Below are 56,175 nucleotides of genomic sequence, written 5' to 3'. Positions count from 1 at the left end.
CACCGACTCGGTCGAGGCCGCCCTGGGGCTGTCCAGCGGCCTGGTCCTGCTCGACTTCGTCGACCTTCCCGAGGACGACCCGGACCGCGAGCGCCGCTACTCCGAGCACCTGGCCTGCCCCAACGACCACCCGCTCGCCATCGAGGATCTCGAGCCTCGGGTCTTCTCCTTCAACGCGCCCTACGGCGCCTGCCCGGAGTGCACCGGCCTGGGCACCAAGAAGGAGGTCGACCCGGAGCTGCTGGTCCCCGACCCGGAGCGCAGCCTGCGTGAGGGCGCCATCCAGCCCTGGTCCACCGGGCACAACCTGGAATACTTCCTGCGCCTGCTGGAGGCGCTCGGCGAGGCCCAGCACTTCGACATCGACACCCCGTGGCGGGCGTTGCCGGCGCGGGCGCAGAAGACGATCCTGCACGGCTCCGACGACCAGGTGCACGTGCGCTACCGCAACAAGTACGGCCGCGAGCGCTCCTACTACACCGGCTTCGAGGGCGTGGTGCAGTGGATCGAGCGCCGGCACTCCGACACCGAGTCCGAGTGGTCCCGCGACAAGTACGAGGGCTACATGCGCGACGTGCCGTGCGCGGCGTGCGGCGGTGCCCGGCTCAAGCCCGAGGTGCTCGCGGTCACGCTGGCCGGCAAGAGCATCGCCGAGGTCTGCAACCTGTCAGTGGGGGAGTGCGCCGACCTGCTCGCCGGCATCGAGCTGACCGACCGGCAGAAGATGATCGCCGAGCGGGTCCTCAAGGAGATCAACGCCCGGCTGCGGTTCCTGCTCGACGTCGGCCTGGACTACCTCTCCCTGGACCGCCCGGCCGGCACGCTCTCCGGCGGCGAGGCACAGCGCATCCGGCTGGCCACCCAGATCGGCTCCGGCCTGGTGGGCGTGCTCTACGTGCTCGACGAGCCGTCGATCGGGTTGCACCAGCGCGACAACCACCGGCTGATCGAGACCCTGATCCGGCTGCGCGGGCTCGGCAACACGCTGATCGTGGTGGAGCACGACGAGGACACCATCCGCACCGCCGACTGGATCGTCGACATCGGGCCCGGCGCGGGTGAGCACGGCGGCAAGATCGTGCACAGCGGCTCGGTGCCGGCGTTGCTGAAGAACAAGGAGTCGATCACCGGGGCGTACCTGTCCGGTCGGCGGTCGATCCCGACGCCGACGGGCCGCCGCCCGCAGGACCCGGCCCGCGAGCTGGTGGTGCACGGCGCGCGGGAGCACAACCTGCGCAACCTGACCGTCTCGTTCCCGCTGGGCCAGCTGATCGCGGTCACCGGGGTCAGCGGCTCGGGCAAGTCGACGCTGGTCAACGACATCCTGTACGCGGTGCTGGCCAACCAGATCAACGGCGCCCGGCTGGTGCCCGGCCGGCACACCCGGGTCTCCGGGCTGGAGCACGTGGACAAGGTCGTCGGCGTGGACCAGTCGCCGATCGGCCGCACGCCGCGCTCCAACCCGGCCACCTACACCGGCGTCTGGGACCACGTCCGCAAGCTCTTCGCCGAGACCACCGAGGCGAAGGTGCGCGGGTACGGTCCGGGCCGGTTCTCCTTCAACGTCAAGGGCGGGCGCTGCGAGGCGTGCTCGGGTGACGGCACCATCAAGATCGAGATGAACTTCCTCCCCGACGTGTACGTCCCCTGCGAGGTCTGCAAGGGCGCCCGGTACAACCGGGAAACCCTGGAGGTGCACTACAAGGGCAAGACCGTCTCGGACGTGCTGGAGATGCCCATCGAGGAGGCCGCCGAGTTCTTCTCCGCCATCCCGGCCATCCACCGGCACCTGAAGACCCTTGTCGACGTCGGCCTGGGCTACGTCCGCCTCGGCCAGCCCGCGCCGACCCTCTCCGGCGGTGAGGCGCAGCGGGTCAAGCTCGCCTCCGAGCTGCAGAAGCGCTCCACCGGGCGGACGGTCTACGTGCTCGACGAGCCGACCACCGGTCTGCACTTCGAGGACATCCGCAAGCTCCTGATGGTGCTGGAAGGGCTTGTCGACAAGGGCAACACGGTGATCACGATCGAGCACAACCTCGACGTGATCAAGACCGCGGACTGGCTGATCGACATGGGTCCCGAGGGTGGCCACCGTGGCGGCACAGTGCTCGCCACCGGCACCCCCGAGGAGGTCGCCGAGGTGGCCGACAGCCACACCGGCGAGTTCCTGCGCCAGGTGCTCAAGCTCGACGGCAAGGCCAAGGGTGCGGCTGCCGCCACCACCCGGGCCGCCAAGGCCAACGGCGTGACCAAGGCGCGGGCCAGCCGTAAGGTGCCGGCCGCCGCGCGTTGACCAATCTGTGCGTGTTCGCGGGGGCGGGGCGGGTCGGTTGACGAACCGCCCCCCCCCATTTGCCGGGTCGGACGAGTACCCGATGAACCATCCGGCACAGTTGCCCGTGTGGAGAAGTGTGGCCGGCTTTCGACCGGCAGCGGGCTAGAGAGAGGCGAGGCATGAGTGACGATCAGGCGCTGACCGGTTCGGGTACGCAGACACGTCGTACCCTGCTCACCGGCGTCGGGGCGGTCGGCGCGGCCGTCGTGCTGGCTGCCTGCGGCAGCGACGACGGCGGCAACGGCAGCGGCAGTGACGCACCCACCAGTGGTGGCCCCGCCGTACCCAGCACCGGTGACGCCGGCGGCGGCGACCGGCAGAACGCGCAGTCGTTGGCCACCACCGCCGACATCCCGGTCGGAGGCGGCAAGGTCCTCGCCGCCGAAGGTGTGGTCATCACCCAGCCCGCGGCAGGCCAGTTCAAGGGCTTCAGCCCGATCTGTACGCACCAGAACTGCCCGGTGACGAACGTCGACGGCGGCACCATCAACTGCACCTGCCACGGCAGCAAGTTCTCGATCGAGGACGGCTCGGTGAAGGCCGGCCCTGCCACCAAGCCGCTGCCGCCCAAGAGCATCAAGGTCACCGGCGATCAGATCTCGCTGGCCTGATCCGACGTGGGGCCGGCGGGCCGGCCCGGCCGCACGCTGACCGGTCGGTCGGCCCGGCGTCGCAGGGTCGACCCGCGTTTCGGGAAGCCGGGGTGTCAGCGGGGTGTCGACACCCCGGCTTTCGGGACGCCGAGTGGATCACGCCTGCGGTGGGCTGTCGGTGCTGCGGACTAGGCTTGTCGGCGTGGCTGACCCCTCGACCTACCGCCCCGCACCCGGCACCATCCCGGAGCTACCGGGGGTCTACCGCTTTCGCGACGGCACCGGCCGGGTGATCTACGTCGGCAAGGCGCGAAATCTGCGCAGCCGGCTCAACTCCTACTTCGGTGACGTCTGGAACCTGCACGAGCGCACCCGGCAGATGGTCACCACCGCCGAGTCGGTGGACTGGATCACCGTTGGCACCGAGGTCGAGGCGCTCCAGCAGGAGTTCACCTGGATCAAGCAGTACGACCCGCGGTTCAACGTCCGCTACCGCGACGACAAGTCGTACCCCTATCTCGCCGTCACCCTCGACGAGGAGTACCCCCGGCTGCAGGTGATGCGCGGCGCCAAGCGCAAGGGTGTGCGTTACTTCGGTCCCTACTCGCATGCCTGGGCCATCCGGGAGACCCTCGACCTGCTGCTGCGGGTCTTCCCCGCGCGGACGTGCTCCGCCGGGGTGTTCAAGCGGGCCGGCCAGGTCGGTCGTCCCTGCCTGCTGGGCTACATCGGCAAGTGCTCGGCGCCGTGCGTCGGCACCGTCTCCGCCGAGGAACACCGGGCCATCGTCGACGGGTTCTGCGACTTCATGGCCGGGCGCACCGACACCATGGTCCGCAAGATCGAACGCGAGATGACCGAGGCGAGCGAGCAGCTGGAGTTCGAGCGGGCCGCCCGGCTGCGCGACGACGTGGCCGCCCTGCGCCGGGCCATGGAGAAGCAGACAGTGGTGCTCGGCGACGGCACCGACGCGGACGTCGTCGCGTTCGCCGACGACCCGCTCGAGGCGGCTGTGCAGGTCTTCCACGTCCGCGACGGCCGGGTCCGCGGCCAGCGCGGTTGGGTGGTGGAGAAGACCGAGGATCTGACCACCGGGGACCTGGTGCACCACTTCTGCACCCAGGTGTACGGCGGCGAGCACGGCGAGGCCGACGTGCCTCGGGAACTGCTGGTCCCCGAGTTGCCCGCGGACGCCGACGCGCTGGCCGAGTGGCTCTCCGACCATCGGGGCAGTCGGGTGTCGCTGCGGGTGCCGCAGCGCGGCGACAAACGCTCACTGATGGAGACGGTGGAACGCAACGCCAAGGACGCGCTGGCCCGGCACAAGCTCAAGCGCTCCGGTGACCTGACCACCCGGGGCAAGGCACTGGACGAGATCAGCGAGGCGCTGGGCATGAGCACGTCGCCGCTGCGCATCGAGTGTTTCGACATCTCCCAGATCCAGGGCACCGACGTGGTCGCCAGCATGGTGGTCTTCGAGGACGGGTTGCCGCGCAAGAGCGAGTACCGGCGGTTCATCGTCCGCGGCGCCACCGACGACCTTTCCGCGATGTCCGAGGTGCTGCGTCGGCGCTTCGCCCGCTACCTGGACGCAAGGGCCGAGACGGGCGAGGTGGGCGTGGAGTCGGCCGACGACTCGGCCGCCCCCCAGGACGCGCTCGAGCCCCAGGTCGGCGTCCTGATCGATCCGACCACCGGCCGGCCCCGAAAATTCGCGTACCCGCCGCAGCTGGTGGTCGTCGACGGCGGCGCCCCACAGGTCGCGGCCGCCGCGCAGGCACTCGCCGACCTGGGCATCGACGACGTGGCCCTGTGCGGACTGGCCAAGCGGCTGGAGGAGGTGTGGCTCCCGGACGACGAGTTCCCGGTCATCCTCCCGCGCACCTCCGAGGGGCTCTACCTGCTGCAACGGGTGCGTGACGAGGCGCACCGGTTCGCCATCACCTTCCATCGGCAGCGCCGCTCCAAGCGGATGACCGAGTCGGCACTTGACCACGTGCCCGGCCTGGGCGAGGTGCGTCGCAAGGCGCTGCTGCGGCACTTCGGCTCGCTCAAGCGACTCTCGGCCGCGACGGCTGAAGAGATCACCGAGGTGCCTGGGGTGGGGCGGCGTACCGCCGAGGCGATCCTGGTCGCCCTGGACAAGGACACGAAGGCCGGCGACGGCGCCGAGGTGAAGCCCAGCACCTGAGCACTGTCGTCGCTCGCCCGGCCGGAGGCGCAGCCGACCCGCCCACGCTGACTGTTTTCGCCCGCCCCTTCGTCGGCGGTCGCGCCCCCATGATCGTGCTCGATCCTGGATGTAGTGGCCTCGTGGCGCAGGGAGGGGACTGTTTCCTGGATCGAGCACATCTAGCGGCGGTCCGCGCCGGGCTCTGCCCCCGCCTCCGACCGGGTCCGGGGCGGACGAACGGCGCAGACCGGCATGATCCACTCGGCTTTTATGAAGTCGGTGCATCCCCGCCGCCGGGACACCGCGACTTCCATGAAGCCGAGTCGATCACGCCGGCATGGCCTCCGTGTCGGGTTCGCCCCGGCCGCTGGGTGGGTCGTTTGTCGGGTTTGCCCTTGGGTGTCGGGTGGTCCGGGCCACCCCGGCGGCGGAATCGGCGGCCGGGCCGGGTCGTTATACCTGGCAGACCACCGCAACAGTCCAGGTCATGGCGGGCCGACCCCCGCCGGGAACACCCGCCAGGCCGCCCCGGTTACATCCCCCGGACGCCCGAGCAGCACAACGGCCGGGCACGGCAGCCGCCGGGAACACCGGCCGGGCAGCCCCGGTTACATCCCCGAACCGCCGAGCACCACAACGGCCAGGCAGCCGCGGGGAACACCCGCCCGGCAGCCCTGGTTACATCCCCCGCACGGCCGAGCAGCACAACGGCCGACCCCGGGTAGGCGGAATGATTCGCCACCGGCACCCGTTGCACCCTGTCCCGACGCCGACCCCCTCGTCGCGGGTCACCGGGCAGAACCCCTTCGCACTTCCCCCGCACGCACTGATCCCCCGTTGAGTGCCGTGCGGGCACCCCCGACGCCAGAGGAGCACGCCATCATGCGTACCGATCTGATCCGTAAGACCGCTCTGACCGCTGCTGGCCTCGCCTTCACCGGCGGCGCCATCGCCGGACCGGTGACCGCCGCGTACGCCGCGTCGGATGCCAAGCCGGCCACCCAGACGCAGAGCGACCGTAAGCCCGCCGGTGAGCGTCAGCTCGGTGTGCGCTACGAGGCCCAGCCGAACTTCTACTACTGCGGCCCGGCCGCCACGCGTAACGCCCTGTCCGTGCAGGGCAAGGAGATCAGCGTGGACGCCATGGCCAAGGAGATGGGCACCACCGAGGCCGGCACCAACTCCATCAACGACATCACCCCGGTGCTGAACAAGGAGACCGGTAAGACCAACGCCTACCGGTCCGTGGAAATCAGCACCCCGGATGCCGACGCCAAGCAGACCGACCGGCTGCGCGCCGACATCGTCCGCACCGTCGACGACGGCCGGGCCGTGGTCGCCAACATCGCCGGCACCAGCGTCGACACCGACGGCGGCGTGCACTCCTTCGAGGGCGGGCACTACATCAGCGTCGTGGGTTACCGCGACGGCGGGAACGTGGTGAAGATCGCCGACTCCGCCGATGCGAACACCGCCTCCTACGAGGTCACCGTCGAGCACCTCGCCGACTGGATCGCCACCCGCGGCTACGCCACCAGCTGACCCAGCACAACACCGGAGGGCCGGACCCCACCACGGGGCCCGGCCCTTCGGCATGACCTCAGTCTGTGGCGAGGACGGTCAGGATCTGCTCGCCGTACTTGGCGAGTTTGTTCTCGCCGACTCCGCTGACCCGGGACAGGTCGGCCAGCGTGCTGGGCGCGTCGCTGGCGATCTGTCGCAGCGTGGCGTCGTGGAAGATGACGTACGCCGGGACGCCCTGCTCCTTGGCGCTGGTCGCGCGCCAGGCTCGCAGCCGCTCGAACAGCGACGCGGCGGCCGGGGTCAGCTCGGCCACCACGGTGGACGCGCCGCGCGGCTTCGACGAGCGGCTCGATGCCGGCTTCTCCGGCTCGCGGCGCATGGTGACCGTACGGCGGCGGGCGAGGACGTCGGCGCTCGCCTCGGTCAGCGCCAGCGTGCCGTAGTCGCCCTCCACGGCGAGGAGCCCTTCGGCGAGCAGTTGCCGGACGACGCCCCGCCACTCGGCCTCGCTGTGCTCGGAGCCGATGCCGAAGACGGTCAGCGAGTCGTGACCGTACTGGCTGATCTTGTCGGTTTGCTTGCCGAGCAGGATGTCGATGCAGTGCCCGGCGCCGAAGCGTTGGTTGCGTTCGCGGTCGAGGCGGAAGACGGCGGAGAGCAATTTCTGGGCGGCGACGGTGCCGTCCCAGGACTCCGGTGGGGTGAGGCAGGTGTCGCAGTTGCCGCAGGCGGCCGTCGTCGTCTCGCCGAAGTATTCGAGCAGTTGGACCCGCCGGCAGCGCACCGTCTCGCAGAGGGCGAGCATCGCGTCCAGGTGCGCGGCCAGGTTGCGGCGGTGGGCGAGGTCGCCCTCGGACGTCTCGATCATCTTGCGTTGCTGGACCACGTCCTGAAGCCCGTACGCCAGCCAGGCGGTGGACGGCAGGCCGTCACGGCCGGCGCGGCCGGTCTCCTGGTAGTAGCCCTCGACGGACTTGGGCAGGTCGAGGTGGGCGACGAACCGCACGTCGGGCTTGTCGATGCCCATGCCGAAGGCGATGGTGGCCACCATGACCAGGCCGTCTTCGCGCAGGAAGCGCTGCTGGTTGCGAGCGCGGGTGCCCGCGTCCAGCCCCGCGTGGTAGGGCAGCGCGGCGACCCCGTTGGCGGTGAGGAACTCCGCCGTCTTGTCGACCGAGGCCCGGGACAGGCAGTAGACGATGCCGGCGTCGCCGGGGTGCTCGTCGCGCAGCAGGGTCAGCAACTGCTTGCGGGGTTCCCGCTTGGGCACGATCCGGTACTGGATGTTGGGCCGGTCGAAGCTGGCCACGAAGTGCCGGGCGTCGTCGAGGTTGAGCCGGGTCGCGATCTCGGTCCGGGTGGCGCTGGTCGCGGTGGCGGTCAGGGCGATGCGGGGCACCTGCGGCCAGCGTTCGTGCAGCATCGAGAGCGCGAGGTAGTCGGGGCGGAAGTCGTGCCCCCACTGGGACACACAGTGCGCCTCGTCGATCGCGAACAGGGAGATGCGGCCCCGGTCGAGCAGGGCGAGGGTGGATCGGACGCCGAGCGCCTCCGGGGCCAGGTAGAGCAGGTCCAGCTCGCCGGCGACGAAGGCGGCCTCCACCCGCCGCCGGGCGTCCAGGGTCTGGGTCGAGTTGAGGAACCCGGCGCGGACGCCGACCGCGGTGAGGGCGTCCACCTGGTCCTGCATGAGCGCGATCAGCGGGGACACGACGACGGCGACGCCGTCACGGACCAGGGCCGGGATCTGGTAGCACAGGGACTTACCGCCACCGGTGGGCATCAACACCAGCGCGTCGCCGCCGGCGACCACATGGTTGATCACGTCCTGCTGGAAACCACGGAACGCGTCGTAGCCGAAGACCCGGCCCAGCACGTCCAGGGCGTCGGAGGCGGTACGCAGGTCGGTGGGAGAAGCCATCCGGGGAGTCTACGAGCCGACGCCGACAGCGCCCGCCCGGCGCACCCGGGTCGGGTGGGCCGGACGGGCGAGGCGGTCAGCCGGGCTGGCTGGGCCGGTTGGCCAGGCCGCGCGGCGGCGCCTTCATCCCGACCACGATGTCGACGATCTCGATGTAGCGGGCCTTGTTGCCCATGCGGAAGGCGGTGGCCGCCGCGTTGATCTCCTCGAGGGTGTCGGCCTCGACCATGGTGACCTGGTCGTACTTGCCGTTCACCCCGGTGCAGACGACGTGGGTGAGCTGCTTGGCGAAGCGGCCCAGGTCGCGGGCGTGCTCGGCGGAGATCTCATGGATGCCCTCGCGGCCGAGGGCGAAGTACTCGGGGCTGATTCGCATGAACAGGAAGCCGACGTACTTGTTCTTGTCCGCCAGGTCGTGCATCGCACCCTCCAGATGTCGGTCTGACCTGCGACGATCACGTTGAGCGTATTGACAACTACTGATCGTCATCAAGCGTGTGCGCTGTCGGGAGGGCGACCCTCGAAATGGCCGGCGGCCGCAGCCCGGCCACGGGTGCCTGGCGGAGGCCCGGCGGCGGGATAGAGTCGCTGATTGACCAATCGCGGCCGACGGCGGCCGCGGCGCCACGGCTTGGGGGTACGGGTGAGCGAGGCGCGCACAGCCGGTGACCGGATCGACGGCCCGGATGCCGATGACGAGCAGATGGCGGCTGAGTCGGAGACCACACTGGTGGTGGTCACCGGCCTCTCCGGGGGTGGGCGCAGCACTGTGGCCCGGGCGTTGGAGAACGTCGGCTACTACGTCGTGGACAACCTGCCGCAGGCCCTGATGCTGGACATGGCCGAGCTGGCCTTCAAGGCGGGCGGCGCGGCCCGGCGTACCGCAATGGTGCTGGACGTGCGGTCGCGGGCCTTCTCCACCGACCTGGCCGGGGCGATCCGGGAGCTCAAGGAGCGCGGCTTCTCGCCCCGGGTGGTCTTCGTCGACGCCGACGACGAGGTGCTGATCCGGCGGTTCGAGAGCGTTCGGCGCTCGCATCCGTTGCAGGGTGACGGGCGGCTTGCCGACGGCATCGCCGTGGAGCGCGGCCTGCTGGAGGAGGCCCGTGACCAGGCCGACGTGATCATCGACACCAGCCACCTGAACGTCAACCAGCTCCGGCGCCGCATCGAGGAGTTGTTCGGCGGCGAGGACGCCCGCCGGCTGCGGCTCACCGTGTTGTCGTTCGGCTTCAAGTACGGCCTGCCACCGGACGCCGATTTCGTGTTGGACGCCCGTTTCCTGCCCAACCCGTACTGGGTGCCGGAGCTGCGTGAGCACACCGGGCGGGAGGAGGCGGTCAGCGCGTACGTGCTGGGCCAGGAGGGCGCGGACGCCTTCGTCGCCTCGTACGCCGACCTGGTCAACGCCACCACGACCGGCTTCGAGCGGGAGGGCAAGCGGTACCTCACCGTCGCCGTGGGCTGCACCGGCGGCAAGCACCGCAGCGTCGCCATCGCCGAGGAGTTGGCCAGCCGACTGCGTCACTCCGGGTTGGCGGCGAACGCCCAGCACCGCGACCTGGGGCGGGAATGACGGCCCTGCGGGTGGTGGCGTTCGGCGGCGGGCACGGCCTGTCCGCCTCGTTGCGTGCGCTGCGCCACTGCGCTCCCGAACTCGACCTCGACATCACCGCGGTGGTCACGGTGGGTGACGACGGTGGTTCCAGTGGTCGGCTGCGGGCCGAGCGGGGTGGCCGGGTTGTTCCAGCACCGCTTCACCGCCGTACCGGTGGGCGTACCCGGGCCCGGCGCGACCGGCCCGGGCCCGGCGGCGGGCGGCGACCCGGGCGGCGACCCGGACCGGGACGGCGCGGCTCCGCGCGGCACGGACACGACCCCGCGCGGCACCGACGGGGCGTCGGCCGGGACCGACGGTCTGACCGGGCACGCCGTGGGCAACCTGGTGCTCTGTGGCCTCATGGAGCTGCTCGGCGACCCGGTGGCAGCGCTGGAGCACGCCGGCGCGATGCTCGGCGCGGTGGGCCGGGTGTTGCCGATGTCCCGCCAACCGGTCGGCATCGAGGCGCGGGTACGCGGTGCCGACCCGGCCGCCCCGGACGAGGTGCGCACGGTCACTGGCCAGCACCAGGTGGCCGTAACCACCGGGCGGGTCGAGTCGTTGCGCCTCACCCCGAGCGCCCCAGCGGCGTGCGCCGAGGCCATCGAGGCGATCCGGGCGGCCGATTGGTTGATCTTCGGGCCGGGCAGCTGGTACACGAGTGTGCTTCCGCACCTGCTGGTGCCGCAGTTGGCCGACGCGATCGTGTCCACCTCGGCCCGGCGGCTGGTCACGCTGAACCTCGCCGCGGAGAAGGAGACCCTCGGGCTCTCCGTCGCCGATCATCTCGCGGCGCTGCACTGGTACCTGCCCGAACTCAAGGTCGATCTTGTGCTCGCCGATGCCAAGGCGGTGGGTGACCCCGAACCGGTCGAACGTGCGGCAGAATCGCTGGGTGCCCGCCTGGTCCTCGCCCCGGTCGCCGTTGTCGACGGGACTCCCCGCCATGATCCGGCTGCCCTGGGCGCCGCGCTGGTGCCTGTCCTGGGCGCCGATCGTTAGACACGTACGTAATCTCCGGCGACACGCCGGAACAGGTCCGTGAGGGGACGCACAATGGCGATGACGGCCGCGGTCAAGGACGAGCTGAGTCGGGTCGACGTGCCCAAACCCTGCTGTCGGCGGGCGGAGATGGCCGCGCTGCTGCGCTTCGCCGGCGGGCTGCACATCGTTTCCGGCCGCGTGGTGGTGGAGGCTGAACTGGACACCGGGGCGGTGGCCCGCCGGCTGCGCCGGGAGGTCGCCGAGGTCTACGGCTACCCCAGCGAGATCCACGTGCTGGCCTCCGGTGGGCTGCGCAAGGGCAGCCACTTCATCGTTCGGGTGGTCAAGGACGGCGAGGCCCTGGCGCGGCAGACCGGCCTGCTCGACGTGCGGGGTCGCCCGGTGCGTGGGCTGCCCCCGCACGTGGTGGCGGCAAACGTCTGCTGCGCGGTCTCCGCGTGGCGGGGCGCGTTCATGGCCCACGGTTCGCTCACCGAGCCGGGCCGCTCCAGCGCGCTGGAGATCACCTGCCCGGGGCCGGAGTCGGCGTTGGCGCTGGTCGGCGCGGCCCGCCGGATCGGCATCACAGCGAAGAACCGCGAGGTACGCGGGGTGGACCGGGTGGTCGTCAAGGACGGTGACGCGATCGCCGCGCTGCTCACCCGGATCGGCGCGCACTCCAGCGTGCTGGCCTGGGAGGAGCGCCGGGTACGCCGTGAGGTGCGGGCCACCGCCAACCGGCTCGCCAACTTCGACGACGCCAACCTGCGCCGTTCGGCGCGGGCGGCGGTCGCCGCGGCCGCCCGGGTCACCCGTGCGTTGGAGATCCTCGCCGACGAGGCGCCCAACCACCTGACCGACGCCGGTCGGCTGCGTCTGGAGCACCGCCAGGCGTCGCTGGAGGAGTTGGGGGCCTTGGCCGACCCCCCGCTGACCAAGGACGCGATCGCGGGGCGGATCCGCCGGCTCCTGGCGCTGGCCGACAAGCGGGCCCGCGACCTTGGCATCCCGGATACGGAAGCTGCCGTCACGCCCGACATGCTCGTGGTCTGATAGGACGGTGGGGCCGCACGGTGCGCCCGGGAGCACGACCCGGCGCAGCGTGGTCTCGCACGCTCGGATAGGGTCGCTGCGTACGGCAAGGGGGCCGACACCGGCACTCCTCGTCGTGCCCCACCGCCTCGGGCGGTCAGGTCCTCAGACCGCGCGGCGGGGTGGCCGAGATGAACCGTCGACGGCCGGCTCCAACGGTCGGCGCACACCATTCCCGCCGGCCCGTTGTCTGAAGCCGGCGGACCAGAACGCGAGGAGATGGGACCTGTGACCATCCGGGTTGGCATCAACGGCTTTGGCCGAATCGGCCGTAACTTCTTCCGGGCAGTGCTGGCGTCTGACGCCGACATCGAGGTCGTGGCGGTGAACGACCTGACCGACAACGCCACGCTCGCCCACCTGCTCAAGTACGACAGCATCCTCGGTCGCCTGCCGTACGAGGTCAAGGCCACCGCCGACGAGATCACCGTCGGTGGCAAGACCATCAAGGCGTACGCCGAGAAGGACCCGTCGAAGCTGCCGTGGGGCGAGGTCGGCGCGGACGTCGTCATCGAGTCGACCGGCTTCTTCACCGACGCCACCAAGGCCAAGGCGCACGTCGACGGCGGGGCCAAGAAGGTCATCATCTCCGCCCCGGCGAAGAACGAGGACGTCACCGTCGTCATGGGTGTCAACCACGACACCTACGACCCGGCGAAGCACACCATCATCTCCAACGCCTCGTGCACCACCAACTGCCTCGCGCCGATGGCGAAGGTCCTGCACGACACGTTCGGCATCCAGCACGGTCTGATGACGACGATCCACGCGTACACCCAGGACCAGAACCTCCAGGACGCGCCGCACTCGGACCTGCGTCGCGCCCGGGCCGCCGCGCTGAACATCGTGCCGACCTCGACCGGCGCCGCCAAGGCGATCGGCCTGGTCCTGCCGGACCTCAAGGGCAAGCTCGACGGGTACGCCCTGCGGGTGCCGATCCCGACCGGCTCGGTCACCGACCTCACCGTCAACGTCGGTCGCGAGACCACCGTGGACGAGGTCAACGCCGCGCTGAAGGCCGCCGCGGACGGTCCGCTCAAGGGCATCCTGGTCTACAACGAGGACCCGATCGTCTCCACCGACATCGTGACCGACCCGGCGTCGTGCATCTTCGACGCGCCGCTGACCAAGGTCGTCGGCAACCAGGTCAAGGTCGTCGGCTGGTACGACAACGAGTGGGGCTACTCCAACCGGCTCGTCGACCTCGTCAAGCTGGTCGGTTCGTCGCTGTGAGCATCCGGACCCTCGACGACCTGCTCGCCGAGGGGGTGTCGGGTCGGCGCGTGCTGGTGCGCGCCGACCTGAACGTCCCGCTCGACAAGCAGACCGGTGAGATCAGTGATGACGGCCGGATCCGCGCGGTGCTGCCGACTCTCGGCGCGCTGGTCGAGGCCGGCGCGAAGGTGGTCGTCTGCTCGCACCTGGGCCGCCCGAAGGGCGCTCCGGACCCGCAGTTCAGCCTGGGCCCGGTCGCCGGGCGGCTCGGTGAGCTGCTCGGCGCGCCGGTGCACTTCGCCACCGACACCGTCGGTGATTCGGCCCGTTCCACCGTCGCCGGCTTGGCCGACGGCCAGGTCGCCCTTCTGGAGAACCTGCGTTTCAACGCCGGTGAGACCAGCAAGGACGAGGCCGAGCGGGGCGCCTTCGCCGACCAGCTCGCCGCGTTCGGCGACGCGTACGTGGACGACGCGTTCGGTGCCGTGCACCGCAAGCACGCCAGTGTCTTCGACGTGCCGGCCCGGTTGCCGCACGTCGCGGGCCGGCTCGTGCTGCGTGAGGTCGAGGTGCTCTCCAAGCTCACCGGTGACCCGGAGCGCCCGTACGTGGTGGTGCTCGGTGGGTCGAAGGTGTCCGACAAGCTCGCCGTGATCGAGGCTCTGCTGCCCACTGTCGACCGGCTGCTCATCGGTGGCGGGATGTGCTTCACCTTCCTCAAGGCCCAGGGCCTGGAGGTGGGCACCTCGCTGCTGGAGAAGGACATGGTCGACACCTGCCGCAACCTGCTGGAGCGATCCGGCGGCAAGATCATGCTGCCGGTCGACGTGGTGGTCGCGGACGCGTTCGCTCCGGACGCGGCGCACGACACGGTGCGGGTCGACGGCATCCCGAGTCACCGACTCGGCCTGGATGTCGGCCCGGAGACGGTGGCGGGCTTCAGCGCCGCGCTGTCCCAGGCGAAGACGATCTTCTGGAACGGCCCGATGGGCGTGTTCGAGATGCCGGCCTTCGCGGCGGGCACCCGGGGGATCGCCGAGGCGATCACCAAGGCCGACGCGTTCAGCGTCGTCGGCGGCGGTGACTCCGCAGCGGCCGTCCGTGCCCTGGGGCTGGACGAGTCGTCCTTCGGGCACATCTCCACCGGTGGTGGCGCCTCCCTGGAATACCTCGAGGGCAAGACCCTCCCCGGCATCGCGGCCCTGGAGAACTGAATGTCGAGCACCACCCGCCGGCCACTGATGGCCGGCAACTGGAAGATGAACCTCAACCACCTCGAGGCCAACCTGCTGGTGCAGAAGCTGGCGGCCAGCCTCACCGAGAAGCAGCTCACCGCCGTCGAGACGGTCGTGCTGCCGCCCTTCACCGACCTGCGCACCGTGCAGACCGCTGTGGACGGGGACAAACTGCTCATCGGCTACGGCGCACAGGACCTGTCCCCGCACGCGTCCGGCGCGTACACCGGGGACATCTCCGGGCCGATGCTGGCCAAGCTCGGCTGCACGTACGTGGTGGTCGGGCACTCCGAGCGGCGGGCCTACCACAACGAGGACGACGCACTGGTCAACGCCAAGGTCAAGGCGGCGCTGACGCACGGCCTGACGCCGATCCTGTGCGTGGGGGAGGGGCTGGACGTCCGTGAGCAGGGCACCCACGTGGCGCACTGCTCCGACCAGCTCGACGGGGGCCTCGCCGGGCTCACCCCCGAGCAGGTGCGGCAGGTCGTGATCGCGTACGAGCCGGTCTGGGCGATCGGCACGGGCAAGACGGCGACCCCGGACGACGCCCAGGAGGTCTGCGGGGCGGTGCGTCAGCGACTGGCGGAACGCTTCGACCAGGAGACCGCCGACCAGGTTCGGGTCCTCTACGGCGGTTCGGTCAAGGCGTCCAACATCGCCTCGATCATGGCGCAATCGGACGTGGACGGGGGCCTGGTGGGGGGCGCCAGCCTGGACGCCGAGGAATTCGCTCAGATCTGCCGGTTCCCGGAGCACCTCGCCCGCTGATCGCTCGGTATCCTTGACACCGCCCGTCCGCCGGTCGGTGCCGCCGTGCCCGATCAGACCGGGCGAGGATCGCTACGAGAGGAACTGACCCCAGCCATGCCGATCTGGTTCGCATACACGTTGATCGTGTTGCTGGTCATCACGAGCATTCTGCTCACCCTGCTGATCCTGCTGCACCGCGGCAAGGGCGGCGGTCTGTCGAGCATGTTCGGCGGTGGCGTCAGCTCCAGCCTCGCCGGCTCCTCGGTCGCGGAGAAGAACCTGGACCGCTACACCGTCCTGGTGAGCGTCGTCTGGTTCGCCGCCATCGTCGGCCTCGGGCTCTGGCTGCGCCTCCAAATGAACAGCGGTGCCTGAGCAGGCTCAGTAAGTCGTACAATCTGCGCGCGGTTCGTCACTCGACGGGCCGCGCGCAGGCTTTTCTCCGCTGCACCGCGTCGCCCGCCGCTCCACCCCCGAAGACGGCGGGTCCCCTCCGACGACAGGAGCGAGCAGCCGTGCCGAATGGCAACGTTATCCGGGGAGCCCGGGTCGGGTCCGCACCGATGCGCCCGGACGGGCGGCACCAACCCGCCCCCCGACAGGACGTCAGCTACTGGTGCCGTAACGACCACCGGGTCGACATCCGGATCGCCGCGGACGTCGAACCGCCACCCCTGTGGGACTGCCCCCGCTGTGGCCTACCCGCCGGTCGGGACGCCCAGAACCCGCCGGGTCGGGTCCGCGCCGAGCCGTACAAGAGCCACCTGGCGTACGTGAAGGAGCGGCGCACCGCCGAGGAGGGGGAGGCCCTGCTCGCCGAGGCGCTCGCCGCACTACGCCGTCGACGCGGCGAGTAGCGGGCTCCTCCCCGCGCTCAGCGCAGGCTGCGCAGTCGGACGGGTACGTCGGCTGCGGCCGCCCGGTCCAGCAGCCAGCGGGTGCGGTGCACGCCGTGCACGCCGGCCGCCGGCAACTGCACCGGGCCGGCGCCGGCCAACGCCATACCCACCGCGCGAGCCTTGTCGGCGCCGGCGGCCACCAGCCAGACCTCCTCGGCGGTGTTGATCGCCGGCAGGGTGAGGGTGGTCCGCGTCGGCGGCGGCTTGGGGCTGCCCCGCACCGCGCTCACCGGCCGGGTCTCGTAGCCCACCGGGTGCTCGGGGAAGACCGAGGCCACGTGGCCGTCCTCGCCGACGCCCAGCATCAGCACGTCGAAGTGCGGCAGGGTGGCGTGCCCGGGCCGGGCGGCGCGGGCCAGCTCCTCCGCGTACGCGGCAGCCGCCGCCTCGGGGTCGTTGCCGGCCGGGCCGTCCGAGGCCGGCATGGCGTGCACCCGGGCCGGATCCAGTGGCACCACGTCCAGCAGGGCGGCGCGCGCCTGCGTCTCGTTGCGGTCCGGATCACCGGCGGGCAGGAACCGTTCGTCGCCCCACCACACGTCGACCCGGGACCAGTCCACCGCGTCGCGGGCCGGCAGCGTCGCCACCGCCCGGTACACGGCCGCGGCGACCCGACCTCCGGTGAGCACCACCGAGGCTTCGCCCCGGTCGGCCTGGGCGTCGAGCAGCTTCACCAGCAACCGGGCCGCCACAGCCTGCGCCAGCAGGTCGGCGTCGGCGTGGACGGCGACACTCGCCTCACTCATGGTTGCGCCTTCGTTTCCCGACCGCGAGGCGGTCGCTGTCGTGCCCGGGGCGGTGTGCCCGAGGTGGTTGGGGCGAAAACCCCGGAGATTGCGGGGCAGGGCCGGTGCGTACCAGCCCTGCCCGACGATGTGCCCCGGCTGGGCTCAGCCCTCGCCGCTCGTGCCGACGTGCGCGGTGACCCCGGCCTCGGCGCGCTGCGCGGTGGCCGGATCCTTCCAGACGTGGACCCGCTGCGGGGGGCGCTGCTCCAGCCCTCGCAGCCCGACCGTCGCGCCCAGCGCCTCCGCGTACACCTGGTCGGCGTCCAGCCGGCGCAGCTCCTCGGCCAGCTCGTCGCCGAGCGGGCGGCGCACCAGCGGCAGGGCCCGGTCGTCCTGGCCCGTCCGCCGGAACACGGCCATGCTGTCCTCGCGGGTCAGCGTCAACTGGTCGCCGTTGGCGCAGCTGAGCTGCACCTCCCGCATCCGAGGGAACTCGTCGCTGTCCACCCGGCGTGGGGTGATGCCGAGCCGGCTGGACAGCCAACCGGCCATCAGCGCCGCCGTCGGGTCGGTGGGAGGCGCGACGATGGTCGCCTCGGTGACCTGGGCGCTGGTGGTGTCGAACGCCCCGGCGACCAGGGTGCGCCACGGGGTGATCCGGGTCCACGCCAGGTCGGTGTCGCCCGGGGCGTAGTCCCGGGCACGCTGCCGCAGCGCCTCCACCGGGTCGGCGGCCTGCGCGGAGTCGGTGATCCTCCGGTCGGCGACCACCCCGAGGAAGTCGGTGGCGATCTCCGCCGGTGGCTCGCCGTGCCACCAGGTGACAACCGGTACGTCGGGAACGAGCAACGGCATCACTACCGACTCGGCGTGCAGGGACAACCGGCCGTACATCCGGGTGACCACCGCCTCGCAGGGGCCGAGCCGGCCACCGACCACGATCTCCGCGTCCAGTCGGTTGCGGTCCCGCTCGATCTCCGAGCGGACCACCACCAGGAGGCGGCACGGGTGCGCGGCGGCGGCGATCGTCGCCGCGGCCTCCGCCTCCCGGACCCGCTTCTCGTCCACGACCACGATGAGGGTGAGCGCCATGCCGCTGGCCACCCCGCCGGCGCTGCGCCGCTCGGCGGCGAGCGCCTTGACCACCTCGTTGCCGGTGGTGTCCCACAGCCCGATCATGCTCGTCTCCAGGCGCGGCCCTCGCGGGCCAGCATCTCGTCGGAGGCCCGGGGGCCCCACTCGCCGGCCCGGTACGGCTCCGGGGTGGTGCCCTCCCAGGCGTGCTCCAGGGGGTCGATCACCTGCCAGCTCTGCTCGACCTCGGCCGCGTCCGGGAACAGGGTGCGGTCACCGATCAGCACGTCCAGCACCAGACGCTCGTACGCCTCGGGGCTGGACTCGGTGAACGCCTCGCCGTACTGGAAGTCCATGGCGATGTCGCGGACCTCCATTGTCGTACCCGGCACCTTCGAGCCGAACTTGAGCACCACGCCCTCGTCCGGCTGCACCCGGATGACCAGCTGGTTGTTGCCCAGCGACTCCATGTCGGCGTCGTTGAACGGCAGGTGCGGCGCCTTCTTGAACATGATGGCGACCTCGGTGACCCGCCGGGGCAGCCGCTTGCCGGCCCGGATGTAGAACGGCACCTCCGCCCAGCGGCGGTTCTGGATGCCCAACCGCACCGCCACGTACGTCTCGGTGGTGGAGCCGGCGGGGACGTCGCGCTCATCCAGGTAACCGACAGCGCGTTCGCCGCCGACCCAGCCCGGCAGGTACTGACCGCGGACGGTGTCCCGGGCGACGTCCTTGGGCAGTGTGATGGCCTTGAGCACCTTCAGCTTCTCGGTCCGGATCTCGTCGGCGTCGAAGCTGGTCGGCTCCTCCATCGCCACCAGGGCGAGGAGTTGGAGAAGATGGTTCTGCAGCACGTCGCGGGCGGTGCCGACGGTGTCGTAGAAGCCGGCGCGGGTGCCGATGCCGACGTCCTCCGCCATGGTGATCTGCACCGAGTCGACGTACTTGGAGTTCCACAGCGGCTCGAACAGATTGTTGGCGAACCGCAGGGCGAGGATGTTCTGAACCGTCTCCTTGCCCAGGTAGTGGTCGATCCGGAAGACGTCCTGTCGGGTGAACACGTCGTCGACGAGGTCGTTGAGCGCCTTCGCCGAGGGCAGGTCGTTACCGAACGGCTTCTCCACAACGACCCGGCGCCAACCGCCGGACTTGTCGTTGTCGGCCATTCCGGTGCGGGCCAACTGCTTGAGCACGACGGGGAACGCGGCCGGTGGGATGGAGAAGTAGAACGCCGCGTTGCCGGCGATGCCGTGGGTCTGACGCAGATCGTCAAGCGTCGAGGCGAGCTGGTCGAAGGCGTCGTCGTCGTCGAACGACCCGCCGACGAACTTGATGTTGCCGGCCAGCCGCGCCCACACCTCGTCCCGCCACGGGGTGCGAGCGTGCTTGCGGGCAGCCTCGCAGGCCAACGTCTCGAAGTCGCCGTCACCCCAGTCGCGGCGCGCGAAACCGAGCACCACGAAGCCCGGCGGCAACAGCCCCCGGTTGGCCAGGTCGTAGACCGCGGGGAGCAGCTTCTTGCGGGCCAGGTCGCCGGTCACCCCGAAGATCACCAGAGCGCAGGGCTCCGGGATCCGGGGCAACCGGCGGTCCTGCGGGTCGCGCAGCGGGTTCACCGAACCGCCTCCTCGCTCCGCCTCAGTCACGTCGTCCATCCTCACGCCCGCAGATCACCGGCCGCGTCCAGTAGTTGGGCGACACCGGCGGCCCGGTCGGTCAGGTGCAACCGCAGCAGCGGGCGCTCCCGACCGGCGAGGGCCTGCCGGTCACCGGCGGCCTGCGCCGCCTGCAACTCACCGAAGCTGTACGGCTTGCCCGGCACCGCCAGGTCCTCGGCGACCCCGCCGGTCACCTGGAGGTAGCTGCCCACCTGCGGGCCGCCCTTGTGGTACTGGCCCGTCGAGTGCAGGAAGCGCGGCCCCCAGCCGAAGGTGACCGGCCGGCCGCCCGCCTGCGCCAGCAGCGACCGCAGCCGGGCCGCGTCGGCGTCGGCGAACCGGTCGAGGTACGCCATCACCGCCAGGTAACCGTCGTCGCCCAGCCCGTCGAGCAGCCAGCGCAGCACACCGGCCAGGTTTCCGGGGGCGCCCTGCGGGGCGTACACCTCGATCGCGCCCTCGGTGAACGACGGCGTCTCCGCCGGCAGGCCCGAGGCCAGGATCTTGTTGGTGTTCTCCTTGGACTCGGTGACGTTCGGCTGGTTGAACGGGTCGATGCCGAGCACCACGCCGGCCACCGCGGTGGCGTACTCCCAGGCCAGGAACTGCGCGCCCAGCGGGCCGTTGACGGCCACGTCCGGGTTGGCCCCGCCGCCCGGCATGTCTCCGGGGGCCAGCGCGCCGCCGTAGCTGACGGTCAGCACGTCCGCGCCGGTGGCGCCGGGGCTCTGCGGAGACTCCACTACCACCGGGAGGATGCCCACCCCGGCCTTGCCGGTCGACTCGGCGATCAGCTGCTCGGCCCAGTCGCCGAGCCCGTCGATGCCGGTGCCGTCGGAGACCAGGGCGACCTTGTCGCGGGCCAGCGTGGCCGCGGCGCCCAGGGCGGCGCCCAGCGCCAACGCCGGGTTGTTCTGGTCCGCGCCGAGCGACGTGGCCAGCGCGTCGGCCTGGTCGAGCAGCTCCCCGACCTCGACCCCGGCCAGCGCCGAGGGCACCAGACCGAACGCGGTCAGCGCCGAGTACCGGCCGCCGACGTTCGGGTCGGCGAGCACCGTGAACGCGCCCATCTCGGCCGCGGTGGCCTCCAGCGGCGAACCCGGGTCGGTGACGATGACGAAGTGCCGGCCGGCCTCCGCCTCGGTCATCCCGGCGTCCAGGAACGCCTGCCAGTACGCGCGCCGGTGGCTGTCGGTCTCCACCGTCGACCCGGACTTGCTGGCCACCACCACGACGGTGCGCTCCAGCCGGTCACCGAGCGCCGCCCGGACCTGGCCCGGGTCGGTGGTGTCCAGCACCGTCAACGGGCGACCCAGCGTCCGGGTGATCACCTCGGGTGCGAGCGACGAGCCGCCCATGCCGGCGAGTACCACGTGATCCAGGTCGGCCAGCTCCGCGGTCAGCTCGGCCAACTGGACGAGCAGTTCGCGGCTGCGCCGGTGGGTGTCCACCCAGCCCAGCCGGATCTTCGCCTCGGCCTCGGCGTCCGGACCCCACAGGCTCGCGTCCTTGCCCGCCAGCTTGCCCGGGACGCCGGCCTTGACCAGCGCGTCCCGGGTCGAGGCGGGCGCGGCCTTGTCGACCGCGTCCGCGCCGTACACGGCGAGCCCGGCGGCTGCCTCCACCGGCCCAGCGAGAAGGTCGCTCATGCCGTCACTCCGCTTCGCTGCGTGCCGTCATGAGGCCCCTTGGCACTGAGGCTGATTCGCTCGCTCATGCGTTACCACCGGCCTGCTCGGCGGCCTTGGCGTTGCCCTTGGCCGCCTTGTTCGGGGCACCCTTGCCCTTGGCCGCCGCCTCCAGGGACTTGCGGACCCCGTCGAGCAGCTCCTGCCAGCTGGCCTCGAACTTCTCCACGCCCTCGCGCTCCAGGGTGACGATCACGTCGTCCATGTCCACCCCGACCGACTCCAGGTCGGCGAAGACCTTCCGCGCCGCGTCGTAGGCGCCGGTGATGGTGTCGCCGCGGGTCTCGCCGTGATCGGCGTACGCGTGGATGACCGACTCCGGCATGGTGTTGACAGTGCCGGGCGCGATCAGCTCCTCGACGTAGATGACGTCCCGGTAGTCCGGGTTCTTCGTCGAGGTGGACGCCCACAGCGGCCGCTGCGGGTGCGCGCCGGCCGCGGCGAGCGCCTTCCAGCGGTCGGAGGAGAAGACCTCGGTGTAGCGCTCGTACGCCAGCTGCGCGTTGGCGATGGCGGCCTTGCCCTTGAGGGCCTTCGCCTGGTCGGAGCCGACCTTCTCCAGCCTCTTGTCGACCTCGGAGTCGACCCGGGAGACGAAGAACGACGCCACCGAGCCGATCTTGGACAGGTCGTGGCCGTTCGTCTTGGCCTGCTCCAGACCGGCGAGGAACGCCTCCATGACCGCCGAGTAGCGGTCCAGACCGAAGATCAGCGTGACGTTGACGCTGATCCCCTCGGCCAGGGTGGCGGTGATCGCCGGGAGGCCGGCCTCGGTGGCCGGGATCTTGATGTAGAGGTTGGGGCGGTCCACCAGCCACCACAGGGCCTTGGCCTCGGCCACCGTCCGGTCGCTCTCGTGGGCCAGCCGGGGGTCCACCTCGATGGAGACCCGGCCGTCGACACCGTCGCTGCCGTCGTACGACGGGCGCATCACGTCGCAGGCCCACCGCACGTCGTACGTGGTGAGCATGCGCACCGACTCCTCGACCTCGACGCCACGGGTGGCGAGGTCGTGCAGCTGCCAGTTGTACTCGTCGGCGTCGCTCAGCGCCTTGGCGAAGATCGTGGGGTTGGTGGTGACACCGGCCACGTGCTTCTCGCGGCGCAGCTGGTCCAGCCCGCCGGAGCTCAAACGCACCCGGGAAAGATCGTCGAGCCAGACCGCCACGCCCGCGGCGGTGAGCTCATTCAGCTTGTCCGTCATGCCATCCACGCTCCCTCAGTTGCCGGTCGTGAAACCGGTGATGTCGCCCACCCGGGCCAGCGAGGCGTGTGCTGCCGCCACGATCCGGTCGGGGGTGAACCCGAACTGCTCGAAGAGCACGGTGTGCGGGGCGCTCGCTCCGTAGTGCTCCAGGCTCACGCTCTCGCCCAGGTCACCGACGACTCCGCGCCAGGACATCGCGATGCCCGCCTCCACGCTCACCCGTGCCTTTACCCCGCGCGGGAGCACCGACTCCCGGTACGCCTCGTCCTGCTCGTAGAACCACTCCTGGCAGGGCATCGAGACGACCCGGGTCGGGGTGCCGTCGGCCTCCAGCCGCTCCCGGGCGGTCAGGCAGAGCTGCACCTCGGAACCGGTGCCGACGATGATCACCTGAGGCTTGCCGTTGGACGCCTCGGCCAGCACGTACCCGCCCTTGGCCACGCCCTCCGCGCTGCCCAGGACGTCGCGGTCCATGGTCGGCAGCGGTTGACGGCTCAGCGCCAGGGCGGTCGGCCGGTCGGTGTGCTCCAGCGCCTGCCGCCAGGCCCAGGCGGTCTCGTTGGCGTCCGCCGGACGGACCACGTCCAGGCCCGGGATGGCGCGCAGCGCGGTCAGGTGCTCCACCGGCTGGTGGGTCGGGCCGTCCTCGCCGAGGCCGATCGAGTCGTGCGTCCAGACGTAGGTCACCGGCAGCTTCATCAGCGCGGCCAGCCGCACTGACGGACGCATGTAGTCGCTGAAGACCAGGAACGTGCCGCCGTACGGGCGGGTGCCACCGTGCAGGGCGATGCCGTTGAGGATCGCGCCCATGGCGTGCTCACGGATGCCGAAGTGCAGCGTGCGGCCGTACTCGTGGCCGGGGAAGTCCTTGGTGGCGTGCGCGGCCGGGATGAACGACGGTTCGCCCTTCATCGTGGTGTTGTTGCTCTCGGCCAGGTCGGCCGAGCCGCCCCACAGCTCCGGCAGCACCGGCGCGAGCGCCTCCAGCACCTTGCCGGAGGCGGCTCGGGTGGCCACCCCCTTGGCGTCCGCGGGGAAGACCGGCAACGCGTCGGTCCAGCCGTCGGGGAGTACGTGACCAGCCAGCCGCTCGTAGAGCGCGGTGCGCTCCGGGTTGGCCTTCTTCCAGGCGTCGAACGCGGTGGTCCACTTCTGCTGGGCGTCGGAGCCGCGGCCCATCACCGTGCGGGCGTGGCTGAGCACCTCCTCGTCGACCTGGAAGGTCTGCTCCGGGTCGAAGTCGAGGATCCGCTTGGTGGCCTTCACCTCGTCGGCGCCGAGCGCCGAGCCGTGGATCTTGCCGGTGTTCTGCTTGTTGGGCGCGGGCCAGCCGATGATGGTGCGCAGCGCGATGAACGAGGGGCGGCCGGTCTCCGCCTTGGCGGCCACCAGCGCGGCGTACAGCGCCTCGGCGTCCTCGTGGTAGTCGCCCTGGTCGGCGTCGCCGCTGCGCCAGTCGACGGTCTGCACGTGCCAGCCGTACGCCTCGTAGCGGGCGGCCACGTCCTCGCTCTTGGCGATCCGGGTGTCGTCCTCGATGGAGATCTCGTTGTCGTCGTAGATCACCGTGAGGTTGCCCAGTTGCTGGTGCCCGGCGAGGGCGCTGGCCTCGTGGCTGATGCCCTCCTCGATGTCACCGTCGGAGACGATGCACCAGATGTCGTGGTCGAAGACGGACGCGCCGAGCTCGGCCTCGGGGTCGAACAGGCCGCGCTCGCGGCGGGCCGCCATGGCCATGCCGACCGCGTTGCCCAGACCCTGCCCGAGCGGGCCGGTGGTGGTCTCCACGCCCGGCGTGTGCCCGTGCTCGGGGTGCCCCGGCGTCTGCGAGCCCCACTGCCGCAGCGACTTGAGGTCGTCCAGGCTCAGCGGGTAACCGGAGAGGAACAGCTGGATGTAGAGCGTCAGGCTGGAGTGCCCGGCGGAGAGCACGAACCGGTCGCGGCCGGGCCAGTTCGGGTCGGCCGGGTTGTGCCGCATGACGCGGTTGAAGAGGAGGTACGCCGCGGGCGCGAGGCTCATCGCGGTGCCCGGGTGGCCGTTGCCGGATTTCTCTACGGCGTCCATGGCCAGCACGCGGACGGTATCTACGGCCCGGCGATCGAGGTCGGACCAGTTCAGTGCGGAGTGCTCGGGTCGTTTAACAGCCACGATGGTTGTGCTCCTCGGCAGATGGGCGGAACCCTCACCGATGACCTTATCGAGCGTCCCTAAACGCGCGCCCGGGGATCTGCGCATGGTGTGCGCTACGTGACCATCCGGATGCTCGGTTCAACCCTGTGGTGTGACGGCCCGCACCGTTGTCGGGTCGGCCGGGCAGCCAAAACGACGACGCGTAGTGTGTGGGGCGGTATGCGGACCCGTGCGGTCCCGGCCGATCCGATCTCCCCGTGCCCGATGCCGGAAGGTGGCAATCCGTGAGCATGATCACCGAGCGCCCCGCGAGCAACCCGGCCGGGCCACACCCGGCGCGGGCGGCCGAGGGCCCGGTGGCCCGGCGGGACGTACGCGCGGTCCTGTCGGCGTACGTGGCGCTCACCAAGCCGCGGATCGTCGAGTTGCTGCTGGTCACCACCATCCCGGCGATGATGCTCGCCGAGGGCGGGCTGCCGTCGCTGTGGCTGATGGCCATCGTCCTGATCGGCGGCTCGCTCGCCGCCGGCGCGGCCAGCGTCCTCAACTGCTACATCGACCGCGACATCGACCAGCTGATGCGGCGGACCAAGCGTCGGCCGCTGCCGGCGCACACCGTGTCGCCGCGAAGCGCGCTGATCTTCGGTTTGGTGCTGGCGGCGGTGTCGGTGGCCCTGATGGCGGCGTTCACCAACCTGCTGGCCGCCGGGCTGACCCTTGCCGCGATCGCCTACTACGACCTCGTCTACACCCTGTGGCTCAAGCGTTCCACCCCGACGAACACCTTCTGGGGCGGCGCCTGCGGAGCGGCGCCGGTCCTGATCGGTTGGGCTGCGGTGACCGGCTCCCTGGCGCCGGCCGCCTGGGGGCTCTTCGCCGTGGTCTTCTTCTGGCAGATGCCGCACTTCTACCCGCTCGCCATGAAGTACAAGGACGACTACGCCCGGGCCGGCATCCCGATGCTGCCTGTGGTGGCCTCGATCCGCCGGGTGAACGCCGAGATCCTGATCTTCGCGTGGCTCACGGTGCTCACCTCCCTGGCCGTCTGGCCGCTGGGGCTCAGCGCGATCTACGGGGTGCCGACGCTGGTGGTGGGTGCCATCTTCGTGGTCGAGGCACACCGGCTCTGCCGGCGCGCCACGCGCGGCGAGGCGGTCAAGCCGATGCGGCTGTTCCACTGGTCGACGACGTACCTGACGATCGTCTTCGTGGCCGTCGCGCTCGACGCGCTGATCTGACCCGTCTCGCACGGCCCGGCTCTGTCCTTCACGTCCGAGGCAGTGGCCTCCGCCTGTCGGCTTCGTTGGCTGTCGGCTCCCACGCGCTCCGCGGCATCCCTGCGCGCCGCGGCTCGGCCGGTCGCCGAATGGCGCCGATGATCTCCTGACTAATCATGGACGTGGATGAGTTGTCCGGGTTTAACGTCACATCAGAGTAACTTTCAGCATGAGTCGGATCGGCTCAACCTGGGGTGGTTCGAGGGCGATTTCCCGACGTGCTTTGAGCGCAAAAGTCGGTAAATAAACGGACAGGAAACCTGTGGTCGTCCTTAAACCTGTAGGTAATTGGCATCACAAAACGTTCATGGTTCTCGCCCGACGGGGTGCGACTCTGCTTAGGCTTCGCGTCATGGCAGATGGTTCCGATACGACGCTGACGGCCGAGCAGACCGCCGACGAGCAGGCGCCCCAAGGCCTGGTCGCGGGCCTCAAGGCGTTCGCGGCCGGACACGGCGGCGCGAAGGCGGTCATCGAGTACGTCGGCAAGCGTGGCGCGCGGATCGTCCTGGTGGGTTCCGACGGCGAGTGGGGCGACCAGTTCGCCGACGACACCGTCACCGCCCGCGAGGCGTGCGCCAAGGCGGGAGTCACCGTCGAGAACGCCTGGGAGCGTGAACTCATGGACCAGATGCGTCCGAGCAACGACCTCTGGCGGTCGATGGCCCGGCGCACGATGGCCCGCTGAACAGACAGCTGAATTGACCACATATCACCAGTCGACCCGGGGGGAACCCCGGGTCGCTCTCGTCACCTGCTCCGACCTGGCCGACCTCGACCCGGACGACCGGCTGGTCCTGGCCCCGCTCGCCGCCCGTGGCGTCGCCGTCCAGACCGTCATCTGGGACGACTCCGACGTCGACTGGTCGTCCTACGACCTGGTCGTGCTCCGCTCACCCTGGGACTACGCGCTGCGCCGCGACGAGTTCGTGTCCTGGGCGGCCACCGTGCCGACGCTGGTCAACCCGGCAGACGTGGTCCGCTGGAACACCGACAAGCGCTATCTCGCCGAGCTGAGCGCCGCCGGAGTGCCGACCGTGCCGACGTCATGGATCGAGCCGGGGGAGAGCTGGCAGCTGCCCGCCGAGACCGGCGAGTACGTGCTCAAGCCCGCGGTCAGTGCCGGCAGCCAGGACACCGGCCGGTACGACCTGGCCGACCCGGAGCACCGGGACCTGGCGGCCGCACACGTTCGCCGGCTCTCCGACGCCGGCCGGGTCACCATGGTCCAGCCGTACCTGCGGGCCGTCGACACCGAGGGCGAGACGGCCCTGCTCTTCCTGGCCGGCACCGACGGGCTCAGGTTCAGCCACGCGATCCGCAAGGGCCCGATGCTGTCCGGGCCGGACCTCGGCCCGGACGGGCTCTACAAGGCCGAGGAGATCACCGCCCGCACCGCCCGCCCCGAACAGCTGGCGGTGGCCGAGCAGACCCTCGCGACGGTGCCCGGCGGCACCCGACAGCTGCTCTACGCCCGGGTCGACCTGATCCCCGGCCTGGACGGCGAGCCGGTCCTGGTCGAGCTGGAGCTGACCGAGCCGTCGCTCTTCATCGGGTACGCGGACGGCGCCCCCGACCGCCTCGCCACCGCGATCACCACCCACCTGGCCCGCAACGCCTGACCCCTCGCACAACAAGCACCCCCGAACGGCCGCCGGCGCCGCCGTGCGTCCGCGCCGCCACCGGCAAGATCGCGCAACATCGTGGTTGTGGTGGCTTCTGGGCCGTCTGTGGCCACTACAACCTGTCAGGCGGTGACTGGTACCGGGGCGGCGGCGTCGGTCGGGGTGGCCTGGGGGGCCGGCGCGACCGGGCGGCGTTCCCGGGTGGACCACTGCACCGACAGGGCGGCCAGCAGCACCAGGCAGGAGCCGAGCATGTGTGCGCCGACCAGGAGCGCCGGCACGTGGGTGAAGTACTGCACGAACCCGATCAGACCCTGACCCAACTCCACGGCGACCAGGATGATCGCGGCGCGGGTGGCTCGCTGCGCACCGACGGCGCGGAACGCGAAGATCAGCGCCACCGAGAGGCCGATCAGCAGGAAGACCCCGTCCGCGTGCACCTGCGAGATGGTCTCCGGGTCGAGCCCGTTGCGGGCGGCGCCGTGGTCGCCGGCGTGCGGGCCGCTGCCGGTGACCCACGTGCCGACGACCAGCACGGCGACTGTGACGCCGGTGGTGACCCGGGCCAGCGCGCGCAGCGGTGCGGGCACCACGGCCACTGTCGGGCCGTCGGGGTCGCCGATTCGTCGCCACAGGGCGTACGCGGCGGCGATCACGGCCATCGAGGCGAGGAAGTGCAGCCCGACCACCCACGGGTTGAGGTTGGTCAGCACGGTGATGCCGCCGATCACCGCCTGGGCGGGGATGCCCAGGAAGACCGCCACGGCCAGTGCGAGGAGCCCGGGTCGGCGGGGCCGGTGCAGCAGTACGGCCAGCACGGTGGCCAGCGCGATGAGACCCACCGCGAAGGTCAACATGCGGTTGCTGAACTCGATGACCCCGTACACGCCCATCTCCGGCGTGGTGACGTAGGAATCGTCGGTGCACCGGGGCCAGGTGGGGCAGCCGAGGCCCGAGGCGGTCAACCGGACGGCCCCGCCGGTGACGACGATGCCCACGTTCGCGATGATCGAGGCGAGCGCGAGGCGGCGCAGCAGGATGCCGGAGACCGGACGGACGATTCGGTTCACGGCGCAAATCCTACGCACCGTAGTGATCGAGGTTCGTCCGACTCCGTCGGCTCGGTGGTTGGGATCACCGGGGCCCGGGTTTGCGACCCTCCGGGTAATTACGTAACGTTGGCGTTGTGAAAAACGCGGCGGAGCTCTCCGGGCACCAACCGACGGCCGTACCGGCCCTCGGTGCGTCCGCCTCCGCGCCTGCCGTGACCACGTCGGCCGGCCTCGCCGGCCCGGCGGCGGCCGAGGTCTCCACCCGGGATCGGGTCACCCAGTTGCTGCTGGAGCAGGGTGCCACCACCGCCGCGCAGCTTGGCGCGGCGCTCGGGCTCAGCCCGGCGGCGATCCGCCGGCACCTCGACGCGATGCTTGCGGACGGTGACGTGTACGCCCGCGAGCAGCCCGTGCAGGGCAGTCGCGGTCGGGGGCGCCCGGCCAAGGTGTTCCTGTTGACCGAGGCCGCCCGGGTCCGCTGTGGCACACACCACTACGACAACATGGCCACCGCCGCGCTGCGCTGGATCGCCCGCAGTGGCGGTTCGGACGCGGTCGAGGCGTTCGCCACCGAGCAGGTGTCGGCTCTCGAGTCCCGTTGTCGGACGGCCATGGAGGACGCTGGCGACGAGCCTCTCGCCCGAGCCGAGGCACTCGCCGCAGCGCTCACCGGCGAGGGTTACGCTGCCAGTGCGACCACGATCGCCTCCGGCGGCCAGCTCTGTCAGCACCACTGCCCGGTGGCGCACGTGGCCGCCGAGTTTCCTCAGCTGTGCGAGGCCGAGACCGCGGTCATCTCCCGTCTGGTCGGCACCCACGTGCAGCGTCTGGCCACCATCGCGCACGGCGACGGGGTGTGCACCACGCACATCCCGACCCAGCCGGGCCGCGCTCAATCAGGTAATCCCGTAACCACTGTGAGGACAGATAGATGACCGAGCAGATCGTCCAGCCCCTGACCCAGGAAGAGCAGCTCGCCGCCCTGGGCCGGTACGAGTACGGCTGGTCCGACCCGGACGCCGCCGGGGCGGTCGCCCAGCGCGGCATCAACGAGGCGGTGGTGCGGGACATCTCGGCCAAGAAGAGCGAGCCGGCGTGGATGCTCGACCTGCGGCTGAAGGGCCTGCGGCTGTTCGGCCGTAAGCCGATGCCGGCCTGGGGCGCGGACCTCACCGGGATCGACTTCGACAACATCAAGTACTTCGTGCGGTCGACCGAGAAGCAGGCCACCAGCTGGGAGGACCTGCCCGAGGACATCAAGAACACCTACGACCGGCTGGGCATCCCGGAGGCGGAGAAGCAGCGGCTGGTCGCCGGTGTCGCGGCGCAGTACGAGTCGGAGGTCGTCTACCACAAGATCCGCGAGGACCTTGAGGAGCAGGGCGTTCTCTTCCTGGACACCGACACGGCGCTGCGCGAGCACGAGGACGTCTTCAAGGAGTACTTCGGCACGGTGATCCCGGTCGGCGACAACAAGTTCGCCGCCCTGAACACCTCGGTGTGGTCCGGTGGCTCGTTCATCTACGTGCCGAAGGGCGTGCAGGTCGAGATCCCGTTGCAGGCCTACTTCCGGATCAACACCGAGAACATGGGCCAGTTCGAGCGGACGCTGATCATCGTCGACGAGGGTGCGTACGTGCACTACGTCGAGGGCTGCACCGCGCCGCTCTACTCCTCCGACTCGCTGCACAGCGCGGTCGTGGAGATCATCGTCAAGAAGAACGCGCGCTGCCGCTACACGACCATCCAGAACTGGTCGAACAACGTCTACAACCTGGTCACCAAGCGCGCCGTCTGCCACGAGGGCGCGACCATGGAGTGGGTCGACGGCAACATCGGCTCCAAGGTGACCATGAAGTACCCGGCGGTCTACATGACCGGCGAGCACGCCAAGGGCGAGGTGCTCTCGGTGGCGATGGCCGGCGAGGGTCAGCACCAGGACGCCGGCGCCAAGATGGTGCACGCCGCGCCGCACACCTCCTCGACCATCGTGTCGAAGTCGATCGCCCGTGGCGGCGGCCGCACCTCGTACCGGGGTCTGGTGCAGGTGCTGGAGGGTTCGCACCACAGCCGGAGCACTGTCAAGTGCGACGCGCTGCTGGTCGACACCATCTCCCGCTCGGACACCTACCCGTACGTCGACATCCGTGAGGACGACGTGTCGATGGGTCACGAGGCGACCGTCTCCAAGATCAGCGACGACCAGCTCTTCTACCTGATGAGCCGGGGCCTGAGCGAGGACGAGGCGATGGCCATGATCGTGCGCGGCTTCATCGAGCCGATCGCCAAGGAGCTCCCGATGGAGTACGCCCTGGAGCTCAACCGTCTGATCGAGCTTCAGATGGAGGGCGCGGTCGGCTGACGCCGCCGCTCCCCGTGGCGGGCCGGAACCTCGGCCCGTCACACCTGGCCCCAACTCGTCGTCACGGAACAGACAGACCAAGGAAGAAATGACTACCCAGGCTTCCGCGCCGCCGCCCAGCACCAAGTCGCAGGCGCTGCGCTCGTACGACGTCGCCGACTTCCCGGCCCTCACCGGCCTGGAGGAGGAGTGGCGTTTCACCCCGCTCAAGCGCCTCCGCGGCCTGACCAGCGAGTCGTCGGACGAGGCGCCGGCCGCGACCGGCGCGGTCCGACACGAGTACGGTGACCTGCCCGAGGGCGTCGCCATCACCCGGGTCGGCCGTGACGACGAGCGGGTCGGCAGCGTGCTGATCCCGGTCGACCGGGTCAGCGCGCTGGCCTACGGTGCCGCCGCCGACGCCCTGCTGCTGCGGGTGGCCCCCGACGTGGTGCTGGGTGAGGCGGTGCGGCTGCGGGTGGTCGGCGAGGGCGTCGAGCAGCCGGCGTTCGGTCACACCTTCGTCGAGGTGGGCCGGTTCGCCGAGGCGACAGTGGTTCTGGAGCACGTCGGGTCGGCCACTCTGGCCGACAACGTCGAGGTCGCCGTGGCCGACGGCGCGAAGCTGACGCTGGTCACGGTCGCCGACTGGGCCGACGACGCGGTCCAGGCCCAGCACCTGAAGATCAAGCTGGGCCGGGACGCCAGGGTCATCCACATCCAGGTGTCCCTGGGTGGCGACCTGGTCCGGCAGTTCACCAGCGTGGAATACACCGGGCGCGGTGGCGAGGCCGAGCTGTACGGCGTCTACTTCGCCGACTCCGGCCAGCACCTGGAGCACCGGCAGCTGGTCGACCACAGCGTCCCGGACTGCCGCAGCTACGTCGGCTACCGGGGCGCTCTGCAGGGCGAGAGCGCGCACACCGTCTGGGTGGGCGACGTGCTCATCCGGGCCGAGGCGACCGGCACCGACACGTACGAGATCAACCGGAACCTGCTGCTCACCGACGGCGCGCGGGCGGACTCCGTACCCAATCTGGAGATCGAGACCGGCGAGATCTCCGGCGCCGGCCACGCCAGCGCGACCGGCCGCTTCGATGACGAGCAGTTGTTCTACCTGATGGCCCGGGGCATTCCGGAGAGTGAGGCCCGCCGGTTGGTGGTGCGTGGTTTCTTCGCCGAGCTGATCAACAAGATCCCGGTGGAGTCGCTGCGTGAGAGCCTCGGCGACGCGATCGAGGCCCGGCTGACCAAGGCGGGCGCTTGATGATCCGCATCTGCTCCACCGAGGACGTGCCGAAGGGCACCGCGATCAGCGCGGACGTCGACGGCACGCCGATCGCCCTGGTGCACGGCGAGGACGGCGGCTTCTACGCCGCGTACGACGAGTGCTCGCACGCCTCGGTCGCGCTCTCCGAGGGTGAGGTCGATGGCTGCACGCTCGAGTGTTGGCTGCACGGCTCGCGCTTCGACCTGCGCACCGGCGAGCCGACCGGCCTGCCCGCCACCGAACCCGTCCCCGTCTACCCCGTCGAAGTCCGCGACGGCGACATCTACCTCAGCCTGACGCCGAGTAATGGAGTGACCCGATAATGAGCACCCTGGAGATCCGCGACCTGAAGGTGTCGGTCAAGCTGCCCGAGGGTGAGCTCAAGCCGATCCTGGCCGGCGTCGACCTGACCGTGAAGTCGGGCGAGACCCACGCGATCATGGGCCCGAACGGTTCCGGCAAGTCCACCCTGGCGTACTCGATCGCCGGTCACCCCAAGTACGAGATCACCGGCGGCACGGTGACCCTCGACGGCCAGGACGTGCTGGCCATGACGGTCGACGAGCGCGCCCGCGCCGGCCTCTTCCTGGCCATGCAGTACCCGGTCGAGGTGCCCGGCGTCTCGGTGGCGAACTTCCTGCGGACCGCGAAGACCGCCATCGACGGCGAGGCGCCGAAGCTCCGTACCTGGGGCGGCGAGCTGCGCGGTGCGATGGAGCGCCTCCAGATGGACCCGGCGTTCGCCCAGCGCAACGTCAACGAGGGCTTCTCCGGTGGTGAGAAGAAGCGGCACGAGATCGTCCAGCTGGAGCTGCTCAAGCCGAAGATCGCGATCCTCGACGAGACCGACTCCGGTCTCGACGTGGACGCGCTGCGCGTGGTCAGCGAGGGCGTCAACCGGGTGCGCGACAACGGTGACACCGGCGTGCTGCTGATCACCCACTACACCCGGATCCTGCGCTACATCAAGCCGGACTTCGTGCACGTCTTCGTGGCCGGCCGGATCGTCGAGCAGGGCGGCTCGGAGCTGGCCGACAAGCTCGAGGCCGAGGGCTACGAGCGGTACGCCGCCGGGGCCGGCACGGCCAAGGCCTGAGCGGGAGAGGCGCTGCCGAGATGACCAGCATCGCGATCCCCTCGGGGATGCCGCAGTACGACGACGTGCCGCGTTTCGACGTGGCCCGGGTGCGCGCCGACTTCCCGATCCTCGGTCGGGACATCAACGGGCACCCGCTGGTCTACCTCGACAGCGCCAACACCTCGCACAAACCCCGCCAGGTGCTCGACGTGCTCGACGAGCACTACGCGCGGCACAACGCCAACGTGTCGCGCTCGGTGCACACCCTGGGCACCGAGGCCACCGAGGCGTACGAGGGGGCGCGGGCGAAGATCGCCGCGTTCATCAACGCGCCGAGCACCGACGAGGTGGTGTTCACGAAGAACTCCACCGAGGCGATCAACATCGTGGCGTACGCCTTCTCGAACGCCTCGCTTCGTCCGGACGCCGACAGCCGTTTCCGGCTCGGTCCGGGCGACGAGGTGGTGATCTCCGAGATGGAGCACCACTCGAACATCGTCCCGTGGCAGTTGCTCTGTGAGCGGACCGGCGCGACCCTGCGCTGGTTCCCGGTCACCGACCAGGGGCGGCTGGACGAGTCGGGCCTGGAGGATCTGGTCACCGAACGGACGAAGATCGTCTCGCTGGTGCACGTGTCCAACATCCTCGGCACTGTCAACGCCACCTCCCGGATCGCCGCGCGGGTCCGCGAGGTGGGTGCGCTGCTGCTGCTGGACTGCTCGCAGTCGGTGCCGCACCTGCCCATCGACGTGGTCGACCTGGATGCCGACTACATCGTCTTCACCGGCCACAAGATGTGCGGTCCGACCGGCATCGGTGTGCTGTGGGGTCGGGGTGAGCTGCTGGCAGCCATGCCGCCGGTCTTCGGCGGCGGCTCGATGATCGAGACGGTCACCATGGCCCGCTCGACGTTCGCCGCGCCGCCGGCCCGCTTCGAGGCGGGCACCCCGCCGATCGCCGAGGCGGTCGCGCTCGGTGCGGCGGTCGACTACCTGACCGGCATCGGGATGCAGGCCATCCAGTGGCACGAGAAGGAGCTGACGGCGTACGCGCTGGACGCTCTCGGCTCGGTGCCGGACCTGCGGATCTTCGGTCCGACAGTGCCGGTGGGTCGGGGCGGCACCATCTCGTTCGCACTCGGTGACGTGCACCCGCACGACGTGGGTCAGGTGCTCGACTCGCTCGGCGTGCAGGTGCGGGTTGGTCACCACTGTGCCAAGCCGGTGTGCAGCCGGTTCGGCGTTCCGGCCATGACCCGGGCGTCGTTCTACCTCTACACCACCACCGAGGAGATCGACGCTCTGGTGGCCGGTCTGGAGCAGGTGCGGAAGGTGTTCGACTGATGCAGCTCGATCAGCTCTACCAGGAGATCATCCTGGACCACTACAAGCGCCCGCACGGGCGTGGCCTGCGCGACGCCGACGACCCGGGTGACCAGGTCGCGGAGGCGCACCACGTCAACCCCACCTGCGGTGACGAGGTCACCGTCCGGGTGGCCACCGACGGCACGGTGCTGCACGACATCTCGTACGACGGGATGGGCTGCTCGATCAGCCAGGCATCGGCGAGTGTGCTGCACGAGTTGCTGCGTGGTCGGGGCGCCGGGGAAGCATTCGAGGTGCACGAGGCGTTCGTGGAGTTGATGTCCGGACGTGGCCAGGTCACGCCGGACGAGGACGTGCTCGGTGACGGGGTTGCTTTCGCGGGTGTGGCCCGTTACCCCGCCCGGGTCAAGTGCGCGCTGCTGCCGTGGATGGCGTTCAAGGACGCCGCGGCACGCGCCGGTGTGGGTGTGAGTCCGGAGGTGAAGGCGTGAGCGAGCGTCAGCGAGCGAATGTGACAGTGGTGTCTTGTGGCATCACGGAGCGAAGCGGAGGGACGGCATGAGCGAGAACACCGCTACTGAGGCGACGCCGGAGGCCGGTGACACCACAGTGGTGCCGCAGACCGACGCCGCGACGACCGATGGCACCGGTGACGCCGCCGCTCCCGCGGGCGGCGTCAGCAAGGCCATGATCGCCGACATCGAGGAGGCGATGAAGGACGTCGTCGACCCGGAGCTCGGCATCAACGTGGTCGACCTGGGCCTCGTGTACGGCGTCCACGTCGACGACGAGAACGTCGCCACCCTGGACATGACGCTCACCTCGGCGGCCTGCCCGCTGACCGACGTCATCGAGGACCAGACCCGGCAGGCGCTGACCACTGGCCCCGGCGGCGGCCTGGTCAACGACATCCGGATCAACTGGGTGTGGCTCCCGCCGTGGGGCCCGGACAAGATCACTGACGAGGGTCGGGACCAGCTCCGCTCCCTCGGCTTCAACGTCTGACCCGATCACTTCGTCGAGCGCGGTTACCCGTCTGGGTACCGCGCTCGACGCGTTTCCAGTCCAGCCCGAAAGTAGTGGAACGGATCGTTCCGGTCTGCTAAGCTGAACTCGTCAAACGGATCGGAACATTCCGCTCCGACAGCGGGTGGGAAGCTCGCTGGAAGCCGGCAGAGAGGGCAGGATGATGAGCGAGACGGCGGCGGGGCAGTGGCGGACCGTGCTCGAGGAGGCGCACGAGGCGCTTCGGACGGCAGTCGAGGGGGTTCCGGTCGACGCCTGGGAGCGGCCCACCCCGTGCGAGCGGTGGAACGTCACCCAGGTGCTCCAGCACGCGGTCGGCGACCAACTCGCCTTCGCGGCGGCGATCGACGGCGGGCCAGGGCCGGCGGAGGACCCGTTCGCGCCCTCCGGTCAGGTCCACGGTGACAAGCTCGCCGGCCTGCGCGCCGCCCTCGACGCGTCCGCTCGGGCCTGGAACGGTGTCGCCGACGACGACCCGGAGGTGCCCACGCCGCTGCCCCAGGGCAAACTGCCGGCCGAGGTCGGCGCCGTGGCGTGCGCCCTCGATGCCGCAGTGCACGCCTGGGACATCGCGGCGGCCACCGGCCAGCCGTCCCCACTCACCGCCGAACTGGCCCGACCCCTGCTGGTGGTGGCCCGGCAGATCGTCGAGCCGCTGCGGGCCTACGGCGCGTACGCCCCGGCGATCGACAGCGCTCCGGAGGCCGACGAGGTCGCCGCCCTGCTCTCCTACCTCGGTCGCGACCCCCGCTGACCCGGAGTGCGTCACTGATCTGCCCTGAACACTCCAAGATCACGCTCAATCAGGTTGTAGTGGCCTCGACGACACACCGAGGCCACTACAACCTGATTGGCGCGGGGCGCGGGGAAAATCGGTGGCGGGGCGCGGGTCCGGCGCGGAGGATGCGCGTGTGATTGAGGCGTACCCGTTGCAGGTTCCTGTCCGTGCGGCCACTGCCGTGCGTCGACAGCGCACCAGGCCCCGGCCCGCCTCGATCCCGCGCCCGCCGTCGTGAGCGGGGCGTTCCTCGCCGGTCTCGTGGCCGGCTACGGCGTCGCCATTCCCGTCGGCGCGATCGCGATCCTCATCCTGGGGCTCAGCGCCCGTACCTCGTTCCGGGTTGGTGCGGCCGCGGCGCTCGCCGTGGCGACGGCCGACGGGCTCTACGCGCTGGTGGCAGTGCTCGGCGGCGCCGGCCTGGCCGGAATCATCGCGCCGGTCGCCGGGCCACTGCGAGTGGTCGCCGCCGTGGTCCTGCTCGGTCTCGCCGGGCACGGCCTGTGGCGGACGTGGTCCGCGCACCGCTCACAGCGACAGCCGACGGCACGCGACGGTGGGGGCATGAGCACTCCGGGGCGGGCCTACGCGGCGCTGCTCGGGTTGACCCTGCTGAACCCGATGACGGTGCTCTACTTCACCGCCCTGGTGCTCGGCCGCCGGGACACTGCCGACTCGGGCATGGTCCCGGTGGCGCTCTTCGTGGCCGGGGTGTTCCTGGCGTCGGCGAGCTGGCAACTGGTCGTCGCCGGCGGTGGCACCGTGGTCGGCCGGGCGCTGACCGGGCCGCGCGGCAGACTGGTCACCGGCCTGGTCTCCAGCGCGCTGATCGCCGCGCTGGCGGTGGCCGCGCTACTGCCAGGCTGAACGGTCACGGCAACCATCCGACGGCTCAGCCACCCGACCGAGGCCCGACCGCGCCGGGTCGGCGGCGTGGCCCGGTAGGGCCCGCGAACCCGCCCGGGGGCCCGGGTGGGTCCGCTGTGCCGTACGGTCGGGCGATGACCAGTCGACCCGCAGCCGGCGGAGGCCGGTGGGTCGAGGTCGACCCGGCCCGCGTCGGCCGGTGGGTCGAGGGCTTCGCCGACCGGCACGGCCCGCCCACCACCAGCGCCCAGGAGTACGGCCTGCTGCTCGCCGCCCCGGACGGGGCAACCGCCGAGCTGTACGCCCCACCGGGTGCGCCGGCGGGCGTGGATGTGGCCGGGTTCGTGGCCTCCGCCGTGATGCCCCGCCGGATCGGCCTGCTGCTGGCCCGCAAGGGCGCCGTGGCGCTCGGGGTGGCCGAGGGCGCCGACCTCGTCGTCTCCAAGGTGGACACCCGGTACGTGCAGGGGCGCACCGCTGCGGGGGGATGGTCGCAGCACCGGTTCGCCCGCCGGCGTGACAACCAGGCGAAGGCGGCGCTGGGTGACGCGGCGGACCTGGCCGTACGGCTGCTGTTGCCGGAGGCGTCGAGGCTGGCGGCCCTCGTCTGCGGCGGTGACCGGCGGGCGGTGGACGGGGTGCTGGCCGACCGGCGGTTGGCCCCGCTGGTGCCGTTGCGGGCGGAGCGGCTGCTCGACGTGCCGGAGCCCCGGCACGCGGTGCTGGTCGCGGCGGTGGGTGCGGCCCGGGCGGTACGGATCCGGGTGCGCGACCCCGACTGACCTCGGCCTGCGCTGGCGGCGTGGGAGGGGAGACGATCGCCACCCGAAACGGGGTTCCTGGCGTGCTGCCCGGCCGGCCGCCGGAGGATGGGCGCGTGGAGTTTCTGGTTGACATGGTGACGACGGTGCCGCGGGGAACGTCGGAGGACGGGGTCGCCGACATGCGCGCGCGAGAGGCGGCGCGATCGGCCGAGCTGACGGCCCAGGGCAGCCTTCTGCGGCTGTGGCGGCCGCCGCTGGCGCCGGGGGAGTGGCGTACGTGGGGGCTGTTCCAGGCCGCCGACGCCGACGAGCTGGAGGCCGTGCTCGCGTCGATGCCGCTGCGCGCCTGGCGGCGCGAGACCGTCACGCCGTTGACGCCGCACCCGAACGACCCGGGTCAGCCGCCTCGCTGAGCCCGCGAGGGCATGCCGGCTCGACAGCACGCCATGGGACACGTCCGTCAGCAGGGAGATCAACATGTCCGAGGCGCAGATTCTGCGTACCGTCCTCGACCGGTGGAAGTCGGCTGTCGACGCCCACGAGCCCGATCGGGTCGCTGCGTGCTTCACCGACGACGCGATCTTTCAGGGGTTGCAGCCGTACACGGTCGGTCGGGCCGGCGTCGCCGCGTACTACGCCGGACAGCCGCTCGGCCTGACCGCCGCGTACGACATCCGGGAGATCCGCCGTCTCGCCGACGACGTGGTCCTCGGCTACCTGGACGTGGAGTTCGGCTTCACCGACCGACCGGCCCTGACCGTCAACCTCGGCGTGCTCCTGCGGCGGGTCGACGACGACTGGCTCATCGGCCACTACCAGGTCTCGCGGCTCACCTGACCCGCGAGCGTCGGCAGGAATGACGCGTGGCAGGCCCCGAGGGACCTGCCACGTCACGGAGCGGATGTCAGAGCTGGTCGGTGCCGAAGGTGTCGCAGGTCTTCGGGTCGCCGCGGTCGTAGCCCTGGGTGAACCAGCGCTTGCGCTGCTCGGACGTGCCGTGGGTGAACTGGTCGGGGTTGACCTGCCCGCCGGAGCGCTCCTGGATGCTGTCGTCGCCGATCGCCTCGGCGGCCTGCACGGCCTCGCTGATGTCGGTCTGGGTGATGGACGTGAACAGCGGTTCCTGGCCGGTCTTGTCCTTGCTCTCGGTGGCGTGCCTGGCCCAGGCGCCGGCGTAGCAGTCGGCCTGCAACTCCAGCCGTACGGAGGCGGAGCGGGGGCCGCTCTGGTCGCCCTGGCCGGCCTTCGCGTTGGTGCCGAGCAGGTTCTGGATGTGGTGGCCGTACTCGTGGGCGAGCACGTACGGCTGGGCGAACTCGCCCTTGGCGCCGAACCGGGAGGCCAACTCGTCGTAGAAGCTCAGGTCGATGTACACCTGCTTGTCCGCGGGGCAGTAGAACGGGCCGACGCCCGAGTCGGCCTGCCCGCAACCGGTGTTAACGGCGGCCTGGAAGAAGTTGGTGTCGGTCGCCTCGTACTTTCCGTTGCCCAACTCCGGGTACGCCTTCTGCCAGTAGGCCTGGATGCTGTTGACGTAGAGCGCGTTACGGCAGCGCGCGTCGTCGAGCCGGTCGGGGTTGTCGCGGGAGCACAGCTGTTCCAGGTCGGTGCCGCCGGCCTGACCGCCGCCCTCGTCGCCGTTGGTCATGGCGTTGAGGCCGAAGCCGCCGCCGAGCAGCGCGATGAGCACGGCCACCACGATGCCGATGATGCCGCCTCGACCGCCGCCTCCGGGGATCGGGATGCCGAAGCCGCCGCCGGATCCGCCACCGCGGCCCACGTCGTTGACCTGGGAGGTGTCGATTTCGGCCCGCTCGTTGAGTTCCATGGTGACCCCGATCGCCGTATGCCGGTGAATGTCTTTTGTGTGTCGTTTCGTCCATTGAGTGCCGGACGGGGTCCGGACAGGCGTTCCGATACCCGATGATCTTGATCGGTAATCCGGGCAGGACGTCCGGCGGCGCCCGGTACACTTGTCGGGTGCTGCGCTGCGAAGGCTGAACCGCCCCGCGCCGTCGGGCCCCTTGAGCCCGCCGGCGGTTTCGCGTGCCCCGAGTCAGCCTTCCGAACCCCGAGAGCGAGCCCGCAAACATGATCACTGCCACCGGCCTGGAACTGCGTGCCGGTTCCCGGATCCTGCTGTCCGACACCACCCTGCGCGTGCAGCCCGGTGATCGGATCGGCCTGGTCGGCCGCAACGGCGCCGGCAAGACCACCACGCTCAAGGTGCTCGCCGGCGAGGGGCAGCCGTACGGCGGCCAGATCGACCAGCGCAGTGCCATCGGCTACCTGCCGCAGGACCCGCGCACGGGTGACCTGGAGGTCACCGGCCGCGACCGGGTGCTCTCCGCGCGCGGCCTGGACGTGCTGATGGCGCAGATGCAGGAGGTCGAGGCCCGCCTCGCCGAGGACGCCAACGACAAGCTGGTCCGTCGGTACGGCGCACTGGAGGACCAGTTCGCCGCCCTCGGCGGGTACGCGGCCGAGGCTGAGGCCGCGCGGATCTGCGCCAACCTCGGCCTACCGGACCGGGCGCTCGCGCAGACCATCGGCACCCTCTCCGGTGGTCAGCGTCGCCGCATCGAGCTGGCCCGGATCCTGTTCCGCGACGCGGGCGAGAACGGTGGCGGCATCCTGCTGCTCGACGAGCCCACCAACCACCTCGACGCCGACTCGATCACCTGGTTGCGGGGCTTCCTCGCCAACCACAAGGGCGGCCTGATCGTGATCTCCCACGACGGCGCGCTGTTGGAGTCGGTGGTCAACAAGGTCTGGTTCCTCGACGCCACCCGGTCGGTCATCGACGTGTACAACCTGGGCTGGAAGGCGTACCTGGAGGCGCGCGAGACCGACGAGCGACGTCGCCGCCGGGAGCGGGCCAACGCGGAGAAGAAGGCCGGCGCGCTGATGGCGCAGGCCGACAAGATGCGGGCCAAGGCCACCAAGACCGTTGCCGCGCAGAACATGGCCCGCCGCGCCGAGAAGCTGATCTCCGGCTTGGAGGAGGTGCGGGTCTCCGACCGGGTGGCCAAGGTGCGTTTCCCCAGTCCCGCGCCGTGCGGCAAGACCCCGCTCACGGCGACCGGCCTCTCCAAGTCGTACGGATCGCTGGAGATTTTCACCGACGTCAACGTGGCGGTGGACCGGGGCTCCCGAGTGGCCATCCTCGGGCTCAACGGCGCCGGCAAGACGACCCTGCTGCGGATGCTCGGCGGGCTGCTCAGCCCGGACACCGGCGAGGTGCACGCGGGGCACGGCCTGCGGCTGGGCTACTACGCCCAGGAGCACGAGACGCTGGACGTGGAGCGCACGGTGCTGGAGAACATGCGCGCCGCCGCCGTCGAGCAGTCCGACACCGACCTGCGCAAGATCCTTGGCGCGTTCCTGTTCTCCGGTGACGACGTGAACAAGCCGGCCGGCGTGCTGTCCGGCGGCGAGAAGACCCGGCTGGCCCTGTCCACTCTGGTCTGTTCCGGCGCCAACGTGCTGTTGCTCGACGAGCCGACGAACAACCTCGACCCGGTCAGCCGGGAGCAGGTGCTCGACGCCATCGCCAACTATCCCGGCGCGATCGTCCTGGTCACCCACGACCCGGGTGCGGTGCTGGCGCTCAAGCCGGACCGCGCCATCCTGCTGCCCGACGGCGACGAGGACGCGTGGAGCGACGACCTTCTCGAACTGGTGGAGCTGGCCTGACCCAGGAGGCTCGGTCGGCTCTCAGCCGAGCAGGTCGGCCAGCCGGCCGAGCACGCCGGAGCTGACCAGGATCACCAGCCCGATGGCGATGAAGATCGTCGGCACCAGCCAGGCGCCGGCGCGCTCGACCAGCCGGACCACCCTCCGGTGCCCGCCCAGCCAGGCCCCGGCCACGCACCAGAGCGCGATCAGCAGCACGAAGACCAGCAGGAACACGGCACTGTCGGCCACACCGAGGGCCCGGAAGACGGGTACGTAGACCGCGACATTGTCAGCGCCGTTCGCGATCGTCACCCCGGCCACGCCGAGCGCTCCGGTGACGACCGGCGGTGCCTCGTCGTCGCCCGAACTGCGCAGCGCGCGTACACCGAGCGCGATCGGAAGCAGGCCGAGCAGCCCCGTCCACGGGTCGGGCACCACCAGGAGTCCACCCGCGATCACCGCGCTGGCCAACGCGAGCGCACCGATGCCGACGTATTGTCCGGCGACAATCTCCCAGGTGCGGGGTTGGCCGGTGGTGCGGGCCGCGACGAAGAACAGCGTCAGAATGACGATGTCGTCGATGTCGGTGGCGGCGAAGACCACGGCCGCTGCGCCGGCGGTGCTCAACAGGTCGATCACGACCGAAGGCTACGGGCCGCCGGCAGCCGCGAGCTCCCGGCAGTGGTACGCGCGGACGCCGCGGCGGGCCGGATCGCCAGGATCACTCTATCGGGAAGCTGACATTGCATAGCGTGTCGGTTGGCGAAGAGTTGATATCTGGCGCATGATCGTTCGAGGCGGTCTAATAGGTGGGACCGTATCCGAACCGCACAGTCTGGGACGTGAGGACACAGCATGGCAGCCACTGGCACAGCCACCAGCACTGAGAAGGGTCGCCGGATCGTCGGAGCCGAGCGTCAGACGCTCGCCAAGGACCTGGTAAAGCGGTACACCTCGGGGGAGAGCATCCGCGCGTTGGCGGCCTCGACCGGCCGTTCCTACGGGTTCATCCACCGAGTGCTCACCGAGTCCGGCGTGCAGCTGCGTCAGCGCGGTGGCGCCCGGCGCCGCAAGAAGGCGTGACCCGCCCCTCAGCGTCGTCCACCAGCGCCGCGCCCCGGGACGTCCGGTGACCGCCGAGGCGACCGGGGTTCGGCTGACTTGCGACGGGCCGGTCGCCACGGTGACGTTGTGCCGGCCCGACGTGCTCAATGCCCAGACGCCCGCGATGTGGCGAGCGATGAGCGATTTCTCCCGTGACCTGCCCGGCGACGTGCGGGTGGTGGTGGTCCGTGGCGAGGGTCGCGCGTTCTCGGCCGGCCTCGATCTCGCGGTGGCGGGCGCCTCCGGCCCGGGGTCGTTCGCTGAGCTGGCCACGCTGCCCGAGCAGGAGTGCGCCGAGCGCATCGCGGAGTTCCAGGGCGGTTTCACCTGGCTGCACCGGCCGGATGTCGTCTCCGTCGCGGCCGTGCAGGGTCACGCGATCGGTGCCGGCTTCCAGCTCGCGCTCGCCTGTGACCTGCGAGTGCTGTCCGCGGACGCGAAGCTGTCGATGGCCGAGGTGACCCTCGGTCTGGTGCCCGACCTGGCCGGCACGAAACGCCTCGTCGAGTTGGTCGGCTATTCGCGGGCGTTGGAGATCTGTGCTACAGGCCGCCGGTTGGACGCCGCCGAGGCGGATCGGATCGGGCTGGCCACCCTTGTCGTACCCCCGGCCGAGCTGGACGGCGCGGTGCGGGACCTGACCGCCGGCCTGCTCTCCGGGGCCCGCGACGCGGTGGTGGAGATCAAGGCGCTGCTCGCCGGTGCCGCCGGCCGGTCGCACGCCGACCAGCAGCGCGCCGAGCGGGAGGCGCAGACCCGTCGGCTGCGTGACCTCGCCGGCAGGGGAGAATAGGTAAGGACCGCACGGGAAGATCCGGGTTACGAGCGGGGTTGTCACACTCGTCGGGAGAATTGACCTGACGATGCGGTCTGCCCGGCAACCCGGAGGTGAGCGATGTCCAACCCGATGTCCGGCGGTGGCATGGCCGGGTGGAGCATGCTCCGGTCGATGCGCAACCGCGACGAGGTCTCCACCCACCGGCTCAAGCGCGGGGTAGCCCGCCGCATCGTCGCCTTCGCCCACCCCTACCGGCGCGACATCATCGTCTTCCTGGCCACCGTGGTGTTGGCCGCCGTCATCGGCGTGGCCACCCCGGTGCTCGCCGGTGACGTGATCAACGCGATCAACCGGGGCGGCACCGAGGCCGGGCGGCTCGTGGTGCGGCTGGCCCTGTTCATCGCCGCGCTGGCGGTCGCCGACGCGCTGCTGTCGCTGGCCCAACGGTGGTATTCCGCCCGCATCGGCGAAGGCATCATCTTCAACCTGCGCACCCGGGTCTACGACCACGTGCAGCGGATGCCGTTGCAGTTCTTCACCCGTACCCAGACCGGCGCCCTGGTCAGCAGGCTCAACAACGACGTGCTCGGCGCCCAGCGGGCGTTCACCTCCACCCTGTCCGGTGTGGTCAGCAACGTCATCCAGCTGGTGCTCACCGCGGCGGTGATGTTCACCCTCTCCTGGCAGATCACCGCGCTGTCACTGGTGCTGCTGCCGATCTTCATCATTCCGGCCCGCCGGGTCGGTCGACGGCTGGCGGACATCACCCGCGAGGCGTACAACCTCGACGCCAAGATGAACGCGACAATGACCGAGCGGTTCGGGGTGGCCGGCGCGCTGCTGGTGAAGCTCTTCGGCCAGCCCGAGATCGAGGCCCGCAGGTTCGGCGACCGGGCCGAGCGGGTCCGCGACATCGGCATCCAGTCCGCCATGTATTCCCGCACGTTCTTCGTGGCGATGCTGCTGGTCGCCTCACTGGCGCAGGCGCTGACCTACGGTCTCGGTGGCTGGCTCGCGGTGACCGGCGGCGTCAGCGCCGGCACCGTGGTGACGCTCGCGCTGCTGCTCACCCGCCTGTACGGGCCGCTCACCGCGCTCTCCAACGTCCGGGTGGACGTGATGAGCGCGCTGGTGTCCTTCGACCGGGTCTTCGAGGTGCTCGACCTCAAGCCGGGCATCGTGGAGAAGCCCGATGCGGTGCCGGTGCCGGTGGGCGCCGGCCGGGTCGACTTCCGCGACGTGCGTTTCCGCTACCCGAGCGCCGCCGAGATCTCCCTCGCCTCCCTGGAGGAGGTCGCCACGCTCGACCGGACCGTCAACGAACCGGTGCTCAAGGGGGTCTCGTTCAGCGTCGAGCCGGGGCAGATGGTCGCGCTGGTCGGCCCGTCCGGGGCGGGCAAGTCGACACTGTCGATGCTCATCTCCCGGATCTACGACGTCAGCGACGGGCAGGTGCTCGTCGGCGGGGTGGACGTGCGCGACGCGACGCTCGCCTCCCTGCGCGACGAGATCGGTGTGGTCACTCAGGATTCGCACCTGTTCCACGAGACGATCGCCGAGAATCTTCGCTACGCCAAGCCGGACGCCACCGACGACGAGATCTGGGCCGCCCTGGCCGGGGCGCAGGTTGCCGATCTGGTTCGGTCGCTGCCCGACGGTCTGGACACCACTGTGGGGGAGCGCGGCTACCGGTTCTCCGGCGGCGAGAAGCAGCGCATCGCGATCGCGCGACTGCTGCTCAAGGCCCCGTCGATCGTGATCCTCGACGAGGCGACCGCACACCTGGATTCGGAGAGCGAGGCGGCGGTGCAGCGTGCGCTGTCGGTGGCGCTGGCCGGGCGTACCGCGCTCGTGATCGCGCACCGGCTCTCCACAGTGCGCGACGCCGACCAGATCCTGGTCCTGGACGGTGGGCGGATCGTCGAGCGGGGGCGGCACGAGGAGTTGGTGGCGGTCGGTGGGCTCTACGCCGAGCTGTACCGCACCCAGTTCGCGGTCGCCGACTCGCCCACCCCGTTCGTCGACGCGACCGGTCCCGAGCCGGTGGTCATGCCGCTGGGCACCTACCGCGCCGACGAGGTGCTGCCGCCCGCCGCCGCCAACTGACGGCCGCGTCGATCATAGGGCCGGTAGCTCGGTCGCCGCCCGCAACTCGGCGAACGCCAGGCCCAGGGTGACCGGGGTGAAGTGCGCGTTCAGGCCGCTGGGGTTGGGCAGCACCCACAGCCGGGCGCCGGCCAGCGACTCCGGCTGCGGCCCGAAGGTGGCCTTCGGCCGCTGAAAACCGATCCGGTACGCGGTCACCCCCACCACGGCCACCCAGCGCGGCCGGTACCGGGCCACCTTGTCGGTCAGGATCGCCGCGCCGTCGAGGAGTTCCTCGGTGCTCAGTTCGTCCGCGCGGGCGCTGGCTCGGGCGGCCATGTTGGTGATGCCGAGCCCGAGCGCGGGCAGGTCGTCCTGTTCGCTGGGGTGCAGCAGCCGAGGGGTGAACCCGCCCCGGTGCAGCGCGGGCCAGAACCGGTTGCCGGGTCGCGCGAAGTGCCATCCGGTCGCGGCCGACCACAGGCCCGGGTTGATGCCGACGAAGAGCACCGCCAGCCCCGGCGCGAGCACGTCGGGAATGGTCCGGTCCGCAGCCGCCGCCAGGTCCGCCCGGGACGGCCGAGCCGTCCCGGGCGGTGTCACGTCACGGGCAGCTCGGGCCCCGTCGCGGGTCACAGCCCGCGCAGCGCGCCGCCGTCGACCGGCAGGGTGATCCCGGTGAGGTAGCTCGCGGCGGGGGAGAGCACGAACGCGGCCACCCGGCCGAACTCGGCCGGGTCGCCGAGGCGGCGCAGCGGGATGCCGGCCTCCGCCTCGGCGCGGGCCCGCTCAGGGTCGCCGGTCGCTCCGAACAGCTCCCGGTTGCGATCGGTCATGATCCGGCCAGGCAACAGGCCGACCACCCGGACCCCCCGTGGGCCGTAGTCGTCGGCGATGTCCTTGGCGGCACCGACCAGGCCGGGCCGCAGACCGTTGGAGATGCCGAGACCGGGCACCGGGCCACGCGCCGAGGTGGAGAGCACCAGCCCGATCGCGCCGCCCTCGGGCAGGGCGTTGGCGACCGTGCGGACCGTGCGGATGGTGCCCAGGAAGACGGTCTCGAAGGAGAGCCGCCACTGCTCGTCGGTGACCGCTGCGGCGTTGCCCGGCGGTGGCCCACCGACCGAGATCAGCGCGCCGTCGAGCCGGCCGAAGTGTTCCTGGGCGGCGGCGACGAGCTGCCCCGGGGTCTCCGGGTCGGTCAGGTCCGCGGTCAGCCCGACGGCGTGCTCCGGGCCACCCAGCTGCTTCGCGGCGGCGGCCACCGCGTCCGGGTCGCGGGCCGATAGCACCACCCGTGCACCGTCGGCGACCAGGCTCTGGGCGGTCGCGTAACCCAGGCCGCGGGAGGCGCCGGTGAGGACGTACACGCGGTCGGTCAGTCCGAGATCCATAACGCCGATCCTGCCGCATCCGGTACGGCGTCGCCAGCAGGGCTGGATGCCCGTGGGGCGGGGCGCAGCAGGCGTACCCGACCGGCGATCTGCACCGCGACGGCGCCGCCGGCGCGGCCCACCGCCGGCGTCCGGCGCGGACGCGGCGCCCGAAGCCCGTCGTAGCGCAGGCGTGCCTCCCGGACGGCCAACTCCTCGGCGGCGGCCGGGGGGAGCGCCTGCTGGGCGTGCAGCGCCCGGGCCAGGTCCCAACCGTCGCGCAGCGATCCGGCGGTGGGTCGCCGGGCGGCCCAGTCGGCGAAGGTGGTCGACCACCTGGCGCCGAGGCCGGCGGCGAGCAGCGGCCAGTGCCGGGCCACCTCGCCGGCCCGTTTGCGCAGCAGGGCCGTGCGGGTGGCGGCCAGCGGTCCCGGCGCGAACCCCGGCGGGGGTGGCCCTCCGGCGACCAGCGCCGCGACCAGTTCGGCCTGCCGTTCGGCGAGCCCGGCACGGGGCGTGGACACGGATTCGCCGTCCGGTGCGCCCGTCATGTCACGGCCGGGAAGCCCGCGGCGGCGGCCAGGGCGTCCAGTTCGGCGCGGAGGTCGGCGGCCGGCGGGTAGTGGCCGTCGCGCTCCAGCAGCAGCGCGGGCGGTCGCCGTCGGGCGCAGAGCGCGCCGACCAGCTCCAACACCGCTGTCGGCACCGGGTCGGTGTGGGTGTCGTGGTAGAAACCGCCGTGCTCGGCGCCGCCGGCCACGTGGGCGTACGCGACCCGTTCCAGCGGCAGGCGGTCCAGCAGATCCAGCGGGTCGGCGCCCCGGTTGCGGGCGTTGGCGTGCACGTTGGCGACGTCCAGCAGCAGCAGTGCCCCGGTCCGGTCGAGGATCTCGGTGAGGAACTCCGCCTCGGTCAACTCGTCGTCGGGCCAGTCGACAAGCGCGGCGATCGGCTCCAGCGCGATCGGCACCGGAAGCTCCGCCTGCGCCCGCGCCACGTTGGCGCAGACCGCGTCGACGGCTTCCCGACTGCGCGGCAGCGGCAGCAGGTGGCCGGCCTCCAGGCCACCGGCCCGGACGAACGCGATGTGCTCGCTGACCAGCGGGGCGTCCAGGCGTTGCGCCACCGCGGCCAGGTGGGCGACCCGGGCCGGGTCGACCGGCTCGGCGCCGCCGAGGGAGAGCCGAACCCCGTGCGGTACGACGGTCACCGCGTGGTCCCGTAGCTGGGTCAGGCCGGGCGGGAGCGGCCCGGAGGCGGGCACCCCCTCGGCCACCACCTCGACGAAACGCAGGCCGGGCAGCTCGGCCACGAAGCCGGCGATCTCCGGACGCCAGCCGATACCGACCCCGGACGGGCCGGTCATCCGCCGCACCCGCCGCCGCCCCCGCACCCGCCGCCTCCACCGCCGCCGTCCCCACCGGAGCTGTCGCCTCCGCCACCGGACGATCCGTCGGACCCGCCCGTCCATCCGCCGTTGCCGGAGAGGGCCTGGCGCTGAATCTCGGCCTGCTCGGCGAAGCCCGGGTCGAGAGCCCAGAGCGAGGCGGTGCCGTACAGGGCCACGCCCATCGCCGCGCCGGCCGCCCCGTACGTGGCGTAGGCGGGCGCGGAGGCCGGCGCGAGGTGGGTGTGCTCGCCGCGGACGGAACGGAGGGCGGCGCGACCGGCCCGGGTGCGGACGGGTGCCCGGCCCAGCAGCAGGGCGGCGCCGAGGAGCACCGCCAGGGTGAGCAGCAGGTAACCCACCGGGCGACCGCTGAACAGGCCGGAGATCAGCCGGAGCATGCCGAGGCCCAGCAGGGCCAGCAGGAACCGGCTCCAGCGGCGGGCGCGGGCACGCTGCGCGTCGTTCGTCAGCAGTCCACGCTGCTCCAGGCCGTTGCGGATCTGATCCAACGCGGTGCGTACGCGCTCGTCCTGCGGCAGGTCCCGGACCCGGGAGTGCTGGTGGGCGGCCCAGTGGATGGCCTGATCCAGTGGGGTGAGCCCGGTCGGCGCGGCACCGACGGTGGTCAGCCGGCGGTCCGGTCGTACGCCGACCGCGCCGCCGCCGCGCAGCCCGCCCAGCGCCGCGTGTACCGCGAGCTGAGGGCCACCGTTGAGGTACGCGACCTGCTGCGCTCCGAGTGGATCGAGAGTGGGGTGCGCCGGGGCGGTCAGCAGGCGGATCCGGTAGTACGCCGCGATCGCCACCACCAGAATGGCCGCCGCGATGTAGTACCGGAGGAAGGTCGGGCCGGAGATGCCCCAGGTGTCGCCGGACGCGGCGTGGACGTTCATCGACTGCTCCTGTCACCGGAGGGATCGGCGGCCCCATTGTGGAGCAGCCTCGCCACGGGCTTCCGGCCGGTGTGCGCGTGTCAGTGGCGGCGGACCGCCTCCTCGACGAGGTCGAGCACCGGGCCCAGGTCACCGGCCGGTCGGCCCATCGCCAGGTGCAGCACCAGGCCGTCGTAGGCCAACTCCAGGAACTGGGCCAGCACGTCGATCGGTACGTCCTCGCGCAGCACTCCGGCGTCGCGCTGGCGGGCCAGCCGGTCCCGGGTCGCCTCCGCTATCGCGGCGGACCGCTCCGCCCACCGTCGGGCGAACGCCGGGTCGGTGCGCAGCCGCCGGGAGACCTCCAGTTGGCTGCCCAGCCAGCCGGTGGTGTCCGGCGAGACGGCGCGGGCGAGCAGATCGCGCATCACCTGCACCAGGCCGTTGCGGGCCACCGTCTCGACCATCGCCGCGGCGTCGTCCTCGGCGACGGCGAGGAAGAGCGAGTCCTTGTCGCGGAAGTGGTGGAAGATCGCGCCACGGGACAGGCCGGTGGCCTCCTCGAGGCGGCGTACGGTCGCCCCCTCGTAGCCGAGCCGGGCGAAACACGCCCGGGCCGCGGCGAGGATCTCCTGCCGGCGAGCGTCGAGCTGGTCCTGGCTTACTCTGGGCACACGTCGATCGTTGCAGGTCATCCCGGGGCATGCAAACCGTACGTACGGCTTGGGATGTCGCCGACTACCATCGCTCGGTGACCCAGCCCCGCACAGTGCCCAGCTCCCCGCTGACAGTGGCCACCGTCCAGGCCACCCCCACGCCGGGCGACGTCGCCGGCAACGCGGTCGTCGCCGCCGACCTGGTCCGTCGAGCCGGCGAGCGGGGTGCCCGGGTGGCCGTCCTGCCCGAGTTGTTCCTCTGCGCGTACCACCCGCCGGTTCTCGCCGCCGACCCGGCCGGCACCGACGTCGCGGCCGATCCGGCCGGGATGGTCGCGGATCCCCGGCTCGACCCGCTGCGCGTCGCGGCGCGCGAGGCCGGCGTCACCGCGCTGGTCGGCGCCGCCGTCCGGCACCCGGACGGCCGGCGAACCATCGCGGCGCTGGTGGTCGACCGGACCGGCGAGGTGCGGGTCGGGTACGACAAGCAGCAGTTGTGGGGCGACGAACGGGAGCTGTTCACCCCCGGCGAGCGGGGTGCCACGCTGCTCGTCGACGACTGGCGGCTCGGGCTGGGCATCTGCTACGACGGCTGTTTCCCCGAGCACGGCCGGGCCGCCGCCCTCGACGGCGCACACGCCTACCTGTGCCCCAGCGGTTACCTGGCCGGCTCCGAGCACCGCCGGGATCTCTACTACGCCGCACGTGCCCTGGACAACACGATGTTCGTGGTCTTCGCCAACGCGGTCGGCGGTGTCGACCCGTGGCGGTTCAACGGCGGCGCGGCCATCTACGACCCCGAGGGGCGGGTGCTGGCTCGCGGGGCGGACGACGGCACTGCGGTGCTCGTGGCGACGCTGGATCCCGTCGTGCTCGCGGCCACCCGGATGGCACACTCGATGCTTGTCGATCGGCTGTCGGACCAGGGCGGCCCGCGGCTGTCGATGCCTGGCTGAGCCCTTCGTCAGCTCGATACCCGCCGCATCTGTTGGCGGACACGTCGGTCCCGTAGGGTGCCCGAGTGCCACTGCTCCTGCTGGACCTGGACAACACCCTGCTGGATCGGGCCGGGCCGTTCCGCCGCTGGGGTGAGCGCTTCCTGGACAGCATCGGCGCGCCCCACACCGACATCGACTGGCTGATCTCGATCGACGCCGACGGTCTGACCGACCGCTGGGATCTCGCCGACGCCATCCGGGACCGTTACGAGCTGCGGATTCCCTCGATCGACCTGGTCGAGGAGCTGCACGACGGGGTGGTGGCGCAGACCCGGCTCGACCCGCTGACCGCCTGCGCGCTACGGATCGCCGACGACGCCGGCTGGGTGCCGGTGGTGGTCTGCAACGGCACCGTACGCGTCGAGGACGCCAAGATTCGCCAGACCGGGCTGGACCAGTACGTCGCGGACTGGGTGATCTCCGAAGAGGCCGGCGTCAGCAAACCCAACCCGAGAATCTTCGCGCTCGCCGCCCAGCGGGTCCGGATGCCGCTGCGGGGGGCGTGGGTGATCGGCGACAGCCCGGAGGCGGACATCGGCGGCGCCGCCGCCGTCGGGCTGCCCAGCGTCTGGCTGCACCGGGGGCGCACCTGGTCGGACGTCCGGTTCGCGCCGAGCCGCACGGTGGACGGGTTGATCGCCGCGGTCGCCACCGTGCTGGCCCGCTGAAGGCTCCGCGCTGCCGGCCGTGGGTCGGAGCGGCCGTTCGGGTGGCGGCTCGGTAATTCGGTTGACCGGCGGACGTGGTGGTACGAGCATTGTCCGCGCATGGTGCATCCCGGGCGTGTGCCCGGTCGAGGAGAGGGGGTCGGTCATGGCCGTCTTCGCAGGTCGCTTCCAGCTGCCTATCTCAGCCTCGACCAAGGGAACCTCACCACAGTGCGCGATCATGACCTTCCGGCGCTCGAGCGCCGCCGCGGCAAGAGCCGCTTCGACGACGACGAACCGCAGTTTCTGAAGCGCGGGCGGCCCACCGAGCCGCTCGCAGACCCGGACAGCGAGCCTGACCCGGACACCGCCGAGCGCTGGTCGTCCTGGGACGACGCCGTGCACGGGCCACAGCCGCACCCCGCCTGGCTGGTCACCGAGTTGGCCGCCAAGGACAGCGAGCTGGGTGTGTTGAAGACCGGCAAGGAGGCGGACGTCCACCTGGTCCGTCGGGCCGTGCCGGACACCGACCGGTCCTGCCTGCTCGCTGTGAAACGCTACCGCGATCCCGAGCACCGGTTGTTCCACCGCGATGCCGGCTACCTGGAGGGCCGTCGGGTGCGCCGGTCCCGGGAGAACCGGGCGATGGCCGGCCGGACGGCGTTCGGCCGGCAGATGATCGCCGGGCAGTGGGCGGCGGCCGAGTTCGCCGCGCTCAGCCGGCTCTGGGAGATCGGCGCCGGGCACGACCGGATCGCCGTGCCGTACCCGGTGCAGTTGCGGGGCACCGAGCTGATGCTGGAGTTCGTCGGTGACGCCGAGTCGGGGGAGGCGGCACCCCGGCTGGCCCAACTGCGGCCGGGCCCGACCGAGCTGCGTGACCTGTGGGCCCAACTGGTGGAGGCGCTGCGGGTGCTGGCGCGGGCCGGCTACGCGCACGGCGACCTGTCGCCGTACAACCTGCTCGTGCACCAGGGTCGGCTGGTCGTGATCGACCTGCCGCAGGTAGTCGACGTGGTGGCGAACCCGCAGGGGCCGGAGTTCCTGGCCCGCGATGTGCGGGTGGTCGGCGCCTGGTTCGCGGCCCGGGGTCTCCCCGCCGAGCAGGTGGACCCCGGCATGTTGACCGGAGAGCTGCTGCACGAGGCGGGCCTGCGCTGATCGGAGCGGGTCGGGCGGCCACACCCCCCGACCCGCCACGTCGGCTATTGCAGGTAGCGCTCCACCTCGGGCTTGGGGCGTTCGCCCTGGGCGTCCGGATCGCTGTGGGTCTCCCGGGCGGCCCGTCGGCGGCGCAGCAGGTCCCAGCACTGGTCGAGGGACTCCTCCAGTGCGCGCAGTCGTTCGCTGGTCTCGCCCTCGGTGCCCGACTCGTGGGCCTGGGCGTCGGCACGCAGCCTGTGTTCCTCGTCGACCAGCTCGGAGATCCGGTTCAGGATGGTCTTGTCGTCCATGTCACAGAGCCTGGCACAGGGTGCCGGGCATCGCCCGGATTCGGGGGTACCGGTGCGTCCCATGTCACCGACCCGCACCGGCCAACCCGGGGCCGCCCGTCCGGTGCCGATGCGGCGGTCAGATCGGCGGCACGCGGCCGCTTCGTCCAGCGCGCGTGGTCGTCGGCGCACCCGGCCTGGTGTCGTTCCTGAATATCCACTCAGGATCTGCGTGCGGTGAAAACATCGATGAGTGTGCGTGCGCTTAGATGGAAATTGCGTCGTCCGCAAGTCTGGAGGTGCCCCTCGTTTGGTGAGATGCTTCCGTCGGCCCAGAAGGTGAAAGTTTCATCAACCTGCCCGACCGAAGTGGACCGCTGCGGTCGGCGGGACGACGAGGAGATGTGGTTCGATGTCACAGGTGTCCGAGGCACGCCCCGCCACCGTCAGCACCGAGCCCCGGACAATCCCGTTACGACGCGCTCTGCCGGCACTGGTCCGCGATCCGCTGGGCGCGCTCGTCGACTTCGCGCAGGACGCCGACGGCGACGTCATCCGGCTCAACCTCGGCTCGTTCCGCCCCTATCTGGTCAGCCATCCTGAGCACCTGCAACGCGTCCTGCGGGACAACGTTGCCAACTACACCCGGGACGGCGACGGGTTGCTCTGGCGACCCGTGCGTCGAATCGTGGGTGACGCCATCCTGGTCGCCGAGGGTGAGATCTGGGAGTCCAGCCGAGGCGCGCTGCAACCGTTGTTCACCGCCAAGCGGGCCGAGACGCTCGTCGGCAAGATGGCCGAGGCGATCAACGAGGCGGTCGACGAGTGGCTCGAACCGGCCCTCGCCGGTCGCCCGATCGACGGCGGCGCCGAGCTGACCCGGATCGTCCTGCGCACCACAATGCGGGTGCTCTTCGCCGACCGGATCTCGGTCTCCGATGCCCTGCGGGTCAGCGCCGCGCTGGACACCGTCACCACCGCGATGCTCCCCCGGCTGCTGATGCCCGCCGTGCCGTACGGGGTGCCGATGCCCGGCGACCGGCGCTTCCGCGACGCGGTGCGCGCCATCGACGAGGTGGTGCTGCCGATCATCCGGGAGGCCCGGGCCCATCCCACCGACGGCGACGACATCATCTCCACGCTCTGCCGGCCGCGCGCCGACGGCAGCGAACCCGACGAGTACGCGATCCGCGGCGACGTGGTCGCGATGTTCTCCACCGCCACCGAGACCACCATCGCCCTGCTCTCCTGGCTCTGGCCGGTCCTGGCGTCCCGGCCCGACGTGGCCGAGCGGATGACCGACGAGATCGAACGGGTGGTCGGCGTCGAACGGGTCGGCCGCGAGCACCTGCCCCAACTGCGCTACGGCCGGATGGTGCTCGACGAGATGCTGCGGCTCTACCCGGCCGGCTGGATGATCCCGCGCACCGCGGTCGGCGACGACGTGTTGGGCGGGGTGCGGATCAAGGCCGGCGGCACCGTGCTGGTCAGCCCGTACGTCACCCAGCGGATGTCGACGTTCTGGACCGACCCGGCGCTCTTCGACCCGGAGCGGTTCGCGCCGGAGCTGCCCCGGCGCCGCTACCGCTACTCCTACTTCCCGTTCGGCGGAGGCCCGCACCAGTGCCTCGGGCAGTACCTGTTCCTGCTGGAGGCACAGCTCATCGTCAGCACCGTGCTGAGCCGCTACCGCTTCCGGCTGCGCGAACCGGTCGACCTCACCCCTCGGATGGGCGCCTCGCTGCAACCCAAGCAGCGGGCCGAGGTCATCCTCACCCCGGTCGAGCGCCCGGTCGCATCGTGACGGAGACCCCGCGACCGGCGCGAGCCGGTCAGGACGCGGTCGCCGAACAGGGCCGGGTGTGTGCGCTCGCCGTGCGGGGCGTACGCGACCTCCAGGACGTCACCGCCGCTTACCCGGAGCTGTTCGACGCCGCGCCGTTCGACCCGGCGATGCTCAGCTCGGTGGCCACCGCCATCGCCTTCACCGCGCCGTGGCACACCGCCGCGGAACTGCGGATCACCACGCGTACCCTGCTCTGGGTCTTCGCGGCCGACTGGCAGGTCGACTACCTCGCCCGGTCCGTGGACGACGTCCGGCACGTGGTGAACGACTGCCTGGCGGTGGCCGACGGCGCGGTGCCCCCACCGGGGCGACACCTGGCCCGGCTGCTGGCCGACCTGCGCGACGAACTGGCCACCGTGCCGGCGTTCGCCCGGCTGCGCCCGATCTGGCGCGACGAGCTGGCCCGGATGCTCGCCGCCGTGGCGCGGGAGTGGGACTGGAAGCACCTGCCGACCGACCCGACCACCGGCCGGCGCCTGCCGGACCTGAACCGCTACCTGGACAACGCCGACAACCTCGCCTGTTCCTTTGTCAACGTCACCCACTGGATAGCCACCGGCGACGAGAAGACCCTCGCCCAGTTGACCGACCTGCTGGACGCCGGACGTGGCGTGCAGCGGGTGCTGCGGCTGGTCAACGACCTCGCCACGCAGAAGCGCGACGCCGAGTGGGGTGACCTGAACGCCCTCTCGCTGGTCGACGACCCGGCGCAGGTGCACGACCGGTTGGCCGAGCTGACCGCCCGGTCCCGCGGGGACTTGGCCGCCCTCGCCGAGCGGTGCCCCCGCCAGGCGGACTACCTCAACCGGCAGATCTCCTTCACCGGCGGCTTCTACCAACTGTCGGACTTCTGGGGGGCGCGCGATGAGTGAGCGCGCCACCCGGGTGCTCGCCGCCGACCCGGTCGCCGAGGCCGCCCGCGAGTTGATCGCCGGCCTTGGTCTGCGGCCGTGGGGGCAGGTCGCCGCGTCGGTGTACGAGACCGGGCGGCTGGTCGCCGTCGCGCCCTGGCTGACCGGGCACCACCAGCGGATCGCGTTCCTGCTGCGCAGTCAGCGCCCGGACGGGGCGTGGGGCCCACCCGAGGGGTACGCCCTGGT

54 protein-coding genes and 2 pseudogenes (1 of these 56 only partly in view) are annotated in these 56,175 nt (G+C 71.2%); 38 read left to right on the top strand and 18 right to left on the bottom strand.

From position 1 onward, the window contains the following. The 4 genes from uvrA to KBX08_RS20180 all read left to right on the top strand — a co-directional run. On the top strand, positions 1-2,293 hold the 3' portion of the coding sequence (uvrA, locus tag KBX08_RS20195) for an excinuclease ABC subunit UvrA (protein WP_210785012.1). The gene continues 653 nt to the left of window position 1, outside the view; only the last 2,293 of its 2,946 coding nucleotides appear in the window; the start codon falls outside the window, past its left edge; its stop codon occupies positions 2,291-2,293. A 161-nt stretch (positions 2,294-2,454) separates the two neighbouring features. Continuing rightward, positions 2,455-2,946, top strand: coding sequence for a Rieske (2Fe-2S) protein (locus tag KBX08_RS20190; protein WP_210785011.1), 492 nt, complete (start codon positions 2,455-2,457; stop codon positions 2,944-2,946). A 184-nt stretch (positions 2,947-3,130) separates the two neighbouring features. Beyond that, positions 3,131-5,119, top strand: a complete 1,989-nt coding sequence (gene uvrC / locus KBX08_RS20185; RefSeq protein ID WP_210785010.1) for an excinuclease ABC subunit UvrC — start codon at positions 3,131-3,133, stop codon at positions 5,117-5,119. An 864-nt stretch (positions 5,120-5,983) separates the two neighbouring features. Next, the gene (locus KBX08_RS20180) at positions 5,984-6,643 is read left to right on the top strand and encodes a C39 family peptidase (RefSeq protein WP_210785009.1); all 660 of its coding nucleotides are present in this window, start codon (positions 5,984-5,986) and stop codon (positions 6,641-6,643) included. 58 nt (positions 6,644-6,701) lie between these two features. Here KBX08_RS20180 and recQ read toward each other — a convergent pair whose 3' ends face one another. Then, entirely contained in the window at positions 6,702-8,546 is a 1,845-nt protein-coding gene (gene recQ, locus KBX08_RS20175; RefSeq protein ID WP_210785008.1) for a DNA helicase RecQ, read from the bottom strand. 76 nt (positions 8,547-8,622) lie between these two features. After that, positions 8,623-8,967 (bottom strand): hypothetical protein, encoded by a 345-nt coding sequence (locus KBX08_RS20170; RefSeq protein ID WP_210785007.1) that lies wholly within the window; start codon positions 8,965-8,967, stop codon positions 8,623-8,625. Positions 8,968-9,249: 282 nt separating this feature from the next. Here KBX08_RS20170 and rapZ point away from each other — a divergent pair, with 282 nt between their 5' ends. From rapZ to KBX08_RS20130, 8 genes and pseudogenes are all read left to right on the top strand, one after another. After that, complete coding sequence (gene rapZ / locus KBX08_RS20165; protein ID WP_210785016.1) at positions 9,250-10,122, top strand: RNase adapter RapZ; 873 nt, start codon at positions 9,250-9,252, stop codon at positions 10,120-10,122. After that, positions 10,119-11,148 (top strand): annotated as a pseudogene (locus KBX08_RS20160) (2-phospho-L-lactate transferase CofD family protein). Before rapZ ends, KBX08_RS20160 begins: the two are co-directional and overlap by 4 nt. Before the next feature lie 54 nt (positions 11,149-11,202). After that, positions 11,203-12,183 carry a DNA-binding protein WhiA gene (gene whiA, locus KBX08_RS20155; RefSeq protein ID WP_210785006.1) on the top strand — a complete coding sequence of 327 codons (981 nt, stop codon included), beginning with the start codon at positions 11,203-11,205 and terminating at the stop codon, positions 12,181-12,183. Positions 12,184-12,450: 267 nt separating this feature from the next. Beyond that, positions 12,451-13,455, top strand: a complete 1,005-nt coding sequence (gap, locus tag KBX08_RS20150; RefSeq protein ID WP_124853956.1) for a type I glyceraldehyde-3-phosphate dehydrogenase — start codon at positions 12,451-12,453, stop codon at positions 13,453-13,455. Continuing rightward, positions 13,452-14,651, top strand: a complete 1,200-nt coding sequence (gene pgk, locus KBX08_RS20145; RefSeq protein WP_210785005.1) for a phosphoglycerate kinase — start codon at positions 13,452-13,454, stop codon at positions 14,649-14,651. Before gap ends, pgk begins: the two co-directional genes overlap by 4 nt. Next, positions 14,652-15,443 (top strand): triose-phosphate isomerase, encoded by a 792-nt coding sequence (gene tpiA, locus KBX08_RS20140; RefSeq protein WP_210785004.1) that lies wholly within the window; start codon positions 14,652-14,654, stop codon positions 15,441-15,443. 96 nt (positions 15,444-15,539) lie between these two features. Next, on the top strand, positions 15,540-15,800 hold the full coding sequence (secG, locus tag KBX08_RS20135) for a preprotein translocase subunit SecG (protein ID WP_030337344.1): 261 nt from the start codon (positions 15,540-15,542) through the stop codon (positions 15,798-15,800). Positions 15,801-15,940: 140 nt separating this feature from the next. Further along, a complete protein-coding gene (locus tag KBX08_RS20130) occupies positions 15,941-16,282 on the top strand; it encodes an RNA polymerase-binding protein RbpA (RefSeq protein ID WP_210785003.1) in 342 nt (113 codons plus the stop codon). Between the two features lie 17 nt (positions 16,283-16,299). Here KBX08_RS20130 and pgl read toward each other — a convergent pair whose 3' ends face one another. The 6 genes from pgl to tkt all read right to left on the bottom strand — a co-directional run bounded on the left by pgl (position 16,300) and on the right by tkt (position 24,830). Next, positions 16,300-17,070: a 6-phosphogluconolactonase gene (gene pgl, locus KBX08_RS20125; protein ID WP_210785002.1), complete on the bottom strand. Its 771-nt coding sequence runs from the start codon at positions 17,068-17,070 to the stop codon at positions 16,300-16,302. A gap of 144 nt (positions 17,071-17,214) precedes the next feature. Then, positions 17,215-18,231 (bottom strand): glucose-6-phosphate dehydrogenase assembly protein OpcA, encoded by a 1,017-nt coding sequence (locus KBX08_RS20120; protein ID WP_210785001.1) that lies wholly within the window; start codon positions 18,229-18,231, stop codon positions 17,215-17,217. Further along, positions 18,228-19,781, bottom strand: a complete 1,554-nt coding sequence (zwf, locus tag KBX08_RS20115; protein WP_210785000.1) for a glucose-6-phosphate dehydrogenase — start codon at positions 19,779-19,781, stop codon at positions 18,228-18,230. Before zwf ends, KBX08_RS20120 begins: the two co-directional genes overlap by 4 nt. A 2-nt stretch (positions 19,782-19,783) precedes the next feature. Beyond that, entirely contained in the window at positions 19,784-21,433 is a 1,650-nt protein-coding gene (locus KBX08_RS20110; RefSeq protein WP_210784999.1) for a glucose-6-phosphate isomerase, read from the bottom strand. 64 nt (positions 21,434-21,497) lie between these two features. Continuing rightward, positions 21,498-22,676, bottom strand: coding sequence for a transaldolase (gene tal / locus KBX08_RS20105; protein ID WP_210784998.1), 1,179 nt, complete (start codon positions 22,674-22,676; stop codon positions 21,498-21,500). Positions 22,677-22,691: 15 nt separating this feature from the next. Continuing rightward, the gene (gene tkt, locus KBX08_RS20100) at positions 22,692-24,830 is read right to left on the bottom strand and encodes a transketolase (protein ID WP_210784997.1); all 2,139 of its coding nucleotides are present in this window, start codon (positions 24,828-24,830) and stop codon (positions 22,692-22,694) included. A gap of 266 nt (positions 24,831-25,096) precedes the next feature. On the opposite strand from tkt, the gene KBX08_RS20095 reads away from it, so the two are divergent. From KBX08_RS20095 to KBX08_RS20085, 3 genes are all read left to right on the top strand, one after another. Further along, positions 25,097-26,050: a heme o synthase gene (locus KBX08_RS20095; protein ID WP_112677042.1), complete on the top strand. Its 954-nt coding sequence runs from the start codon at positions 25,097-25,099 to the stop codon at positions 26,048-26,050. A gap of 391 nt (positions 26,051-26,441) precedes the next feature. Next, entirely contained in the window at positions 26,442-26,777 is a 336-nt protein-coding gene (locus KBX08_RS20090; RefSeq protein ID WP_210784996.1) for a hypothetical protein, read from the top strand. Positions 26,778-26,790: 13 nt separating this feature from the next. Next, on the top strand, positions 26,791-27,711 hold the full coding sequence (locus KBX08_RS20085) for a RimK family alpha-L-glutamate ligase (protein ID WP_210784995.1): 921 nt from the start codon (positions 26,791-26,793) through the stop codon (positions 27,709-27,711). Between the two features lie 125 nt (positions 27,712-27,836). On the opposite strand, the gene KBX08_RS20080 is transcribed toward KBX08_RS20085, so the two are convergent. Continuing rightward, a complete protein-coding gene (locus KBX08_RS20080) occupies positions 27,837-28,802 on the bottom strand; it encodes a heme A synthase (protein WP_210784994.1) in 966 nt (321 codons plus the stop codon). A 98-nt stretch (positions 28,803-28,900) separates the two neighbouring features. Here KBX08_RS20080 and KBX08_RS20075 point away from each other — a divergent pair, with 98 nt between their 5' ends. From KBX08_RS20075 to KBX08_RS20015, 13 genes are all read left to right on the top strand, one after another. Next, positions 28,901-29,701, top strand: a complete 801-nt coding sequence (locus tag KBX08_RS20075; RefSeq protein WP_372494700.1) for a helix-turn-helix transcriptional regulator — start codon at positions 28,901-28,903, stop codon at positions 29,699-29,701. Further along, a complete protein-coding gene (gene sufB, locus KBX08_RS20070; protein WP_210784993.1) occupies positions 29,698-31,128 on the top strand; it encodes a Fe-S cluster assembly protein SufB in 1,431 nt (476 codons plus the stop codon). The genes KBX08_RS20075 and sufB overlap by 4 nt, the downstream gene beginning before the upstream one ends. 88 nt (positions 31,129-31,216) lie before the next feature. Beyond that, positions 31,217-32,374, top strand: coding sequence for a Fe-S cluster assembly protein SufD (sufD, locus tag KBX08_RS20065; protein WP_210784992.1), 1,158 nt, complete (start codon positions 31,217-31,219; stop codon positions 32,372-32,374). Beyond that, positions 32,374-32,700 (top strand): non-heme iron oxygenase ferredoxin subunit, encoded by a 327-nt coding sequence (locus KBX08_RS20060; RefSeq protein WP_091403693.1) that lies wholly within the window; start codon positions 32,374-32,376, stop codon positions 32,698-32,700. The genes sufD and KBX08_RS20060 overlap by 1 nt, the downstream gene beginning before the upstream one ends. Further along, positions 32,700-33,473 (top strand): Fe-S cluster assembly ATPase SufC, encoded by a 774-nt coding sequence (sufC, locus tag KBX08_RS20055; RefSeq protein ID WP_210784991.1) that lies wholly within the window; start codon positions 32,700-32,702, stop codon positions 33,471-33,473. Before KBX08_RS20060 ends, sufC begins: the two co-directional genes overlap by 1 nt. A 20-nt stretch (positions 33,474-33,493) precedes the next feature. Further along, positions 33,494-34,798 (top strand): cysteine desulfurase, encoded by a 1,305-nt coding sequence (locus KBX08_RS20050; RefSeq protein ID WP_210784990.1) that lies wholly within the window; start codon positions 33,494-33,496, stop codon positions 34,796-34,798. Continuing rightward, positions 34,798-35,271 carry a Fe-S cluster assembly sulfur transfer protein SufU gene (gene sufU, locus KBX08_RS20045; RefSeq protein WP_091403700.1) on the top strand — a complete coding sequence of 158 codons (474 nt, stop codon included), beginning with the start codon at positions 34,798-34,800 and terminating at the stop codon, positions 35,269-35,271. The genes KBX08_RS20050 and sufU overlap by 1 nt, the downstream gene beginning before the upstream one ends. A gap of 67 nt (positions 35,272-35,338) precedes the next feature. Further along, complete coding sequence (locus KBX08_RS20040; protein ID WP_124821554.1) at positions 35,339-35,785, top strand: metal-sulfur cluster assembly factor; 447 nt, start codon at positions 35,339-35,341, stop codon at positions 35,783-35,785. Between the two features lie 181 nt (positions 35,786-35,966). Further along, a complete protein-coding gene (locus tag KBX08_RS20035) occupies positions 35,967-36,560 on the top strand; it encodes a TIGR03086 family metal-binding protein (protein WP_210784989.1) in 594 nt (197 codons plus the stop codon). 258 nt (positions 36,561-36,818) lie between these two features. Continuing rightward, a complete protein-coding gene (locus KBX08_RS20030; RefSeq protein ID WP_210784988.1) occupies positions 36,819-37,451 on the top strand; it encodes a LysE family transporter in 633 nt (210 codons plus the stop codon). A gap of 134 nt (positions 37,452-37,585) precedes the next feature. Beyond that, complete coding sequence (locus KBX08_RS20025; RefSeq protein WP_210784987.1) at positions 37,586-38,233, top strand: acVLRF1 family peptidyl-tRNA hydrolase; 648 nt, start codon at positions 37,586-37,588, stop codon at positions 38,231-38,233. Between the two features lie 95 nt (positions 38,234-38,328). Next, on the top strand, positions 38,329-38,628 hold the full coding sequence (locus KBX08_RS20020) for a muconolactone Delta-isomerase family protein (RefSeq protein WP_210784986.1): 300 nt from the start codon (positions 38,329-38,331) through the stop codon (positions 38,626-38,628). A gap of 64 nt (positions 38,629-38,692) precedes the next feature. Then, on the top strand, positions 38,693-39,052 hold the full coding sequence (locus KBX08_RS20015; RefSeq protein WP_210784985.1) for an SgcJ/EcaC family oxidoreductase: 360 nt from the start codon (positions 38,693-38,695) through the stop codon (positions 39,050-39,052). 67 nt (positions 39,053-39,119) lie between these two features. On the opposite strand, the gene KBX08_RS20010 is transcribed toward KBX08_RS20015, so the two are convergent. Beyond that, positions 39,120-40,043: a neutral zinc metallopeptidase gene (locus KBX08_RS20010; RefSeq protein ID WP_210784984.1), complete on the bottom strand. Its 924-nt coding sequence runs from the start codon at positions 40,041-40,043 to the stop codon at positions 39,120-39,122. 263 nt (positions 40,044-40,306) lie between these two features. Here KBX08_RS20010 and KBX08_RS20005 point away from each other — a divergent pair, with 263 nt between their 5' ends. Continuing rightward, entirely contained in the window at positions 40,307-41,911 is a 1,605-nt protein-coding gene (locus KBX08_RS20005) for an ABC-F family ATP-binding cassette domain-containing protein (RefSeq protein ID WP_210784983.1), read from the top strand. Between the two features lie 21 nt (positions 41,912-41,932). Here the strand turns inward: KBX08_RS20005 and KBX08_RS20000 are convergent, their stop codons facing one another. Continuing rightward, complete coding sequence (locus tag KBX08_RS20000) at positions 41,933-42,532, bottom strand: cadmium resistance transporter (protein WP_210784982.1); 600 nt, start codon at positions 42,530-42,532, stop codon at positions 41,933-41,935. Positions 42,533-42,748: 216 nt separating this feature from the next. Between KBX08_RS20000 and KBX08_RS19995 the strand changes: the two genes are divergently transcribed. From KBX08_RS19995 to KBX08_RS19985, 3 genes are all read left to right on the top strand, one after another. Then, positions 42,749-42,976 carry a helix-turn-helix domain-containing protein gene (locus KBX08_RS19995; RefSeq protein WP_007462679.1) on the top strand — a complete coding sequence of 76 codons (228 nt, stop codon included), beginning with the start codon at positions 42,749-42,751 and terminating at the stop codon, positions 42,974-42,976. Between the two features lie 46 nt (positions 42,977-43,022). Continuing rightward, entirely contained in the window at positions 43,023-43,790 is a 768-nt protein-coding gene (locus tag KBX08_RS19990) for an enoyl-CoA hydratase/isomerase family protein (protein ID WP_210784981.1), read from the top strand. A 114-nt stretch (positions 43,791-43,904) separates the two neighbouring features. Then, on the top strand, positions 43,905-45,881 hold the full coding sequence (locus tag KBX08_RS19985; protein WP_210785014.1) for an ABC transporter ATP-binding protein: 1,977 nt from the start codon (positions 43,905-43,907) through the stop codon (positions 45,879-45,881). 12 nt (positions 45,882-45,893) lie between these two features. Here the strand turns inward: KBX08_RS19985 and mug are convergent, their stop codons facing one another. The 6 genes from mug to KBX08_RS19955 all read right to left on the bottom strand — a co-directional run bounded on the left by mug (position 45,894) and on the right by KBX08_RS19955 (position 50,169). Then, positions 45,894-46,496 carry a G/U mismatch-specific DNA glycosylase gene (gene mug, locus KBX08_RS19980; protein ID WP_372494701.1) on the bottom strand — a complete coding sequence of 201 codons (603 nt, stop codon included), beginning with the start codon at positions 46,494-46,496 and terminating at the stop codon, positions 45,894-45,896. Further along, positions 46,493-47,254, bottom strand: coding sequence for an SDR family oxidoreductase (locus tag KBX08_RS19975; protein ID WP_210784979.1), 762 nt, complete (start codon positions 47,252-47,254; stop codon positions 46,493-46,495). Before KBX08_RS19975 ends, mug begins: the two co-directional genes overlap by 4 nt. Then, entirely contained in the window at positions 47,239-47,784 is a 546-nt protein-coding gene (locus KBX08_RS19970) for a hypothetical protein (RefSeq protein WP_238688178.1), read from the bottom strand. The genes KBX08_RS19975 and KBX08_RS19970 overlap by 16 nt, the downstream gene beginning before the upstream one ends. Next, positions 47,781-48,599, bottom strand: a complete 819-nt coding sequence (locus KBX08_RS19965; RefSeq protein ID WP_210784978.1) for a DUF692 domain-containing protein — start codon at positions 48,597-48,599, stop codon at positions 47,781-47,783. The genes KBX08_RS19970 and KBX08_RS19965 overlap by 4 nt, the downstream gene beginning before the upstream one ends. Next, entirely contained in the window at positions 48,596-49,516 is a 921-nt protein-coding gene (locus KBX08_RS19960) for a TIGR04222 domain-containing membrane protein (RefSeq protein ID WP_210784977.1), read from the bottom strand. Before KBX08_RS19960 ends, KBX08_RS19965 begins: the two co-directional genes overlap by 4 nt. 80 nt (positions 49,517-49,596) lie before the next feature. After that, positions 49,597-50,169 carry a TetR/AcrR family transcriptional regulator gene (locus tag KBX08_RS19955; protein WP_091403732.1) on the bottom strand — a complete coding sequence of 191 codons (573 nt, stop codon included), beginning with the start codon at positions 50,167-50,169 and terminating at the stop codon, positions 49,597-49,599. Positions 50,170-50,246: 77 nt separating this feature from the next. Here KBX08_RS19955 and KBX08_RS19950 point away from each other — a divergent pair, with 77 nt between their 5' ends. The 3 genes from KBX08_RS19950 (at position 50,247) to KBX08_RS19940 (ending at position 52,957) form a co-directional block, all read left to right on the top strand. Beyond that, positions 50,247-51,107 (top strand): carbon-nitrogen hydrolase family protein, encoded by an 861-nt coding sequence (locus KBX08_RS19950; protein WP_307850595.1) that lies wholly within the window; start codon positions 50,247-50,249, stop codon positions 51,105-51,107. A 65-nt stretch (positions 51,108-51,172) separates the two neighbouring features. Then, positions 51,173-51,817, top strand: a complete 645-nt coding sequence (locus KBX08_RS19945) for an HAD family hydrolase (protein ID WP_091403736.1) — start codon at positions 51,173-51,175, stop codon at positions 51,815-51,817. 210 nt (positions 51,818-52,027) lie between these two features. Further along, positions 52,028-52,957 (top strand): serine protein kinase RIO, encoded by a 930-nt coding sequence (locus tag KBX08_RS19940; RefSeq protein ID WP_210784975.1) that lies wholly within the window; start codon positions 52,028-52,030, stop codon positions 52,955-52,957. Positions 52,958-53,001: 44 nt separating this feature from the next. On the opposite strand, the gene KBX08_RS19935 is transcribed toward KBX08_RS19940, so the two are convergent. After that, positions 53,002-53,250 carry a DUF2630 family protein gene (locus tag KBX08_RS19935; protein ID WP_210784974.1) on the bottom strand — a complete coding sequence of 83 codons (249 nt, stop codon included), beginning with the start codon at positions 53,248-53,250 and terminating at the stop codon, positions 53,002-53,004. Positions 53,251-53,695: 445 nt separating this feature from the next. Here KBX08_RS19935 and KBX08_RS19930 point away from each other — a divergent pair, with 445 nt between their 5' ends. The 3 genes and pseudogenes from KBX08_RS19930 to KBX08_RS19920 form a co-directional block, all read left to right on the top strand. Continuing rightward, positions 53,696-55,033, top strand: coding sequence for a cytochrome P450 (locus KBX08_RS19930; protein WP_210785013.1), 1,338 nt, complete (start codon positions 53,696-53,698; stop codon positions 55,031-55,033). Beyond that, positions 55,030-55,947, top strand: a complete 918-nt coding sequence (locus KBX08_RS19925; RefSeq protein ID WP_210784973.1) for a terpene synthase family protein — start codon at positions 55,030-55,032, stop codon at positions 55,945-55,947. Before KBX08_RS19930 ends, KBX08_RS19925 begins: the two co-directional genes overlap by 4 nt. Beyond that, positions 55,940-56,175, top strand: a pseudogene (locus KBX08_RS19920) (prenyltransferase); the annotation flags it as partial. The gene KBX08_RS19925 and the pseudogene KBX08_RS19920, both read left to right, overlap by 8 nt.

The organism is Micromonospora sp. H61 (assembly GCF_018070325.1).
GTDB lineage: Bacteria > Actinomycetota > Actinomycetes > Mycobacteriales > Micromonosporaceae > Micromonospora > Micromonospora salmantinae.
Note: the sequence above shows the minus strand (reverse complement) of the source record. Positions and strands in the feature narration are given on the sequence as shown.

What these genes read in the sequence shown, in the direction of transcription:
- tpiA (WP_210785004.1), top strand. Translation starts at nt 14,652, where the DNA reads ATGTCGAGCACCACCCGCCGGCCACTGATGGCCGGCAACTGGAAGATG.
- pgl (WP_210785002.1), bottom strand. Translation starts at nt 17,070, where the DNA reads ATGAGTGAGGCGAGTGTCGCCGTCCACGCCGACGCCGACCTGCTGGCG.
- sufC (WP_210784991.1), top strand. Translation starts at nt 32,700, where the DNA reads ATGAGCACCCTGGAGATCCGCGACCTGAAGGTGTCGGTCAAGCTGCCC.
- whiA (WP_210785006.1), top strand. Translation starts at nt 11,203, where the DNA reads ATGGCGATGACGGCCGCGGTCAAGGACGAGCTGAGTCGGGTCGACGTG.
- KBX08_RS20170 (WP_210785007.1), bottom strand. Translation starts at nt 8,967, where the DNA reads ATGCACGACCTGGCGGACAAGAACAAGTACGTCGGCTTCCTGTTCATG.
- recQ (WP_210785008.1), bottom strand. Translation starts at nt 8,546, where the DNA reads ATGGCTTCTCCCACCGACCTGCGTACCGCCTCCGACGCCCTGGACGTG.
- KBX08_RS20060 (WP_091403693.1), top strand. Translation starts at nt 32,374, where the DNA reads ATGATCCGCATCTGCTCCACCGAGGACGTGCCGAAGGGCACCGCGATC.
- KBX08_RS19960 (WP_210784977.1), bottom strand. Translation starts at nt 49,516, where the DNA reads ATGAACGTCCACGCCGCGTCCGGCGACACCTGGGGCATCTCCGGCCCG.
- KBX08_RS20015 (WP_210784985.1), top strand. Translation starts at nt 38,693, where the DNA reads ATGTCCGAGGCGCAGATTCTGCGTACCGTCCTCGACCGGTGGAAGTCG.
- KBX08_RS20110 (WP_210784999.1), bottom strand. Translation starts at nt 21,433, where the DNA reads ATGAGCGACCTTCTCGCTGGGCCGGTGGAGGCAGCCGCCGGGCTCGCC.
- KBX08_RS20120 (WP_210785001.1), bottom strand. Translation starts at nt 18,231, where the DNA reads ATGATCGGGCTGTGGGACACCACCGGCAACGAGGTGGTCAAGGCGCTC.
- rapZ (WP_210785016.1), top strand. Translation starts at nt 9,250, where the DNA reads ATGGCGGCTGAGTCGGAGACCACACTGGTGGTGGTCACCGGCCTCTCC.
- KBX08_RS20180 (WP_210785009.1), top strand. Translation starts at nt 5,984, where the DNA reads ATGCGTACCGATCTGATCCGTAAGACCGCTCTGACCGCTGCTGGCCTC.
- sufD (WP_210784992.1), top strand. Translation starts at nt 31,217, where the DNA reads ATGACTACCCAGGCTTCCGCGCCGCCGCCCAGCACCAAGTCGCAGGCG.
- KBX08_RS20010 (WP_210784984.1), bottom strand. Translation starts at nt 40,043, where the DNA reads ATGGAACTCAACGAGCGGGCCGAAATCGACACCTCCCAGGTCAACGAC.
- KBX08_RS19970 (WP_238688178.1), bottom strand. Translation starts at nt 47,784, where the DNA reads ATGACGGGCGCACCGGACGGCGAATCCGTGTCCACGCCCCGTGCCGGG.
- KBX08_RS19995 (WP_007462679.1), top strand. Translation starts at nt 42,749, where the DNA reads ATGGCAGCCACTGGCACAGCCACCAGCACTGAGAAGGGTCGCCGGATC.
- KBX08_RS19985 (WP_210785014.1), top strand. Translation starts at nt 43,905, where the DNA reads ATGTCCGGCGGTGGCATGGCCGGGTGGAGCATGCTCCGGTCGATGCGC.
- KBX08_RS19965 (WP_210784978.1), bottom strand. Translation starts at nt 48,599, where the DNA reads ATGACCGGCCCGTCCGGGGTCGGTATCGGCTGGCGTCCGGAGATCGCC.
- KBX08_RS20190 (WP_210785011.1), top strand. Translation starts at nt 2,455, where the DNA reads ATGAGTGACGATCAGGCGCTGACCGGTTCGGGTACGCAGACACGTCGT.
- sufB (WP_210784993.1), top strand. Translation starts at nt 29,698, where the DNA reads ATGACCGAGCAGATCGTCCAGCCCCTGACCCAGGAAGAGCAGCTCGCC.
- secG (WP_030337344.1), top strand. Translation starts at nt 15,540, where the DNA reads ATGCCGATCTGGTTCGCATACACGTTGATCGTGTTGCTGGTCATCACG.
- tal (WP_210784998.1), bottom strand. Translation starts at nt 22,676, where the DNA reads ATGACGGACAAGCTGAATGAGCTCACCGCCGCGGGCGTGGCGGTCTGG.
- KBX08_RS19975 (WP_210784979.1), bottom strand. Translation starts at nt 47,254, where the DNA reads ATGGATCTCGGACTGACCGACCGCGTGTACGTCCTCACCGGCGCCTCC.
- KBX08_RS20035 (WP_210784989.1), top strand. Translation starts at nt 35,967, where the DNA reads ATGATGAGCGAGACGGCGGCGGGGCAGTGGCGGACCGTGCTCGAGGAG.
- KBX08_RS20050 (WP_210784990.1), top strand. Translation starts at nt 33,494, where the DNA reads ATGACCAGCATCGCGATCCCCTCGGGGATGCCGCAGTACGACGACGTG.
- KBX08_RS19935 (WP_210784974.1), bottom strand. Translation starts at nt 53,250, where the DNA reads ATGGACGACAAGACCATCCTGAACCGGATCTCCGAGCTGGTCGACGAG.
- KBX08_RS20090 (WP_210784996.1), top strand. Translation starts at nt 26,442, where the DNA reads ATGGCAGATGGTTCCGATACGACGCTGACGGCCGAGCAGACCGCCGAC.
- KBX08_RS20040 (WP_124821554.1), top strand. Translation starts at nt 35,339, where the DNA reads ATGAGCGAGAACACCGCTACTGAGGCGACGCCGGAGGCCGGTGACACC.
- zwf (WP_210785000.1), bottom strand. Translation starts at nt 19,781, where the DNA reads ATGGACGACGTGACTGAGGCGGAGCGAGGAGGCGGTTCGGTGAACCCG.
- sufU (WP_091403700.1), top strand. Translation starts at nt 34,798, where the DNA reads ATGCAGCTCGATCAGCTCTACCAGGAGATCATCCTGGACCACTACAAG.
- KBX08_RS20025 (WP_210784987.1), top strand. Translation starts at nt 37,586, where the DNA reads ATGACCAGTCGACCCGCAGCCGGCGGAGGCCGGTGGGTCGAGGTCGAC.
- KBX08_RS20005 (WP_210784983.1), top strand. Translation starts at nt 40,307, where the DNA reads ATGATCACTGCCACCGGCCTGGAACTGCGTGCCGGTTCCCGGATCCTG.